This window comes from Streptomyces sp. NPDC050164 (assembly GCF_044459945.1).
In the GTDB taxonomy this organism is placed as follows: Bacteria; Actinomycetota; Actinomycetes; order Streptomycetales; family Streptomycetaceae; genus Streptomyces; species Streptomyces coeruleorubidus_A.
In genome coordinates this window covers 1-56004 of the sequence record NZ_JBITJK010000044.1, presented here as the reverse complement: position 1 = coordinate 56004, position 56004 = coordinate 1, and the positions used below count along the sequence as shown (strand labels likewise).

The 56004-nt window shown below is 69.6% G+C and carries 53 protein-coding genes, 1 tRNA gene and 2 pseudogenes (1 of these 56 only partly in view); 28 read left to right on the top strand and 28 right to left on the bottom strand.

Annotated elements, in window-relative coordinates; all coding sequences use genetic code 11:
* Window positions 1–16, bottom strand: the 5' end (the start) of a protein-coding gene (gene rsmI, locus ACIBNA_RS38125) for a 16S rRNA (cytidine(1402)-2'-O)-methyltransferase (protein ID WP_399169823.1). The gene continues 830 nt to the left of window position 1, outside the view; the window shows 16 of its 846 coding nt (coding positions 1–16); the start codon lies at window positions 14–16; its stop codon lies off the left edge, out of view.
* 112 nt (window positions 17–128) lie between these two features.
* Here rsmI and ACIBNA_RS38120 point away from each other — a divergent pair, with 112 nt between their 5' ends.
* The 4 genes from ACIBNA_RS38120 to ACIBNA_RS38105 all read left to right on the top strand — a co-directional run bounded on the left by ACIBNA_RS38120 (window position 129) and on the right by ACIBNA_RS38105 (window position 5677).
* Entirely contained in the window at window positions 129–1874 is a 1746-nt protein-coding gene (locus ACIBNA_RS38120) for a dolichyl-phosphate-mannose--protein mannosyltransferase (RefSeq protein WP_399169822.1), read from the top strand.
* Between the two features lie 51 nt (window positions 1875–1925).
* Window positions 1926–2114 (top strand): hypothetical protein, encoded by a 189-nt coding sequence (locus tag ACIBNA_RS38115; protein ID WP_399169821.1) that lies wholly within the window; start codon window positions 1926–1928, stop codon window positions 2112–2114.
* Window positions 2115–2275: 161 nt separating this feature from the next.
* A complete protein-coding gene (locus tag ACIBNA_RS38110; RefSeq protein WP_399169820.1) occupies window positions 2276–3910 on the top strand; it encodes a penicillin-binding transpeptidase domain-containing protein in 1635 nt (544 codons plus the stop codon).
* A gap of 96 nt (window positions 3911–4006) precedes the next feature.
* Window positions 4007–5677, top strand: coding sequence for a penicillin-binding transpeptidase domain-containing protein (locus tag ACIBNA_RS38105; protein ID WP_399169819.1), 1671 nt, complete (start codon window positions 4007–4009; stop codon window positions 5675–5677).
* A 16-nt stretch (window positions 5678–5693) separates the two neighbouring features.
* Here ACIBNA_RS38105 and ACIBNA_RS38100 read toward each other — a convergent pair whose 3' ends face one another.
* Window positions 5694–6059, bottom strand: a complete 366-nt coding sequence (locus tag ACIBNA_RS38100) for an SsgA family sporulation/cell division regulator (RefSeq protein ID WP_399169818.1) — start codon at window positions 6057–6059, stop codon at window positions 5694–5696.
* A 169-nt stretch (window positions 6060–6228) separates the two neighbouring features.
* On the opposite strand from ACIBNA_RS38100, the gene ACIBNA_RS38095 reads away from it, so the two are divergent.
* The 6 genes from ACIBNA_RS38095 (at window position 6229) to ACIBNA_RS38070 (ending at window position 11093) form a co-directional block, all read left to right on the top strand.
* Window positions 6229–7365 (top strand): energy-coupling factor ABC transporter permease, encoded by a 1137-nt coding sequence (locus tag ACIBNA_RS38095; protein WP_399169817.1) that lies wholly within the window; start codon window positions 6229–6231, stop codon window positions 7363–7365.
* Window position 7366: 1 nt separating this feature from the next.
* On the top strand, window positions 7367–8128 hold the full coding sequence (gene cbiQ, locus ACIBNA_RS38090) for a cobalt ECF transporter T component CbiQ (protein WP_399169816.1): 762 nt from the start codon (window positions 7367–7369) through the stop codon (window positions 8126–8128).
* Complete coding sequence (locus ACIBNA_RS38085) at window positions 8116–8883, top strand: energy-coupling factor ABC transporter ATP-binding protein (protein WP_399169815.1); 768 nt, start codon at window positions 8116–8118, stop codon at window positions 8881–8883. The genes cbiQ and ACIBNA_RS38085 overlap by 13 nt, the downstream gene beginning before the upstream one ends.
* Window positions 8880–9341 carry a MarR family winged helix-turn-helix transcriptional regulator gene (locus ACIBNA_RS38080; RefSeq protein ID WP_399169814.1) on the top strand — a complete coding sequence of 154 codons (462 nt, stop codon included), beginning with the start codon at window positions 8880–8882 and terminating at the stop codon, window positions 9339–9341. Before ACIBNA_RS38085 ends, ACIBNA_RS38080 begins: the two co-directional genes overlap by 4 nt.
* A 106-nt stretch (window positions 9342–9447) precedes the next feature.
* Window positions 9448–9894: an organic hydroperoxide resistance protein gene (locus ACIBNA_RS38075; RefSeq protein ID WP_399169813.1), complete on the top strand. Its 447-nt coding sequence runs from the start codon at window positions 9448–9450 to the stop codon at window positions 9892–9894.
* A 35-nt stretch (window positions 9895–9929) separates the two neighbouring features.
* The gene (locus ACIBNA_RS38070; RefSeq protein WP_399169811.1) at window positions 9930–11093 is read left to right on the top strand and encodes a serine hydrolase domain-containing protein; all 1164 of its coding nucleotides are present in this window, start codon (window positions 9930–9932) and stop codon (window positions 11091–11093) included.
* 77 nt (window positions 11094–11170) lie between these two features.
* Here the strand turns inward: ACIBNA_RS38070 and ACIBNA_RS38065 are convergent, their stop codons facing one another.
* The 3 genes from ACIBNA_RS38065 to ACIBNA_RS38055 form a co-directional block, all read right to left on the bottom strand.
* Complete coding sequence (locus ACIBNA_RS38065) at window positions 11171–11446, bottom strand: DUF1876 domain-containing protein (protein WP_399169810.1); 276 nt, start codon at window positions 11444–11446, stop codon at window positions 11171–11173.
* 71 nt (window positions 11447–11517) lie between these two features.
* Window positions 11518–12363 carry an EamA family transporter gene (locus ACIBNA_RS38060; protein ID WP_399169809.1) on the bottom strand — a complete coding sequence of 282 codons (846 nt, stop codon included), beginning with the start codon at window positions 12361–12363 and terminating at the stop codon, window positions 11518–11520.
* On the bottom strand, window positions 12360–12875 hold the full coding sequence (locus tag ACIBNA_RS38055; protein ID WP_399169808.1) for a YbaK/EbsC family protein: 516 nt from the start codon (window positions 12873–12875) through the stop codon (window positions 12360–12362). The genes ACIBNA_RS38060 and ACIBNA_RS38055 overlap by 4 nt, the downstream gene beginning before the upstream one ends.
* A gap of 105 nt (window positions 12876–12980) precedes the next feature.
* On the opposite strand from ACIBNA_RS38055, the gene ACIBNA_RS38050 reads away from it, so the two are divergent.
* Complete coding sequence (locus ACIBNA_RS38050) at window positions 12981–13247, top strand: type II toxin-antitoxin system Phd/YefM family antitoxin (protein WP_399169807.1); 267 nt, start codon at window positions 12981–12983, stop codon at window positions 13245–13247.
* Window positions 13240–13503 (top strand): type II toxin-antitoxin system RelE/ParE family toxin, encoded by a 264-nt coding sequence (locus ACIBNA_RS38045; RefSeq protein WP_399169806.1) that lies wholly within the window; start codon window positions 13240–13242, stop codon window positions 13501–13503. Before ACIBNA_RS38050 ends, ACIBNA_RS38045 begins: the two co-directional genes overlap by 8 nt.
* 73 nt (window positions 13504–13576) lie before the next feature.
* Here ACIBNA_RS38045 and ACIBNA_RS38040 read toward each other — a convergent pair whose 3' ends face one another.
* Window positions 13577–15793 (bottom strand): MMPL family transporter, encoded by a 2217-nt coding sequence (locus ACIBNA_RS38040; protein ID WP_399169805.1) that lies wholly within the window; start codon window positions 15791–15793, stop codon window positions 13577–13579.
* A gap of 127 nt (window positions 15794–15920) precedes the next feature.
* Window positions 15921–16520 (bottom strand): TetR/AcrR family transcriptional regulator, encoded by a 600-nt coding sequence (locus ACIBNA_RS38035; protein ID WP_399169804.1) that lies wholly within the window; start codon window positions 16518–16520, stop codon window positions 15921–15923.
* Between the two features lie 164 nt (window positions 16521–16684).
* Here ACIBNA_RS38035 and ACIBNA_RS38030 point away from each other — a divergent pair, with 164 nt between their 5' ends.
* Window positions 16685–19930, top strand: coding sequence for a S41 family peptidase (locus ACIBNA_RS38030; protein WP_399169803.1), 3246 nt, complete (start codon window positions 16685–16687; stop codon window positions 19928–19930).
* A 65-nt stretch (window positions 19931–19995) separates the two neighbouring features.
* Here ACIBNA_RS38030 and ACIBNA_RS38025 read toward each other — a convergent pair whose 3' ends face one another.
* The 4 genes from ACIBNA_RS38025 to ACIBNA_RS38010 form a co-directional block, all read right to left on the bottom strand.
* Entirely contained in the window at window positions 19996–20217 is a 222-nt protein-coding gene (locus tag ACIBNA_RS38025) for a hypothetical protein (protein ID WP_399169802.1), read from the bottom strand.
* A gap of 76 nt (window positions 20218–20293) precedes the next feature.
* Window positions 20294–21178 (bottom strand): SDR family oxidoreductase, encoded by an 885-nt coding sequence (locus tag ACIBNA_RS38020; protein ID WP_399169801.1) that lies wholly within the window; start codon window positions 21176–21178, stop codon window positions 20294–20296.
* On the bottom strand, window positions 21175–22098 hold the full coding sequence (locus tag ACIBNA_RS38015) for an alpha/beta fold hydrolase (protein ID WP_399169800.1): 924 nt from the start codon (window positions 22096–22098) through the stop codon (window positions 21175–21177). The genes ACIBNA_RS38020 and ACIBNA_RS38015 overlap by 4 nt, the downstream gene beginning before the upstream one ends.
* Complete coding sequence (locus ACIBNA_RS38010; protein WP_399169798.1) at window positions 22095–23660, bottom strand: flavin-containing monooxygenase; 1566 nt, start codon at window positions 23658–23660, stop codon at window positions 22095–22097. The genes ACIBNA_RS38015 and ACIBNA_RS38010 overlap by 4 nt, the downstream gene beginning before the upstream one ends.
* Window positions 23661–23791: 131 nt before the next feature.
* Here ACIBNA_RS38010 and ACIBNA_RS38005 point away from each other — a divergent pair, with 131 nt between their 5' ends.
* Window positions 23792–24469, top strand: a complete 678-nt coding sequence (locus tag ACIBNA_RS38005; RefSeq protein WP_399169797.1) for a MerR family transcriptional regulator — start codon at window positions 23792–23794, stop codon at window positions 24467–24469.
* Here ACIBNA_RS38005 and ACIBNA_RS38000 read toward each other — a convergent pair.
* On the bottom strand, window positions 24453–25256 hold the full coding sequence (locus ACIBNA_RS38000) for an exodeoxyribonuclease III (RefSeq protein WP_399169795.1): 804 nt from the start codon (window positions 25254–25256) through the stop codon (window positions 24453–24455). The genes ACIBNA_RS38005 and ACIBNA_RS38000 overlap by 17 nt on opposite strands.
* A gap of 60 nt (window positions 25257–25316) precedes the next feature.
* Between ACIBNA_RS38000 and ACIBNA_RS37995 the strand changes: the two genes are divergently transcribed.
* Window positions 25317–25793 (top strand): GNAT family N-acetyltransferase, encoded by a 477-nt coding sequence (locus tag ACIBNA_RS37995; RefSeq protein ID WP_399169792.1) that lies wholly within the window; start codon window positions 25317–25319, stop codon window positions 25791–25793.
* 59 nt (window positions 25794–25852) lie between these two features.
* Here the strand turns inward: ACIBNA_RS37995 and ACIBNA_RS37990 are convergent.
* The 7 genes from ACIBNA_RS37990 to galU all read right to left on the bottom strand — a co-directional run bounded on the left by ACIBNA_RS37990 (window position 25853) and on the right by galU (window position 31314).
* Window positions 25853–25926, bottom strand: a tRNA-Ala gene (locus tag ACIBNA_RS37990).
* Between the two features lie 83 nt (window positions 25927–26009).
* Window positions 26010–27200 carry a gephyrin-like molybdotransferase receptor GlpR gene (gene glpR / locus ACIBNA_RS37985; protein WP_399169791.1) on the bottom strand — a complete coding sequence of 397 codons (1191 nt, stop codon included), beginning with the start codon at window positions 27198–27200 and terminating at the stop codon, window positions 26010–26012.
* 171 nt (window positions 27201–27371) lie between these two features.
* Window positions 27372–27992, bottom strand: coding sequence for a GNAT family N-acetyltransferase (locus tag ACIBNA_RS37980; RefSeq protein ID WP_399169838.1), 621 nt, complete (start codon window positions 27990–27992; stop codon window positions 27372–27374).
* Between the two features lie 23 nt (window positions 27993–28015).
* The gene (locus tag ACIBNA_RS37975) at window positions 28016–28516 is read right to left on the bottom strand and encodes a molybdenum cofactor biosynthesis protein B (RefSeq protein ID WP_399169790.1); all 501 of its coding nucleotides are present in this window, start codon (window positions 28514–28516) and stop codon (window positions 28016–28018) included.
* Window positions 28513–29007, bottom strand: coding sequence for a cyclic pyranopterin monophosphate synthase MoaC (gene moaC, locus ACIBNA_RS37970; RefSeq protein ID WP_086845559.1), 495 nt, complete (start codon window positions 29005–29007; stop codon window positions 28513–28515). The genes ACIBNA_RS37975 and moaC overlap by 4 nt, the downstream gene beginning before the upstream one ends.
* 62 nt (window positions 29008–29069) lie before the next feature.
* On the bottom strand, window positions 29070–30407 hold the full coding sequence (glp, locus tag ACIBNA_RS37965; protein ID WP_399169789.1) for a gephyrin-like molybdotransferase Glp: 1338 nt from the start codon (window positions 30405–30407) through the stop codon (window positions 29070–29072).
* 4 nt (window positions 30408–30411) lie between these two features.
* Window positions 30412–31314, bottom strand: a complete 903-nt coding sequence (gene galU, locus ACIBNA_RS37960) for a UTP--glucose-1-phosphate uridylyltransferase GalU (RefSeq protein WP_399169788.1) — start codon at window positions 31312–31314, stop codon at window positions 30412–30414.
* Window positions 31315–31407: 93 nt separating this feature from the next.
* Here galU and ACIBNA_RS37955 point away from each other — a divergent pair, with 93 nt between their 5' ends.
* Window positions 31408–32031: a 5-formyltetrahydrofolate cyclo-ligase gene (locus ACIBNA_RS37955; RefSeq protein WP_399169787.1), complete on the top strand. Its 624-nt coding sequence runs from the start codon at window positions 31408–31410 to the stop codon at window positions 32029–32031.
* Between the two features lie 58 nt (window positions 32032–32089).
* Here ACIBNA_RS37955 and ACIBNA_RS37950 read toward each other — a convergent pair whose 3' ends face one another.
* The gene (locus ACIBNA_RS37950) at window positions 32090–34903 is read right to left on the bottom strand and encodes a penicillin acylase family protein (RefSeq protein ID WP_399169786.1); all 2814 of its coding nucleotides are present in this window, start codon (window positions 34901–34903) and stop codon (window positions 32090–32092) included.
* Window positions 34904–35141: 238 nt separating this feature from the next.
* Between ACIBNA_RS37950 and ACIBNA_RS37945 the strand changes: the two genes are divergently transcribed.
* The 6 genes from ACIBNA_RS37945 to mscL all read left to right on the top strand — a co-directional run bounded on the left by ACIBNA_RS37945 (window position 35142) and on the right by mscL (window position 40918).
* Window positions 35142–36671 (top strand): potassium/proton antiporter, encoded by a 1530-nt coding sequence (locus ACIBNA_RS37945; RefSeq protein WP_399169785.1) that lies wholly within the window; start codon window positions 35142–35144, stop codon window positions 36669–36671.
* Window positions 36672–36947: 276 nt separating this feature from the next.
* Window positions 36948–38258, top strand: coding sequence for an MFS transporter (locus ACIBNA_RS37940; protein ID WP_399169784.1), 1311 nt, complete (start codon window positions 36948–36950; stop codon window positions 38256–38258).
* A 67-nt stretch (window positions 38259–38325) separates the two neighbouring features.
* Window positions 38326–38652, top strand: coding sequence for an FmdB family zinc ribbon protein (locus ACIBNA_RS37935; protein WP_399169783.1), 327 nt, complete (start codon window positions 38326–38328; stop codon window positions 38650–38652).
* Window positions 38653–38729: 77 nt separating this feature from the next.
* Complete coding sequence (locus ACIBNA_RS37930; RefSeq protein WP_399169782.1) at window positions 38730–39608, top strand: S-methyl-5'-thioadenosine phosphorylase; 879 nt, start codon at window positions 38730–38732, stop codon at window positions 39606–39608.
* Window positions 39609–39754: 146 nt separating this feature from the next.
* The gene (locus ACIBNA_RS37925) at window positions 39755–40339 is read left to right on the top strand and encodes a hypothetical protein (protein WP_399169781.1); all 585 of its coding nucleotides are present in this window, start codon (window positions 39755–39757) and stop codon (window positions 40337–40339) included.
* A 120-nt stretch (window positions 40340–40459) separates the two neighbouring features.
* Entirely contained in the window at window positions 40460–40918 is a 459-nt protein-coding gene (gene mscL / locus ACIBNA_RS37920) for a large conductance mechanosensitive channel protein MscL (protein WP_399169780.1), read from the top strand.
* 25 nt (window positions 40919–40943) lie between these two features.
* Here the strand turns inward: mscL and ACIBNA_RS37915 are convergent, their stop codons facing one another.
* Window positions 40944–41126, bottom strand: a complete 183-nt coding sequence (locus ACIBNA_RS37915; RefSeq protein WP_399169779.1) for a hypothetical protein — start codon at window positions 41124–41126, stop codon at window positions 40944–40946.
* A 56-nt stretch (window positions 41127–41182) separates the two neighbouring features.
* Here ACIBNA_RS37915 and ACIBNA_RS37910 point away from each other — a divergent pair.
* Window positions 41183–41452 (top strand): annotated as a pseudogene (locus tag ACIBNA_RS37910) (low temperature requirement protein A); the annotation flags it as partial.
* A 1062-nt stretch (window positions 41453–42514) separates the two neighbouring features.
* Window positions 42515–43096 carry an XRE family transcriptional regulator gene (locus ACIBNA_RS37905; protein WP_399169837.1) on the top strand — a complete coding sequence of 194 codons (582 nt, stop codon included), beginning with the start codon at window positions 42515–42517 and terminating at the stop codon, window positions 43094–43096.
* A gap of 1444 nt (window positions 43097–44540) precedes the next feature.
* Here ACIBNA_RS37905 and ACIBNA_RS37900 read toward each other — a convergent pair.
* The 7 genes from ACIBNA_RS37900 to ACIBNA_RS37870 all read right to left on the bottom strand — a co-directional run bounded on the left by ACIBNA_RS37900 (window position 44541) and on the right by ACIBNA_RS37870 (window position 51250).
* The gene (locus ACIBNA_RS37900) at window positions 44541–44891 is read right to left on the bottom strand and encodes an HNH endonuclease signature motif containing protein (RefSeq protein ID WP_399169778.1); all 351 of its coding nucleotides are present in this window, start codon (window positions 44889–44891) and stop codon (window positions 44541–44543) included.
* A 433-nt stretch (window positions 44892–45324) separates the two neighbouring features.
* A complete protein-coding gene (locus ACIBNA_RS37895) occupies window positions 45325–46080 on the bottom strand; it encodes a hypothetical protein (RefSeq protein ID WP_399169777.1) in 756 nt (251 codons plus the stop codon).
* A gap of 543 nt (window positions 46081–46623) precedes the next feature.
* Window positions 46624–48060: a phage/plasmid primase, P4 family gene (locus ACIBNA_RS37890; protein WP_399169775.1), complete on the bottom strand. Its 1437-nt coding sequence runs from the start codon at window positions 48058–48060 to the stop codon at window positions 46624–46626.
* Window positions 48053–48493 carry a hypothetical protein gene (locus tag ACIBNA_RS37885; RefSeq protein WP_399169774.1) on the bottom strand — a complete coding sequence of 147 codons (441 nt, stop codon included), beginning with the start codon at window positions 48491–48493 and terminating at the stop codon, window positions 48053–48055. The genes ACIBNA_RS37890 and ACIBNA_RS37885 overlap by 8 nt, the downstream gene beginning before the upstream one ends.
* A gap of 27 nt (window positions 48494–48520) precedes the next feature.
* Window positions 48521–48709 carry a hypothetical protein gene (locus ACIBNA_RS37880; RefSeq protein ID WP_399169771.1) on the bottom strand — a complete coding sequence of 63 codons (189 nt, stop codon included), beginning with the start codon at window positions 48707–48709 and terminating at the stop codon, window positions 48521–48523.
* A gap of 422 nt (window positions 48710–49131) precedes the next feature.
* Entirely contained in the window at window positions 49132–49440 is a 309-nt protein-coding gene (locus ACIBNA_RS37875) for a hypothetical protein (RefSeq protein WP_399169769.1), read from the bottom strand.
* Window positions 49441–49567: 127 nt separating this feature from the next.
* Window positions 49568–51250, bottom strand: a complete 1683-nt coding sequence (locus tag ACIBNA_RS37870) for a recombinase family protein (protein ID WP_399169768.1) — start codon at window positions 51248–51250, stop codon at window positions 49568–49570.
* 97 nt (window positions 51251–51347) lie between these two features.
* Between ACIBNA_RS37870 and ACIBNA_RS37865 the strand changes: the two are divergent.
* The 4 genes and pseudogenes from ACIBNA_RS37865 to ACIBNA_RS37850 all read left to right on the top strand — a co-directional run.
* Window positions 51348–52352, top strand: a pseudogene (locus ACIBNA_RS37865) (low temperature requirement protein A); the annotation flags it as partial.
* A gap of 138 nt (window positions 52353–52490) precedes the next feature.
* Complete coding sequence (locus tag ACIBNA_RS37860) at window positions 52491–53531, top strand: P1 family peptidase (RefSeq protein ID WP_399169766.1); 1041 nt, start codon at window positions 52491–52493, stop codon at window positions 53529–53531.
* A gap of 165 nt (window positions 53532–53696) precedes the next feature.
* Window positions 53697–54914: an Ig-like domain-containing protein gene (locus tag ACIBNA_RS37855; protein WP_399169765.1), complete on the top strand. Its 1218-nt coding sequence runs from the start codon at window positions 53697–53699 to the stop codon at window positions 54912–54914.
* A 179-nt stretch (window positions 54915–55093) separates the two neighbouring features.
* A complete protein-coding gene (locus ACIBNA_RS37850) occupies window positions 55094–55840 on the top strand; it encodes a DUF6227 family protein (protein WP_399169764.1) in 747 nt (248 codons plus the stop codon).
* Window positions 55841–56004: the final 164 nt, after the last annotated feature.

The following is a 56004-nucleotide window of genomic DNA, read 5'->3' as shown; positions in this document are numbered from 1 at the left end:
CGAGTGTTCCGGTCACGCCGTCCATCCTCCCAGGGGCTCGGGACCCGGACTCCTCCCAGGGGCGGCGGATGGGGACGCATACCAGCCATGCACGGGACTCACACAGCACGGTTCCCTACGATGGCGCGGTGACCAGTACCGCGTCCTCCACGGACACCCGGCAGGACCAGGCGCCGCACGAGCAGCGGCCGTCCTGGCAGCAGCGCCTGCGCCGCTTCGGCTACCAGCAGCCAAGAAGCGAAGCCCGTGACGTCCGTGACCGGCTGGTGCCGCCGTACACCGAGCCCGGCCCGCGCCTGTGGGCCGCGCTCGGCATCCCGCACACGCTCGCGGGGCGGCTGGTGCGCTGGTCGGGCTGGATCGGCCCGCTGCTCGTCACACTGCTGGCGGGCGTGCTGCGCTTCTGGAACCTGGGCAGCCCCAAGGCGGTGATATTCGACGAGACGTACTACGCCAAGGACGCGTGGGCGCTCGTCCACCGCGGTTTCGAAGTCAACTGGGACAAGAACGCCAACGACCTGGTCCTCTCGTCCGGCGGGCACGTCACCATCCCGACGGACGCGGCGTACGTCGTGCACCCGCCGGTCGGCAAGTACGTCATCGGGCTCGGCGAGCTGCTGTTCGGTTTCGACCCGTTCGGCTGGCGGTTCATGACGGCGCTGCTCGGCACGCTGTCCGTGCTGCTGCTGTGCCGGATCGGCCGCCGGCTGTTCCGCTCGACCTTCCTGGGGTGCCTGGCGGGCACGCTGATGGCGGTGGACGGCCTGCACTTCGTGATGAGCCGCACGGCGCTGCTCGACGGCGTGCTGATGTTCTTCGTGCTGGCCGCGTTCGGCTGTCTGCTCGTCGACCGGGACAAAGCCCGCGGGAAACTCGCCGCTGCGCTCCCGGTGGACGCCGACGGCCGGGTCCGCCCCGACCGGCACGTCGCCGAGACGGCCCGCCTGGGATGGCGCCCCTGGCGCTGGGCGGCGGGCCTGATGCTGGGCCTGGCCTTCGCCACGAAGTGGAACGGCCTCTACATCCTGGCCGCGTTCTGCCTGATGGCGGTCCTGTGGGACGTCGGCTCGCGCAGGGTCGCCGGCGCCCGGCACCCGTACTCGGCGGTGTTCAGGCGCGACACGGGCCTGGCGTTCCTCGCCACGGTCCCGGTCGCGATCGTCACCTACGTGTTGTCCTGGACCGGCTGGATCCTCTCCCCCACCGACGGCTCGGGCGGCTACTTCCGCAACTGGGCCGCGACCGACGGCAAGGGCGGCAACTGGACCTTCCTGCCCGACTGGCTGCGCAGCCTGTGGCACTACGAGCACCAGGTGTACGAGTTCCACGTCGGCCTGTCCTCGCCGCACACCTACCAGTCCAACCCGTGGAGCTGGCTGGTCCTGGGCCGCCCGGTGTCGTACTTCTACGAGTCGCCCGCCCCCGGCCGGGACGGCTGCCCCGCGGACGCCGGCGAGAAGTGCGCCCGCGAGGTCCTGGCCCTCGGCACGCCGCTGCTGTGGTGGGTCGCCTGCTTCGCGGTCCTCTACGTCCTGTGGCGCTGGCTGCTGCGCCGCGACTGGCGCGCGGGCGCCATCGCCTGCGGCATCGCGGCCGGCTACCTGCCCTGGTTCATGTACCAGGAGCGCACGATCTTCTTCTTCTACGCCATCGTCTTCCTGCCGTTCCTGTGCCTGGCGGTGGCCATGCTCCTCGGCGCGATCATCGGCCCACCCCGCTCCACCGACACCCGCCGTGTCGTCGGCGCCACGGGCGCGGGCGTACTCGTCCTGCTGATCGCGTGGAACTTCATCTACTTCTGGCCGCTGTACACGGGCACCGCCGTCCCGATCGACGACTGGCGGGCGCGGATGTGGCTGGACACCTGGGTCTAGCCGGCCGGCTGCAAGGATGGCGCGGATCATCACACCAAATGGGGGTCGAGCATGCTCGTGCTCATACTGTCGGTCGTCGTCCTGCTCCTCATCGGCGGCTGCGTCTGCGTCTTCTGGGCGGCCCGGGGCGACGCCCCGCGCTGGGCACGTGGTGTGGCCAAGGTGACGCTGCTCGGCAGCGAACTGGCCCGCAGCGCGGACCGGAATTCCCGCTCACATCGGGGCGGCGGGGACGACTAGCCCGAGAATCCCTGCACGCCGGCCGGGCCTGATCCACGTTCGGTCAAAAATCGAAACAACCGTGCCTGTCGTCACCCTCTGCGCTTAGAGTGCTCCAGGGATCGAGCTTTCTGAACGCGTTCAAAGGAGCGTGTGAAGCTCAACGGGGAGGGGACCGCCCAATGGGCAAGGGGGTCAAGGCCGCCGTCATAGGCGGCGTGTTCGCGGTGATGGTGGGCGGAGCCGGGTACGGCGTCTTCAACATCGCGAGCGCGCTGAACGGTGACGGGGGCGGCACCAGCGGGGTGGCCACGGAGAAGGAGTCGGGTCCGCCCGGCAAGGACGAGGTCGGGGAGACCACGGCCAAGTTCTTCGCGGCCTGGGAGAAGGGCGAGGCCGCGACGGCGGCGTCGTACACGAACAACGACGCGGCCGCCGAGCAACTGCTCACCGCCTTCGGGGACGACGCGCACATCACCGATGTGAAGATCACGCCCGGCGCGGCGAGCGGCACCACCGTGCCGTACACGGTGAAGGCGAAGGTGGCCTACGACGGGAAGTCCAAGCCGCTGAGTTACAGCAGCAAGCTGAAGGTCGTGCGCGGTCTCACCACCGGACGGCCGCTGGTCGACTGGCAGCCGTCGGTCGTGCACCCCGAGCTGAAGAAGGACGACACGCTCGTCACGGAGCTGTCGGCCAGCCCGCCCATCGAGGCGGTCGGCCGCGACGGCTCCGAGCTGACCAAGGAGAAGTACCCCTCCCTCGGCCCGGTCCTGGACGCCCTGCGCGACAAGTACGGCAAGGAGGCAGGCGGCTCCCCCGGCATCGAGCTGGTCGTCCGGCACACCGGTGGGAGCGCTCCCGACACCCCGCTGCTCACCCTCGCCGAGGGCAAGGCCGGCAAGCTCACCACCACGATCAGCCCGAGCGCGCAGGCGGCGGCCGAGAAGGCGGTCAAGCGGTTCGCCCAGTCGTCGGTGGTGGCCGTGAAGCCGAGCACCGGTGAGGTGCTGGCCGTGGCGAACAACCGTACGGACGGCTTCAACGCGGCCTTCGAGGGTGCGGCGGCGCCCGGCTCCACGATGAAGATCATCACCGCCGCGATGCTCATCGACAACGGCGTGACCTCGATGAACGGCCCGGCACCCTGCCCGTCCAGCGCCGTGTGGCAGGGCCAGAAGTTCGAGAACCTCACCAGCATGCGGCCCAATGAGAGCGCCAGCCTCGCCAACAGCTTCATGCGGTCCTGCAACACCGCCTTCATCAAGCTCATCGACGAGAAGCCGCTCACGGACGCCTCGCTGACCCAGGAGGCCGAGCAGCGCTTCGGGCTGGGGCAGGACAACTGGAAGACCGGCATCAGCTCCTTCGACGGCAGCGTGCCCGCGGTCAGCGGTCCGGACCGGGCGGCCGGTGCCATCGGGCAGGGCCAGGTGCAGATGAGCCCGCTGAACATGGCCTCGGTGACCGCGACCGCGATCACCGGTGCCTTCCGCCAGCCCTACCTCGTCTCGCCGAGGCTGGACGACCGGCAGCTGGCCCAGGCCCAGGGCCTGAAGGCGAGCACCGCCGCGCAGCTGAAGCAGATGATGCGGCTCACCGCCACGCAGGGCACCGCCCAGGAGGCCATGGCCGGGCTCGGCGGCGACATCGGCGCCAAGACCGGTTCCGCCGAGGTCGACGGGAACGCCAAGTCCAACAGCTGGTTCACCGGATTCCGTGACGACATCGCGGCGGCGGCCATGACCGAGGAGGGCGGTCACGGCGGCGACGCGGCCGGGCCGATTGTCGCAGCCGTGCTACGAACAGGTGGCTGATCTCGCCTACGCGGGACGGGACCCTAGGGTGGTGGCCGTCGTTGGGACAGCCGAGGGCAACGGGGACCCTGGGAATTCGTGGAGGAACGAACAGCTGTGGGCAACAGAAGACGCGTCGCCGAGCGAGGGAAGACGAGGCCCGCCGTGATCGGCGGGATGATCGCCGTGGTCGTCGGCGGTGCCGGGGTCGGCGCCTACGCGCTGTACGGCGGCGCGTGGGCCGACAACGGCACCCGGGCTGCGTCCGCCGACCAGAGGCCCGAGGTGAAGACCGGGCCCCTGTCGGCGCGCGAGGTCACCACCACCGCCAAGGCCTTCCTCACCGCCTGGCAGTCGGGGAAGGTCACCGAGGCCGCCGCGGCCACCGACGACGCGGCCGCGGCCGGGTCCCTGCTCAGCGGCTACACCAAGGACGCCCGCATCAAGGACGTCACCCTCACCCCGGGCACGCCCACCGGTGACAAGGTGCCGTTCTCCGTCAAGGGCACGGTGGCGTACAAGGACACCGAGAAGCCGCTGGCGTACGACAGCGCGCTGACCGTCGTCCGCCGCACGAGCGACGGGAAACCGCTGGTCGACTGGCACTCGGCGGTCGTCCACCCCGACCTGAAGGACGGCGACAAGCTGGTCACCGGCGAGGCGGGCACGCCCCCGGTCAAGGCGCTCGACCGGGACGGCGGCGAACTGACCAAGAAGAAGTACGCCTCGCTCGGGCCGGTCCTGGACGGGCTGCGCGAGAAGTACGGTAAGAAGGCCGGCGGCAAGGCCGGTATCGAGCTCCGGGTCGTGCGCGGGAAGTCCGCCAAGTCGGACGACCTGTCCGACAGGACCCTGCTGGAGCTGAGCAAGGGCACGCCCGGCACGGTGAAGACCACGCTGGACCCGGCCCTCCAGGCGGCGGCCGAGAAGCAGGTCGCGAAGAAGGCCCGGTCGTCGGTGGCCGTGGTGCGGCCCTCGACCGGCGAGATCCTGGCCGCCGCCAACGCCTCGCCGGGCTTCAACACCGCCTTCCAGGGCTCCCTCGCGCCCGGCTCCACGATGAAGGTCATCACCGCGTCGCTGCTGCTCGACAAGGGCCTGGCCTCGGCGGACAAGAAGCACCCGTGCCCGAAGTACTTCACGTACGGGCACTGGAAGTTCCAGAACGACAAGAAGTTCGAGATCAAGGACGGCACGTTCAAGGCGAGCTTCGCCCGCTCCTGCAACACGGCCTTCATCAGCCAGGCTCCCAAGCTCAAGGACGACGACCTGACCAAGCAGGCCCAGCAGGTCTTCGGCCTGGGGCTGAACAACTGGGCGATCGGCGTGCCGTCCTTCGACGGCGCGGTGCCGGTGCAGTCGGCGGCCCAGATGGGCGCCTCGCTGATCGGGCAGGGCGGGGTCCGGATGAACCCGCTGAACATGGCGTCGGTGTCGGCGACGGTCAAGTCCGGCACCTTCCACCAGCCCTACCTGGTCTCCCCGGACGTGGACGGCCGCAAGCTCGCGACGGCCTCGCGCACGATGTCGGCCGGCACTCTGTCCCAGCTGCGTGAGCTGATGTCGTACACGGCCGACTACGGCACGGCCGCGGAGGCGATGGCCGGGGTCAGCGGCGACGCCGGCGCGAAGACCGGGTCCGCCGAGGTCGACGGGCAGAAGAAGCCGAACGGCTGGTTCACCGCATACCGGGGCGATCTGGCGGCCGCGGGCGTGGTCCAGCAGGGCGGGCACGGCGGTGAGACGGCCGGGCCGATCGTGGCGGCGCTGCTGAAGGCGGGCGGCTGACCCCCGGGTTCGAAGCTCAGTGAGTGACCGGTTCCGCGGCGGCCGTGTACGTCCGCCGCAGGAACCGCAGCAGCGCCTGCCGCTCGAACTGCACCACCGACACCCCCTGCGCGGAGTGGAACTCCACAATGGCCTGCACCCGGCCGCACGGCCACACCCGCACCTCACCGCTGCCCGTGGGGGCCCGCAGCCCCTCCTCCAGCAGCCGGCGGTCGAAGGTCCACTCGCGTGCCCCGGCCCCGGGCACCCCGATCCGCACGGCGCGCGGGTCCCGCTCGGGGTCGTAGCGCAGCGTGACCGGAACCGCGTCCTGCTCCGCGTCCAGCGGGACGGCCGCGTCCGTGACGATGTGGGCTCGCGCGTACTGCTCGACTACGGACATCCGACGGCCCCTTAACCGTGCGCCACCTGTGTGGAGACTGTGCGTCCACTCTCCCTCCAATGTCGCATATTTTCCGGATTGCGCTCCCGGAGGCCGGACATATCACGGATGAGATAAAACGAGCATCACGCTCTTGCAAATCGTTCGCATCTAGCCACATCATCGAACGGTGCATGTACCTGACGGATTCATCAACGCGCCCACCTCCGCCGCCACCGGTGTGATCGCCGCGGGCGCCGTCGCCGTGAGCCTGCGCGGCGCGCGCCGGGAACTCGACGAGCGGACGGCACCGCTGGCCGGACTCGTCGCGGCGTTCATCTTCGCGGTGCAGATGCTGAACTTCCCCGTCGCGGCGGGGACCAGCGGCCATCTGCTCGGCGGTGCGCTCGCCGCGATACTCGTCGGCCCCTACACCGGGATCCTGTGCGTATCCGTGGTCCTGCTCATGCAGGGCATCCTCTTCGCGGACGGCGGACTGACCGCGCTCGGCGTGAACATCACCAACATGGCGATCGTCACCACCGTCGTCGCCTACGCCCTCTTCCGCGGCCTGGTGAAGGTGCTGCCCCGCACCCGCCGCTCGGTCACCGTGGCCTCCTTCGTCGCCGCCCTGGTCTCCGTCCCGGCCGCCGCCCTGGCCTTCACGCTGATGTACGCGGTCGGCGGTACCACCGACGTGTCGATCGGCAAGGTCGCCACCGCCATGGTCGGCGTGCACGTCCTCATCGGCATCGGCGAGGCCGTGATCACCGCGCTGACCGTCGGCTCGGTGATCGCCGTACGCCCGGACCTGGTGTACGGGGCGCGCGGCCTCACGCAGAAGCTCAAGCTGCGGGTGAACGGCGAACTGGTCGACGCCCCCGGCGCCGAGCCGGAGCCCGCCCCCGTGGGCGCCCGGACCTCGCACCGCAAGTTGTGGGCCGCCGGCCTGGTCGCCTCCCTGGTCCTGGCCGGATTCGTCAGCTTCTACGCCTCCGCAAACCCCGACGGCCTGGAGAAGGTCGCCGCCGACCACGGCATCGACAAGAAGACCGAGGAGCACGCGGTCGCCGACTCCCCGCTCGCCGACTACGGCGTCAAGGACGTCGACGACACCCGCCTGTCCGGAGGGCTGGCAGGCGTCATCGGCGTGGGTGTCACGGTCGTGGCGGGCAGCGCGGTCTTCTGGGCGGTACGCCGTCGCCGCTCGGACGACACGTCCCCGTCGGACACGACGGACGCGACGGACACGACGGACACGACGGACGCGACGGACGCGACGGACGCGACGGACGCGACGAGCACGTCCAGTACCACGAGCGTCTGACATGGGAGCAGGGCACGCGCACAAGCTCTACCGGCACGGGCACTCGCCCGTGCACGGCCTGCCGCCGCACACCAAGCTCGCCGCCGTGTTCGCCTTCGTGGTGGTCGTGGTGTCGACGCCGCGGGAGGCGATGTGGGCGTTCGGGCTGTACGCCGTGCTGCTCGGGGCCGTGGCGTACGTCGCGCGGGTGCCCGCCGGGTTCTTGCTGAGGCGGCTGCTGATCGAGGTGCCGTTCGTCGCGTTCGCGGTACTGATGCCGTTCGTGGCGGAGGGCGAACGGGTCGACGTCCTCGGCCTGTCCCTGAGCGTCAACGGCCTGTGGGGCGCCTGGAACGTGCTGGCGAAAGGCACCCTCGGTGTCGCGGCCTCGGTGTTGCTGGCCGCCACCACCGAACTGCGCGAACTCCTCCTCGGCCTCCAGCGCCTGAAGCTCCCGCCGCTCCTCGTGCAGATCGCCTCCTTCATGATCCGCTACGGCGACGTCATCACGGACGAGATGCGGCGCATGCGGATCGCCCGCGAGTCACGCGGCTTCGAGGCGAAGGGCGTCCGGCACTGGGGCGTCCTGGCCAAGTCCGCGGGCGCCCTGTTCATCCGCTCCTACGAACGCGGCGAGCGCGTGCACCTGGCCATGGTCAGCCGCGGGTACGCCGGCTCCATGCCGGTCATCGACGAGGTGACCGCGTCCCGGGCGCAGTGGACGTACGCCCTCACCCTGCCGTGTGCCGCCCTCGTCGTCTGTCTGCTGGGATGGGCCCTGTGACTGATGTGACCCCCTCACTGGACGTGGCCGGTCTGGCCTTCGCCTACCCCGACGGGCACCAGGCCCTCTTCGGCGTCGACTTCTGCGTCGCGCGCGGCGAGCGGGTCGCGCTGCTCGGCCCGAACGGCGCCGGCAAGACGACCCTCGTGCTCCACCTCAACGGCATCCTGACCGGCGGCACCGGCACGGTGAAGGTGGCCGGGCTGCCCGTCGGCAGGCAGCACATGGCGCAGATCCGGCGCCGGGTCGGCATCGTCTTCCAGGACCCGGACGACCAGCTCTTCATGCCGACCGTCCGCGAGGACGTGGCGTTCGGGCCGGCGGCGGCCGGGCTGAAGGGGCCGGAGCTGGAAAAGCGCGTGGACCGGGCGCTGGAGCGGGTCGGCATGGAGGAGTTCAAGGACCGCCCGCCGCACCACCTCTCCTTCGGCCAGCGCCGCCGGGTGGCCGTGGCGACCGTGCTCGCCATGGAACCGGAGATCCTCGTCCTCGACGAACCCTCCTCCAACCTCGACCCCGCCTCCCGCCGCGAACTGGCCGACATCCTCCGCTCCCTCGACGTGACCGTGCTGATGGTCACGCACGACCTGCCGTACGCCCTGGAGCTGTGCCCGCGCTCCCTGATCCTCAGCGAGGGGGTGATCGCGGCGGACGGCCCGACCGGCGAACTGCTCTCCGACGAGGAACTGATGCGCGCCCGCCGGCTGGAGCTGCCGTTCGGTTTCGATCCGCGTTCGGTGACAATGGGCGCGTGACGAACGAGGAGACCGAGGGCTCGCTGCTGCTGGACGACCAGCTCTGCTTCGCGCTGTACGCGGCCCAGCGGGCGGTGACGTCCGTCTACCGCCCCCTCCTCGACGAGCTCGGCCTCACCTATCCGCAGTACCTGGTCCTGCTGGTCCTGTGGGAGCGCGGTGAGACCACGGTCAAGGAGCTGGCCGCCGCGTTGAGGCTCGACTACGGCACGGTGTCGCCGTTGCTCAAGCGGTTGGAGAGCCTGGGGCTCGTCCGCCGGGAGCGCGCGGCGCACGACGAGCGCTCGGTGCTGGTCGCCTGCACCGAGCGCGGGGAGGAGCTGCGGGAGCGCGCGGCGTGCGTACCGGGCGCCCTGCTCGCGGCGACGGGGCTCGCTGCACCGGAGGTCGCGCGTCTGCGCGAGGAGCTGTGGCGGCTGGCGGAGAAGTCGCAAGCGGCCCCGAACCGCCCGCACTGATCTCACGTTACCCACGGTCATCACCCCCTCCTGAGCAGACGCTTTCCTACTGGCCGGTACCTTGTGCGCGATGTATTAGTGCACACCTGTTCTGGGGGATCCAGCCATGACTGACGCCGCCGCCGTCGACACCCGCCCGACGAAGATCATGTACGTGGCCGAGGCCACCGCCCACGGCGGCCGCGAGGGCTATGTCACCAGCCAGGACGGCCAACTCGACCTCAAGGTCGCGATGCCCCCGCAGCTCGGCGGCGACGGCAACGGCACCAACCCGGAACAGCTCTTCGCGGCCGGCTACAGCTCCTGCTTTCACAACGCGCTGATCCTGGTCGGCAACCGCGAGGGCTACGACCTGACCGGCTCGACGGTCTCCGCGAAGGTCGGCCTCGGCCCCAACAAGCAGCGCGGCTACGGCCTCGCGGTCGCCCTGAGCATCTCGCTCCCCGTCCTCGACCCAGGCCTCGCGAGCAAGCTGGTGGACGCGGCCCACGAGGTCTGCCCGTACTCGAACGCGACCCGCGGGAACATCGACGTCACGATCGTGCTTGGTTGAAAGGGGAGCGAGTCGGCGAGACGAGGAGTACGGACGTGGACGTGCACGGCACAGTGGCCGAGGACTTCGAGCCGGTCAGGGACGCGTTCGTACGGAACTTCGCCGCGCTCGGGGAGCGGGGCGCGGCCGTCGCCGTCTACCGGGACGGGCAGCGGGTCGTCGACCTGTGGGCCGGCACGAAGGACGTCGACGGCACGGACCCCTGGGAGCGCGGCACCGCCCAGGTCGTGCGCTCGGCGACGAAGGGCGTCGCCGCCGCCGTACTCCTGCTGCTGCACCAGCGCGGGCATCTGGACCTGGACGCGCCGGTGGGCCAGTACTGGCCGGAGTTCAAGGCGCAGGGCAAGGAGCGGGTGCTGGTCCGGCACATCCTGAACCACCGGGCCGGACTGCCCGTGCTCGACCGGCCGCTCACCCCTGAGCAGGCCCTCGACCCGCTCCGGGGCCCGGAGGCGGTCGCCGCCCAGGCACCCGCCTGGGAACCCGGCACCGACCACGGCTACCACGCGCTCACCTACGGCTGGCTGCTCGACGAACTGGTGCGACGCGTGACCGGGCGGAGCACCGGCGCATGGCTCGCCTCGCAGATAGCCGGCCCACTGGGCCTGGACCTCTGGCTGGGCCTGCCGGACGCGGAAGCCGGCCGGGTCGGACGCGTGGGCCGCGTCGAGGGACCCGAGCCGACCGGCGGCCTGCGGGCCCGCCCGAAGCGCTCGGTCACCGAGGCCTACGAGGACCCGGCTTCCCTGACCCGCCGGGCCTTCGCGGCGATCGCCCCGTTCCCGGACCAGAACGACCCGGCCTACCGCGCGGCAGCCCTCCCCGCGACCAACGCCATCGCGACGGCGGACGGACTGGCCCGCTTCTACGCGACGCTGATCGGCGACACCGCCGGCGCCGCACGCCTGTTCACGCCTCAGACGGTCGAACTGGCCCGGTCCGAGGAGTCGGCGGGCCCCGACCGGATCCTGGTGGTCGGCACCCGCTTCGGCCTCGGCTACATGCTGCACGGCAGCGCCTCCCCCTTCCTCACACCGGGCTCCTTCGGCCACCCGGGCCGCGGCGGCGCCCTCGGCTTCGCCGACCCGGACACCGGGATCGCGTTCGGCTATGTCACCAACGGCTTCCGCAAGACGGTGACGGCGGATCCGCGGGCGCAGGGGCTGGTACGGGCGGTGCGGGGAGCGCTCGGGCTTTAAGGGTCTGTCGCTTGAGACCCCAGGGTCTGTCGCGCGTGCCAGGCCCCGCGTCTGCGACGTGATCCAAACGACAGGCCCTAGACGTGAATCGGGTGGGACGTCCGCCCCGATGCCTGGTCGATCTCGTCGTGGGCCTTGGTCAGCAGTCGCATGGCGAGCTCGTTGAGTGCCCGGGCACCTGCGATCTCCTCCCCGACTCTGGGCTGATTGACGTCGGTCCGGTGCCGGCTCGCGTGCCCGTGCGCCCGTACCTCGGTGCCGTCGGGCAGCCGGACCAGCGCCACGGCCCGGGTGTGCTGGTCGTCCTCCCGGAACTCCATCTCGATGTGCCATCCCACTGTGGTGTGCATCATGACGATCACCTCCGGAACACTTAGTTCCAGGGTGCTCCTCACCAGGGGGATGCGCACCCGCCTGACCCCGGCTATCCGGCGTGCAGCATCAGCCCGATCCCGACGACGAGCAGCCCGGCCGCCGCGATTCTCGGCGCCCCGAACCGCTCCTTGAAGAACACGGCCCCGATCGCCGCGCCCACGATGATCGACGACTCGCGCAGGGCGGCGATGGGCGCGAGCTCGGCCCTGGTCTGGGCCCACAGCACGAGGGCGTAGGCGGCGACGGAGAGGGCGGCCCCGATGAGCCCGACCCCGGCGAACGGCCGGAGAACGGCGGCGGTCCGCCTCCTCCAGCGGCTCACGGCGTAGGCGGGGATCACGACCCCTTGGACCGCCATCAGCCAGGCGATGTACCCGAGTGAGGAACCGGAGGCGCGCACGCCGAGCCCGTCGACGACGGTGTACGCCGCGATCGTCAGCCCGGTCGCCAGGGCCGCCCCGATCGCCGCCCAGTCGGGGCGGCGCCCGCGCAGTCCCCACACGGCGACGCCGGTCAGCCCCGCGCACGACAGGGCGATACCGGCGGCGGCCCACCCGTCGGGCACCTCGTGCGCGAAGACGGCGGCGAGCACGGTCACGACGAGAGGCGCGGTGCCACGCGCGATGGGATAGGCCTGCCCGAAGTCGCCCAGCCGGAAGGACTTCATCAGCAGCGCGTTGTAGGCGATGTGTATGGCGGCGGAACCGAGCAGATACGGCCATGCCCGGGCCGCCGGAAACGCCACGAAGGGCGCCAGGGCCAGCCCGATGACCACTCCACCGCCCGAGATCAGCGCGAACCCGGCCAGCTTGTCGGTGATCTTGTGGGCGATGGCGTTCCAGCTGGCGTGCGTGACGGCGGCGAGCAGGACGGCGGCGGTGACCAGAGGTGTCACGCGGCGAGCTCTCGCACGTCCACGAGGGTGCCGCCGGCGTGGGCGACGAGGTCGCGGGGTGCCATGGGGAACACGGTGTACGGCGTCCCGGCGGCGGCCCAGACGAGGTCGTGCCCGAGCAGGGACCGGTCGGCGAGCACGCGCGTTTTCGTCCGGTGCCCGAAGGGCGGCACGCCGCCGATGGCGTACCCGGTGGTCTCCCGCACGACATCGACCTTGGCCCGCGTGACCTTGTCCACCCCGAGCTCCTTGCGCACGAGCTCGACGTCGACCCGGGAGGCCCCGTCCATGAGCACCAGCACCGGCACTCCGTCCGCCGCGAAGATCAGCGACTTGCAGATCTGACTCAGCTCACACCCGAGCGCGGCGGCGGCCTCGGCAGCGGTCCGGGTGGCCTCCGGGAACCGGCGGATGAGCGGAGGAACCTGATCCAGCCCGAGCTCCCGCAGGGCTTCGATGAACCGGGGGTGAGCTCCGGAGTTCTCGGCGTCAGTGGCGGCTGTCGTCGTCATGGGGGCACGGTAGCGGTGGGTGTATGGGGCATGCGAGCGGGTTGTGGCTCGCCGGCGCCGGATCTGGCCCAGGTGTACACATGGCACAACATGTACTCTTGGTCCATGACCCAGATGCCCATAGAGTCCATCCGTGAGGTACGCGCCCACCTGGCCGAGGTGGTCGAACGGGCCGAGCGTGATGACACGCCCACGGTGATCACCCGGCGAGGCAAGAAGGTCGCCGCAGTCGTGTCGATCGAGGTTCTGCGCCGGTACCAGGAGTGGGAAGAGCGCGAGATCAACCGGATCATCGACGAGCGCATGGCGAATCCAGCAGCCGGTGTCCCCATCGAGGACGTCATGAGGGAGACGCTGGGGCGCAGTGAGTAAATACCGCACTGTCTTCCGGCCGGAGGCTCAAGCGGAGCTGCGCAAGATCCCCCGGGACATGGCACTCCGCATCCTGGTCAAGCTCACGGAACTGGAGACCGATCCCTACGGCTTCCACACCACCGCGCTCGTCTCACAGCCCGACCGGCGCCGGCTCCGCGTCGGCGATTATCGCGTCCTCTACACGATCGACAACGGAGAGCTGGTGGTCTGGGTCGTGCACGTCGGACGCCGCTCCACCGTCTACGACGCCTGAGAGCCGGTGAGGGCGCCCCGTCCCACGGAGCCCTCACCGGCCGGTTTCTCGGAGATTCAGAGGTGTCGGGGCGTCAGGCGCGTATCACCGCCCGGTCCCCGTCCTCCCGCTCGGACTGCGAGCGCAGCCCCTCCCCCTCGACGTCCACGTTGGGCAGCGCCCGGTCCAGCCACTTGGGCAGCCACCAGGCCTTGCGGCCGAGGAGGGCCAGGACGGCCGGGACGATGGCCATGCGGACGACGAACGCGTCGAAGAAGACGGCGATCGCGAGGCCGAAGCCGATCATCTTGACCATGGACTCGGACGAGCCGATGAAGCCGGCGAAGACCGCCATCATGATGACCGCCGCGGCCGTCACCACCCGGGCGCCGTGCCGGAAGCCCGTCACGACCGCCTGCCCGGCCTTCTCGCCGTGGACGTAGGCCTCCCGCATCCGGGTCACCAGGAAGACCTCGTAGTCCATGGCCAGTCCGAAGACCACGCCCACCATGAAGATCGGCATCATCGACATGACCGGGCCGGTCTGCTCCACGCCCATCAGGTCGGCCAGCCAGCCCCACTGGAAGACCGCGACCACGGCGCCGAGGGCCGCCATCACCGACAGGAGGAAGCCGAGGGCCGCCTTCAGGGGGACCAGGATCGAGCGGAAGACCACGATCAGCAGGAGGAAGGCCAGGCCGACCACCAGGACCAGGTAGGGGATCAGGGCGTCGTTCAGTTTCTCGGAGACGTCGATGTTCATCGCCGTCTGGCCGGTGACCAGCACGTTCGCGTCCGAGTCGGCCTTGATGCCGGCGCCCTTGTCGCGGATGGAGTGGACCAGGTCCTCGGTCGCGACCGACGACGGCTTGGAGTCCGGGATGACGGTGATCGTCGCCGTGTCACCGGACTTGTTGGGCGCAGGCGGCGTCACGGTGACGACGTCCTTGAGGCCCTTGATCTCGTCGCCGACCTCCGTGAAGGCCGCCTTCGGGTCGTCGCTGTCCTTCGCGTCGACCACGACCATGAGCGGGCCGTTGGAGCCCGGCCCGAAGCCCTCGGAGAGGAGGTCGTAGGCGCGGCGCTGCGTGGTGGAGGTGGGCTGGGAGCCGTCGTCCGGCAGGCCCAGTTCCAGGCTCGCCGCCGGGACGGCCGCCGCGCCGAGGCCGATGACGCCGAGCAGCAGGACCGCGATCGGGCGGCGGACGACGAAGCTCGCCCAGCGCGTGCCCAGGTTCGGCTTCGCCGGCCTGTCCTGCTCCTGCTGCTTCTTCGCCCGGCCGAGCAGCCTGCCCTTCTCCCCCGCCGGCTTCACCCTCCGGCCTGCGTACCCGAGCAGCGCCGGGACCATGGTCAGTGCGATCAGCACCGCGACGGCCACCGTGCCCGCCGCCGCGACGCCCATCTTCGTCAGCATCGGGATGTTGACGACCGACAGGCCCACCAGGGCGATCACGACCGTGAGGCCCGCGAAGACCACCGCGGAGCCCGCCGTGCCGACGGCCCGGCTCGCCGCGTCCTCGCGGTCACGGCCCTCGGCGAGTTCGGCCCGGTAGCGGGAGACGATGAACAGCGCGTAGTCGATGCCGACCGCGAGGCCGATCATCATCGCGAGGGTGGAGGTCGTCGAGCCCAGGTCCAGCGCGTCGGCCAGCGCCGTGATCGAGGAGACGCCGATGCCCACGCCGATGAGCGCCGTCAGCAGCGGCAGACCGGCCGCGACCAGCGAGCCGAAGGTGATGACGAGGACGACCGCGGCGACCGCGATGCCGATGATCTCGGTGGTGCCGGTGTGCGGGACCGTCTGGAGCGCGTCACCGCCGACCTCCACGGTCAGCCCGGCCTTCCGCGCGTCCTGCGCGCTGTCCTGAAGGGCGTCGCGGGAGGAGTCCTCCAGCTCCATGCCGGAGACCTTGTACGACACCTGCGCGTACGCGATCGTGCCGTCCTTGCTGACGGCCTTCGCCTGGTACGGGTCGGTGACGCGGACGACCTCGGAGCCGTCGGCGAGTTCCTTGACGGTCTCCTGGACGGTCGCCTTGTTGCCGGGGTCGGTCATCTTCTCGCCGCTCGGCGCCTTGAAGACGACCCGTGCGGTGGCTCCGTCGGCGCTCGTGCCGGGGAAGCGCTGTTCCAGCAGGTCGAAGGCCTTCTGGGCCTCCGTGCCGGGGATGGAGAACGAGCTGTTGCCCGCGGCGGGGGCGCCGGCCGCGCCGACACCGGCGAGGGTCAGCAGGGCCACCCATATCAGGGCGACGAAGTGCCGCCGCCGGAAGGAGATCCGGCCGAGTTTGTAGAGGCATGTGGCCACGAGGGCGTACTCCCGGTCAGGTCGTGGGGTCGGTTCTGGGCAGGGGTGATCAGCCCGACGACGTGAGCGGAGACGTCAGGTTAGGGGCTAGCCGAGGGGGACTACTCGATGGGTACGCCGAGGGGGACTACTCGGTGGGTACGCCGAGGGCGGGGAGGACCACGGCGTCGATGTACGAGGCGAGGAACGCCTGCGTCGGCGGCTGGTCGTCGATCAGCGTGCGCGTGGCGAAGGCGCCGACGAGCATGTGCATGACGTAGTCCAGCGCCGGGCGGCCGGCCTGCACCTCGCCGCGGTCGACCGCTCTTTGCACCACCCGGTGGAACTCCTCCATCTCGGGCTCGATGAGCAGTTCCTTGAACGCCTGGAGGAGGTCCGGGTTGCCGTGCACCGCCATGAACAGACCCCGCATCAGCGCGGCGTTCTGCTGCATGGTGCGGTCGTCCTCACGCGAGGTGAGGGCGTGCAGGTCGCCCCGCAGGGATCCCGTGTCGACGTCGGCGACGCTGCCCGGCTTGTTGTGCCGGATCGCCCTCACCACCAGTTCGGGCTTGCCGCCCCACTGGCGGTAGAGCGTCGCCTTGCTGGATCGCGTGCGGGCGGCCACGGCGTCCATGGTGAGGGCGTCGTAGCCGACCTCGCGGAGCAGGTCGAGCACGGCCGCGTACAGCTCGGCCTCACGCTCGGGGGTGATCCGACTGCGACGCGCGGTGGCGACCTCAGCCATCTCGCTCACCTTCCTGCTCCGAACGACACGGTTTCGTACGTCACGAATGTAGCGCAGCCCCTATGGAAACGAAACCGTTTCGTACGTGTCCTGGGTCACGAGGCGGCACGTTCAGCGGTTTGTCACAACTTGCTCCGGTACGCCACCGGGCAAAGCATGGGGACGTGAGCTATCTGCGTCTGCCGCACCTCCATGACGACCTGCTGTGCTTCGTGGCCGAGGACGACCTGTGGCTCGCCCCGGTCGACGGCCCCGGCCGCGCCTGGCGGCTCACCGTCGACCGCACCAAGGTGGGCCACCCTCGCTTCTCGCCCGACGGCCGCCACCTCGCGTACACGAGCTGGCGCAGCCTGGGGCCCGAGGTCCATCTCGCCCCGGTGGACGGCGGCCCGGGACAGCAGGTGAGCCACTGGGGCAGCGCCGACACCCGGGTCTGCGGCTGGACCCCGGACGGCGAGATCCTGGCCGTGGCCTCGCACGGCGAGCCCTTCTCGTACTTCACCTGGGCCTACAAGGTCTCCGTCGACGGCGACCCGGGCCGCAAGCTGCCCTGGGGGCCGGTCGCCGACATCCAGGTCGCCGATCTGGACGGGGAGCGGAAGTCTCTCCTGCTCACCGGCACCCCGCCGCACGAACCGGCCGCCTGGAAGCGCTACCGGGGCGGGGCCACGGGCAGACTGTGGCTGCACGGCGAACGGCTGCTGGCCGGTCTCGGCGGTCATCTGCACTCCCCCATGTTCGTCGGTGGCCGGATCGCCTTCCTCTCCGACCACGAGGGCGTCGGCAACCTCTACTCGTGCGCCTACGACGGCTCCGACCTGCGCCGGCACACCGACCACGACGCCTTCTACGCCCGGCACGCCTCCAGTGACGGCACCCGGGTGGTGTACCAGTGCGCGGGCGACCTGTGGCTCGTCGACGACCTGTCACCGCACTCCGAGCCGCGCCGGCTGGACGTACGGCTGAGCGGGCCGCGCGCGGGGCGGCGCCCCTACCAGGTGGCCGCGGCCCAGCACGTCGACGGGATCTCGGTCGACGAGACCGGGCGGGCCAGCGCGGTCGTCGTACGCGGCAGCCTGTACTGGCTCACCCACCGGGACGGGCCGGCCCGCACCCTCACCGACACCCCGGGCGTCCGGGTGCGGATCCCGGAGATGCTCGGCGCGAGCGGGCGGGTGGCGTATGTGACGGACGCGGAGGGCGAGGACGCGATCGAGATCGCCTCCCTGCCCCGGGCGACCGGCGACCGCGGGCCGAGGCGGCTGGCCTCGGGCGAGCTGGGCCGAGTGCGCGAGCTGGTGTCGGACCCGGAGGGCGAACGGCTGGCGGTCGCCTCGCACGACGGGCGACTGCTGCTCGTCGACGTCGCCGAGGAGTCGGAGGGTGAGGTCAGCGAACTGATCCGGTCGATCAACGGGCCCGTGCGCGACCTCGCGTTCTCCCCGGACGGGGCGTGGCTGACCTGGTCGCATCCGGGCATCGGGCGGACACTGCGGCAGATCAAGCTGGCCCGGCTCGCCGGAGCGGCAGAAGGGGACGGGTTCGTCGTCGACGTCACCAACGGCCGTTTCGAGGACGAGAACCCGGTCTTCACGCGCGACGGCCGCTACCTCGCCTTCCTCTCCTGGCGCGGTTTCGACCCGGTCTACGACGTGCACACCGGCGACCTGTCCTTCCCGCTGGGCTGCCGCCCGTATCTGGTCCCGCTGTCCTCCGCGACGCCCTCCCCGTTCGCGCTGAGCCCGGAGGGTCGCCCGGCCGCCGGGGGCCTGGATCCGGTGGAGGACGACGAGAACGGGGAGAACGGCGCCGTGACCGTCGAGGTCGAGGGGCTGGAGAGCCGGGTCACGCCCTTCCCGGTGGCCGCCTCCAAGTACTCGGCGCTGTACCCGGTGGCGGGCGGCGGGCTGGTGTGGCTGCGCTGGCCGATCTCGGGTGCGCTGGGCGAGACGTTCGCGAACCCGGACGACACCAGCGGCCGGCCGACCCTGGAGCACTTCGGCGTCACCAAGGCCAAGAAGTCCGAACTCGCCGAGCACCTCGACTTCTTCGCGGTCAGCGGCGACGGCACGCGGCTGGTGATCGTCGACGAGGGCGAGCTGCGCGCGGTGCCCGCGACCGAGCCCGGCGACGCCGACACGACGGTGTGGATCGACGCGCGCCGCATCCTGCACGTGGTCGACCCGGCGGCTCAGTGGCGGCAGGCGTACGAGGAGGCCGGGCGGCTGATCCGGGCGTACTTCTGGGAGCCGGGCATGTGCGGCATCGACTGGGACGGGGTGCTGGACCAGTACCGTCCGCTGGTCGAACGGGCCGCCTCCCCGGACGAGTTCGCCGACCTGCTGCGCGAGGTGCTGGGCGAGCTGGGCACGTCCCACGCGTACGTCGCCGCCGCCCGGCGCAACGAGGGCCCGCCGCACTACCAGCGCCGACAGGGCCTGCTGGGCGCCAACTTCGTACGCAGGGACGGCGGCTGGATGGTCAAGCGGATCCTGCCCGGCGACTCCTCCGACTCCAAGGCCCGCTCCCCGCTGGCCGGCACGGGCATTCGCGAGGGGGCGGTCCTGACCCACGTCGACGGCCGCCCGGTGGATCCGGACGCGGGCCCGTATCCGCTGCTGGCGGGCGCGGGCGGTACGACGGTGGAGCTGACCTTCTCCCCGGCGGAAGGCACCGGCCCGCCCCGGCGGGTCGCCGTCGTCCCGCTCATCGACGAGCGGCCGCTGCGCTACCAGGACTGGGTGGCCAAACGCCGGGCGGTGGTACGGGAGTTGAGCGGCGGGAGGTGCGGCTATCTACACATCCCGGACATGGGCGGTTCGGGATGGGCGCAGTTCAACCGCGACCTGCGCATGGAGGTGTCCCGGCCCGCGCTGATCGTGGACGTGCGCGGCAACGCCGGCGGTCACATCAGCGAGCTGGTCATCGAGACGCTGAGCCGCACGATCCTGGGCTGGGACCTGACCCGCGACGCCCAGCCCGTGTCGTACACCTCGAACGCGCCGCGGGGCCCGGTGGTGGCCCTGGCGGACGAGGCGACCTCCTCCGACGGCGACATGATCACCGCCGCGTTCAAGCTGCTGAAGCTCGGCCCGGTGGTGGGACAGCGCACCTGGGGCGGCGTGGTCGGCATGACCGGCCGTCACGAGCTGGGCGACGGCACGGTGATCACGGTGCCGATGAACGCGGCCTGGTTCGACGCCTACGGCTGGTCGGTGGAGAACAAGGGCGTCGCCCCCGACATCGACGTCCTGCGCACCCCGCTGGACTGGGCGGAGGGCCGTCATGCCCAGCTGACCGACGCGGTGGAGCTGGCGCTCGGGCTGCTGGAGACCAATCCGCCGGCGACGCCGCCGACCTACAGCGACGTACCGGACCGCTCCCGTCCGAAGCTGCCGCCGAGGACGTGAGAAAGTCCAGGACGTGAGGAAGGGGCACCCCCGCGCGGGGCACCCCTTCCCTTCAGCACGCAACGTCAGGCGTCGTAGTCCTGGTCGAAGCGGTCCTCCTGCTCGCGCTCGCGGTCACGGTCACGGTCACGGTCACGGTCACGGTCGCGCTGCGGCTGCGAGGGGTCCATGTCCTCGTCACGCCGGCGGCCGCGGCCCTGCACCTGCTCGCGAGCCTGGTCCGCCTTCTGCCGGGCCTGGTTCTGCCACTGCTCGGACTTCTCCTGGAACTGGTCCTTCATACCCATGTGGGTTCACTCCCGTTGGGGGTGAGGGGATCTGGCTCGACCAGATTCACATGAGCCGTGACGCTGTGCATGTCGATCACTTACGGAGCGTATTCCTCTGCTGCTCATCGGCCGCTCCGCCCGCCCCGACGAGGCCCGTGCGCATGCCCGTCAGCCGGTCCGCGAACCGCCGCATCTCACGCTGGCCCACCGTCCCGATGGCCCCGGGCAGATATCCGCGCACGCCCTGCATGCCGCGCAGCCACCACTGCCCGTAGACGTGGCCGGCGCGCCGCTCGATCCCGGCCACGAGCCGGTCCACCGCCGGGCCCAGCGGATAGGTCTTGTTGGACGGCCAGGGCAGCCGCTGCCTCAACTCCCGCATGACGTCGTCCTGGTCGGCCCCGCGCACCATGTCGGTGTCGGTCCACGACAGGTACCCGACGCCGACCTTCACGCCCCGGTATCCGACCTCGGCGCGCAGGCTGTGCGCGTACGCCTCCACACCGGACTTGGACGCGCAGTAGGCGGTCATCATCGGCGCCGGCGTGATCGCGGCGAGGGACGCGATCTGGAGCAGATACCCCCGGCTCTCCAGCAGCAGCGGCAGGAAGGCACGGGCCGTCACCGCCGAGCCGACCAGGTTGACCTCGATCACCCGCCGCCAGGACTCCGGGTCTGAGTCGGCGAACGGACCGCCCGTGGCGACACCGGCGTTGGCGACGACGATGTCGACCCTGCCGAAGCGCTCCTTCACCTCCCGCGCGACCCGGGCCATCGCCTCGTGGTCGGTGACATCGGCGTGCCAGTGGTCGCTGTCGCTGTGCAGCCGCCCGGAGACCTCCTTGAGCGCGTCCGGTTCGAGCCCGACCAGCGCCACCTTCACACCGCGCGCGGAGAGCTTGCGGGCCAGCAACTCCCCGACGCCGCGCGCCGCCCCGGTCACCACGGCGACCTTCCCCTCGAGGCTCACCCTGCTCATGCGCTCTCCTCGGATACGACCTGGATGTGTGCGCGGACGAGTTCACGTATCTTCCCGGTGACCAGCTCGGGCGCCTCGACCGGCGTCATGTGGCCGATGCCGGGCAGTTCGGTGAGCCCGGTGCCGTGCGGCAGCGCGGCGGCCAGGGCCCGGGCCTGCACCGGCGGCGTCAGCCGGTCCGCCGTACCGACGACCACGGCCGTGGGCACGTCCAGCTCCCGCACGCCCTGGTCGAGGTCGAGCAGGTCCAGCACGTGCGACCAGGCGTAGCGGACCTTGCGGGGACAGGCGTGCACGACGCGGGCGCAGGCCTCGACCATGTGCGGGGCCGAACCCGGGCCCATCGTCCCGTACTTGAGGATCCGGCGGGCCAGGGGCGTGACCGGGCCGAGCGGGGCACGGGAGCCCAGGATCCGCCGGGTCAGCCAGGTCCGCAGCCGCCCGGGCCGCATGGGTACGACGGTGGAGGCCGCGACCAGTTGGGAACTGCCCGTGCTGCACAGCAGGACGGCGGCGGTGTGCTCGCGGAAGGCGGCTCTCCCGGAGGCCGCCATCACGGTCATGCCGCCCATGGAGTGCCCGGCGATCACGGCCTGTTCGCCGGGCGCGAGGGTGGTTTCGAGTACGGCTTCGAGGTCGTCGGCGAGGGCGTCGGTGCTGCACGCGGGGTGCGCGGGGCTGCGTCCGTGGCCGCGCTGGTCGTAGGCGATGACCCGGTGGTCGGCGGCCAGGTCGCGTATCTGCGCCGCCCAGAAGGCGGTGGAGCAGGCCCAGCCGTGGGCGAGGACGACGGCGGGGGCTGCGTCGGGCCCGTGTATCTCGACGTGCAGCCGGGCGCCGTCGGCGGAGACGGCGGTCAGTTCGCGCGCGGCGACGGGCGGGGCGTAGGGGCCGGAGTCGACGTGCAGGAGACGGCTCACGCGTCCACCCCGGCCTTCTTGTCGGCCTTCTGCTCAGCCGTCTTCGTCACGGGGGCCCGCAGGACGTCGTACTCCGCGAGGTCCACCCGCCGCGTCGCCCGCCGGAACTCGGCTGTCGTGCCGGGCCAGATGGTGGTGTTGCGGCCGCTCGCGTCGAGGTACCAGCTGGTGCAGCCGCCGGTGTTCCACACGGTCCGCTTCATGCGCTCCTGCACCCGGTGGTTCCAGGCGCGTACGGCGCTCGGCCGGGCGTCGAGGGCGACCCGGCCTCCCCCAGAGCCCGAAGGGCCTGGGGGGACCCCCAGGACGTCGACTTGGCGGACGAAGTCGGCCAGGTAGTTCAGCTGGGACTCGATCATGAGGATCATCGAGGAGTTCCCGAGGCCCGTGTTGGGCCCGATGATCGTCATCCAGTTCGGGAAGCCGGCCGCGCAGGCGCCGCGCAGGGCCTCCATGCCGCCCTTCCAGGTCTCGGCGAGGGTCCGTCCGTCGGCGCCCACGACCCGCTCGGCGATGGGCATGTCGGTGACGTGGAACCCGGTGCCGAAGACGATGGCGTCCACCTCGGCCTCGCTGCCGTCGGCGGCGACGAGGGTCGATCCGCGGACCTCGCTCAGCCCGCTCGCGACGACGTCGACGTTGGGCCGCGCGAGCGCCGGGTAGTACTCGCTGGACAGCAGGATCCGCTTGCAGCCGATGCGGTAGTCCGGGGTGAGCTTCGCCCGCAGGGCCGGGTCCTTGATGGCACGGGCCATGTTGCGCCGGGCCAGCTGCTCGACGAAACCGAGTTCGTTCGGGCGCTTGGTGAACGCCTGGACCTGCAACTCCCTGATGCCCCACAGCAGTCCGCGCCGCAGCTGCGAGGTGAGGGGCAGCTGCCGGTGGAGCCACCGCTCGGCGTCGCTGATGGCCCGGTCGACGCGGGGCATCACCCACGGCGGGGTGCGCTGGAAGAGCGTGAGCCGCGACACCTCGGGCTGGATGGCCGGCACGATCTGGATGGCCGAGGCCCCCGTCCCCACCATCGCGACGCGCTTGCCGCGCAGGTCGTAGTCGTGGTCCCAGCGGGCGGAGTGGAAGACCTTGCCCGGGAAGGAGTCGAGCCCGGGGATGTCCGGCACCTTCGGGTCGGACAGCGGCCCGGTGGCGGAGACGACGATGTCCGCCGACAGACTCCCGCTGCTGGTCTCGATGTCCCAGCACAGCCGCTCGGCGTTCCACGCCATCCGCTTCACCTCCGAGTCGAAGCGGATGTGCGGCCGCAGCCGGAACGTGTCCGTCAGGTGCTCCAGGTAGGCGCGGATGTGCTCCTGCCCCGAGAAGGTGCGCGGCCAGTCGGGGTTGGGCGCGAAGGAGAACGAGTACAGATGCGACGGCACGTCACACGCGCACCCCGGGTAGCTGTTGTCGCGCCAGGTCCCGCCGACGCTGCTCGCCCGCTCCAGGACGACGAAGTCGGTGACGCCCTCGCGGCGCAGCCGCACGGCGGCCCCCAGCCCGCCGAACCCGGACCCGATCACCGCGACCCGCACATGCTCGCGTTCGTGTTCGCGTTCGCCCATGCCGACACCTCCACACACCACGAGAACCATGCCAGTGAACACTGGCGCAATGGGAGAGTAGGGCAGTGACGTACTGATGGGTAGGGGGCGGTCGAGGAAAAGTCACCCTCGGTACGCCTTAAGGTGCCCAGGTGGCCGAGAAGCGTGAATACCGCATGGAAGAGCTGGCACGCCTGGCCGGGATCACGGTGCGCACCCTGCGCTTCTACCGCGAACGCAAGCTGATCCCGCCACCCCGCCGGGAAGGCCGTATCGCCTGGTACGACGACCACCACCTGAACCGGCTGCGCACGATCACGGCCCTGCTGGAACGCGGCCACACCCTCAGCGGCATCGCGGAGCTGGCGGAGGCCTTCGACCACGGCCGGGACGTCGGCGACCTGCTCGGCGTCGGCGCACCCACCGAGGAGGAGCCGGTCCACCTCACCCCCGAGGAACTCGCCGACCACTTCGCGGGCGAGGCCACCCCCGAGAACCTCGCCGCCGCGATGGAACTGGGCTATCTCGGCACCGACGGCGACGAGATCGTCCACATCAGCCGCCGCCTGCTGGACGTCTCCTCGGCCCTGGTCCGCGAGGGCATCCCCCTCGCGGAGGTCCTCGGCGCTGCCAAGCAGGTCCGCACCCACGCCGACGCCCTGGCCGAACTCTTCACCGGCCTGGTCCTGCGCCACGCCTCCGAGGACGACCTGCCCCGCCTGCGCCCGCTGGCGCGCAGTGTGGTGGAGGCGGAACTGTCCCTGGCCCTGGACCGCAGGATGCGTCGGGGTGGGGACCGAGGGCCGACGGATCCTAGCGGTCGTACATGACGGTCACCGGCGCGTGATCGGACCACCGCTCCGCATGAGTGGCGGCCCGCTCCACGAACCCCTTGACCGCCCGCCCGGCGAGCCCCGGGGTGGCCACGTGATAGTCGATCCGCCAGCCGGTGTCGTTGTCGAAGGCCCGCCCGCGGTACGACCACCACGAGTACGGCCCCTCGGCTTCCGGGTGCAGCGCACGTACGACGTCGACGTACCCGCCGTCCGCGGGATCGAAGACCCGGGACAGCCACTCCCGCTCCTCGGGCAGGAACCCGGAGTTCTTGGTGTTGCCGCGCCAGTTCTTCAGGTCGGCCTGCTGGTGGGCGATGTTCCAGTCGCCGCAGACGAGCACCTCGCGCCCCTCGGCGGCGGCCCGCTCCCGAAGCTCCTTCAGATGGGCGAGGAACTCGCCCGTGAAGCGCTCCTTCTCGTCCTGCCGCTCGGTCCCGACCTCACCCGAGGGCAGATACAGCGAGGCGACGGTGACCCCCGGCAGATCGGCCTCCACATACCGCCCGCTGCCGTCGAACTCGGCGGACCCGAACCCGACCCGGACCCGGTCGGGCTCACGCCGGCTGTACAGGGACACCCCGGCCCGCCCCTTGGCGGCGGCCGGCACGTGCACGACATGCCACCCCTCGGGATCGCGGACGTGCCCGGGCAACTGCTCCGGCTCGGCCCGCACCTCCTGGAGACACAGCACGTCGGCGTCGGTCTGCGCGAGCCACTCCACGAAGCCCTTCTTCGCGGCGGCACGCAGCCCATTCACATTCACAGAGGTCACAGTGAGCACCCCGGCACGATACCGGCACACTGGACGAGGTCCAGTTCCGGATCGAATACGGTAGCCGCCATGCATATACGCCGGGTCTCCTTCGACCACCCCGACGCCGTGAAGCTGAACGACCAGGTCCAGGCCGAGTACGCCGTCCGCTACGGGGACGACGGCGATGCCACGCCCATGGCCGCCACGGACTTCGACACGCCGAACGGCATCTACCTCATCGCGTACGACGAGCTCGGCACCCCCGTCGCCTCGGGCGGCTGGCGCGCTCAGGACGCGAACGACGAGGGCAACCTCGACGGCGACGCCGAGCTCAAGCGCATGTACGTGATCGAGCAGATGCGCGGCCGGGGCCTGGCCCGCCGCATCCTGGCCGCCCTGGAGGAGGACGCCCGCGAAGCCGGCCGCGTCCGCATGGTCCTGGAGACGGGCCTCAAGCAGCCGGAGGCCATAGCCCTGTACACGTCCAGCGGCTACGAGCCGTGCGCCAAGTTCGGCTACTACCGGCACCACGAGTCGAGCCGCTGCTTCGCGAAGAGCCTCTGAAAGCTGGGGAACAGAGCAGAGCCCCTGCCAGCTTTCGCCGACAGGGGCTCGAAGCTGCGTGGACCTGAGGGGATTTGAACCCCTGGCCCCCTCGATGCGAACGAGGTGCGCTACCGGACTGCGCCACAGGCCCTTGCAACGAGTGAAACTTTAGCACCCCGATCGGGCTGCTTGGAAATCCGTTGCCGAGGGGCGGTCACCTGCGGCTTCGCGGGGCTACTCGTTGGCGGCCCGGGGCCTGCCCCCGTCCTCGTACTGGTCGAACAGCGGCGTGCGGCCGCGCTCCCGTGCCCGCCGTGCGGAGGCCGCGCGGCGAGCGTCACTGCGCCCGTCGCCGTCCGCCCTGTCCTGCGTGCGGGGCTCCGCCTCGTCGGGGTCCGCGCTGTCGGCGGGGGCCGCCCCGTCCTCGTGGTCCGGGGTGACGGTGCTCGACCGCGCGGAGCTCCAGGTGTCGGGGGCCGCGAGGTCCACGTCGTTGGTGGCCCGGGGCGCGACGGGTGCGGTCACATAGGTCGGCAGGGGCACCGGCACCGGCTCCCAGCTGTCGCCCTGCCCCGGCCGCCGCTGCCGCTCGCGCTGCTGGTCGACCCACTCGGCGTGGTCGGTCTGCTCGACGAGTGCGCGCCGGTCCGCCGCGAGGGCCGACAGGCCGGGGTCGGTCGCCGGTTCGAGTCCTTCCTCCGGGTCGTCGGCCGCTTCGTCGATGGAGGCGCGCCGGCGGGGCTGCCGCTGGCGCTCCCGCAGCCGCTGGGCCGCGACCTCGGCCCGGCGGCGGTCCATCTGGTAGGCGAAGCGGCGGCGCTCCTGGGAACGCAGGTACGCGATGTACACGCTGAGCATGACGGCGGGCACACCGGGCGCCCACAGGAAGGCCAGCCCCCCGACCGCGGCGACGATCGCGCCGAGAGTGAAGGCGAGGAACAGCATGGTGGTGGTGCGCCGACGGCGCGCGAGCACCTTCGAGCGCCGGGCCCGCGCTGCGGCCGCCTGGCTCGCCTGCGGTGACGGGCCGCGCCGGGCGGCGGGCACACGTCCCCGACCGCGGGCGGCGCCCTCCGCGTTCGGCCCGGGCGCCGGGCGGGCCGGCTGTTCGGGGGCGGGCGACGGTAGGGGTGCCTGGGTCTGCGGACGTGTCTTGGACACGGCGAAGGCCCGGACGTCCACCGAGTCGGTGACGACGTCCAGGTCGTCGGCGTCCTGCTCCCCCTCCTCGGTGGAGCGCGCCCGCAGGTCCCTGGCGTACCGGCGCTCCATGGCCGCCTTTCCGGACAGAAGCCGGATGGCGGTGCTGAAGCGTTCCGTCGGACGGGCCTCGTTCAGCTCGTCCTGCCTACGGAGCCACATCGGCACCAAGTAGGCGGCCCAGGCCCCGACAATGACTGCGTAGATGAGGCCGCTGCTGCTCACGCCTCACACGGTAGAGGGGTTTGCGTGAGGCCATCTGCCAATTGAGCCGGTGTGTCGCACGATCTGGCTGATATTTCGAACTTTTTTTGTGACCGATGCGATCAGCAGACCACCGAGGCCGGGAATTCATTGCCTTAGACGGTCACCTGCCGATCAATTTCGAACATGCATTCAATTTCCGGGGTGGTGCCGGATTCCCGGATTACTCTCTGATCGTGCCCGGTGCCAGCGCCTGAGCAACCCGTCCGGCACCTCTTCCGCCGTGAGCGCGAAGACGAGGTGGTCGCGCCAGGCCCCGTCGATGTGGAGATAACGCGGCCGGAGTCCCTCCTCACGGAATCCGAGTTTCTCCACGACCCGGCGGCTGGGCCCGTTCTCCGGGCGAATGCAGACCTCGATGCGGTGCAGCCCGACCGTGCGGAAACAGTGGTCCACGACGAGCGCCACCGCCGTCGGCATCACCCCGCGGCCGGCCACCGCCTCGTCCACCCAGTAGCCGACATGCCCCGAGCACATCGAGCCCCAGGTGATTCCGGCCACGGTCAACTGCCCCACCAGCCGCCCCTGGTACTCGATGACGAAGGGCAGCATCCGGCCCGCGTTCGCCTCCGACCTGAGGTGGCGGACCATCTGGCGGAAGGTCGGCCGGTGCGCGAACGGCCCGCCGGGGGTAGGCGGCGGAATGGTCGCCTCCCAGGGGCGCAGCCAGTCGCGGTTGCGCCGGTTGACCTCGCGCCACGCCCGCTGGTCGCGCAGCTTTATCGGCCTGAGGACGATGTCGCCGTCCACCAGCTCGGCGGGCCAGGATGGGCTGTTCAGCTCGCACCCCCACTGCCGGGTCTGGGGTGGTCACCGCCGCGGAGCTGCTCGACGGCGTGGACCAGCAGCGGCTCCAGCACCGCCAGTCCGTCCTTCACGCCGCCGCTGGAGCCGGGCAGGTTGACGATCAGCGTCCCGCCCGCCACTCCGGCCAGGCCCCGGGAGAGCGCCGCGGTCGGCACCTTCTGACGGCCGAACGCCCGGATGGCCTCGGCGATGCCGGGGACCTCGTGGTCGATCACCCGACGGGTCGCCTCGGGGGTGCGGTCGGTGGGCGAGATGCCCGTGCCGCCGGTGGTGACGATGACGTCGTAGCCGGTCTCGACACCGGCGCGCAGGGCCGCCTCCACCGGGTCGCCGTCGGGGACGACCTGCGGGCCGTCGACCTGGAATCCGAAGCCCTTCAGGGCGTGGGCGATCAGCGGGCCGCCCTTGTCCTCGTAGATCCCGGCGGCGGCCCGGTTGGAGGCGGTGACGACGAGAGCGCGGTATGTCATGCCCGGCTCCAGTCGCCCGACTTGCCGCCCGTCTTCTCCTCCACCCGTACGTCCGTGATGACCGCTCCCTTGTCGACCGCCTTGACCATGTCGATCACGGTGAGCGCGGCGACGGAGACCGCCGTGAGGGCCTCCATCTCGACGCCCGTCCGGTCGGTCGTCTTCACGGTGGCCAGGATCTCCACCGCGTCGTCCGCGACCGACAGGTCCAGTTTCACACCGGACACCGACAAGGGGTGACAGAGCGGGATCAGATCCGGGGTGCGTTTGGCGCCCATGATCCCGGCGATCCGCGCGGTCGCGAGGGCGTCGCCCTTGGGGACGCCCTCGCCGCGCAGCAACTCGATCACACGGGGCGAGACGAGGACGCGTCCGCTGGCGCGGGCGGTGCGCGCGGTCACGTCCTTCTCGGACACGTCGACCATGCGGGCGGCACCCGCCTCGTCGATGTGCGTCAGGCGGTCCTGCGTAGGGGGGTCCTGCGTGCTCATGCTGTGTGGCGCTCCCGGTCCGGGCCTGCTGTGCGCGACACGGTACCCCCAACCAGCGCCTCTCAGCCGAGCAGGATCACCTCGACCTCGGTGCCGGGCTCGACGGACTCGGTGTCCTCGGGGACGACGATCAGCGCGTCGGCGTGGGCGAGGGCCGCGATCAGGTGGGACCCGGCGCCGCCGACCGGGGTCACCCGCCCGTCGTCGTACGTGCCGCGCAGGAACTGGCGACGGCCCTTCGGGGAGGTCAGCGCCTTGTCCGCGGTCAGGGTCGCCCGGGTCGTCGGCCGGTGGACGTCCTGAAGGCCCATGAGGGCGCGGATCGCGGGGCGGACGAACAGTTCGAAGGAGACGTACGACGACACCGGGTTGCCGGGCAGCGCCAGCAGCGGGGTGTGGTCAGGGCCGATGGAGCCAAAGCCCTGGGGTTTTCCGGGCTGCATGGCGAGCTTGCGGAACTCGATGCCGCTGCCCGCCTCGTCCTCGTCGGCGACGTGGGACAGGGCCTCCTTGACGACGTCGTACGCCCCGACGCTCACGCCGCCGGTGGTGACCATCAGGTCGGCCCGGACCAGCTGGTCCTCGATGGTGGAGCGCAGGGTCTCGGCGTCGTCGGCGACGGCGCCCACGCGGTAGGCGATGGCGCCGGCGTCACGGGCGGCGGCGGTGAGGGCGAAGCTGTTGGAGTCGTAGATCTGACCGGTGCCCAGTTCCGCGTCGGGCTGGACGAGTTCGCTGCCGGTGGAGAGCACCACCACGCGCGGGCGCGGGTGCACGCGCACCGTGCCGCGGCCGATCGCGGCGAGCAGGCCGATCTGGGGCGGGCCGAGGATCGTACCGGCCTCCAGGGCGCGGTCGCCGGCCTTCACGTCACTGCCCTTCGCGCGCACGTGCGCGCGGGCCTCGGCCGGTCGGTACACCTGCACCTGCCCGGTGGCGCCCTCGGGGCCGAGGCTGCGGGCGCGCATGCCGCGCACCGGGCCCTCGCCGAGCCCGCCGTCGGTCCACTCGACGGGCACGACCGTCTCGGCGCCGGGCGGCAGCGGAGCGCCGGTCATGATGCGGGCGGCCTGGCCGGGGCCCACGTGGAGCAGCTCGGCCTGGCCCGCGGCGACGTCCCCGACGACCTCCAGGGCCGCCGGGAACTCCTCGCTCGCGCCCGCCACGTCCGCGACCCGTACCGCGTAGCCGTCCATCGAGCTGTTGTCGAAGGGCGGCAGGGACACCGGCACCGTGATGTCCTCGACGAGGACGCAGTCCTGGGCGTCGAGCAGATGCAGCTCGATGGGTTCCAGAGGCCGGACGGTGGCGAGGATGTCCTCCAGGTGCTCCTCCACCGACCACAGGTGGTCGGTGCCCGAGTGGTCCTGGCCGGTGACGCGGGGCGCGGCGCTGCTCAACGTGTTACATCTCCTCGGCTACGTAACTGCGAAGCCAGGTCCGGAAGTCCGGGCCCAGGTCTTCACGTTCGCACGCGAGTCGGACAATGGCACGCAGGTAGTCGCCGCGGTCGCCGGTGTCATAGCGGCGGCCCTTGAAGACGACGCCGTGCACCGGGCCGCCGATCTTCTCGTCTTCGGCGAGCTGCTGGAGGGCGTCCGTGAGCTGGATCTCACCGCCGCGACCCGGCTCGGTCCTGCGCAGTATGTCGAAGATGTGCGCGTCGAGGACGTAGCGGCCGATGATCGCGTAGTTCGACGGGGCGTCGGCCGGGTCGGGCTTCTCGACGAGGCCGCTGACCTGGACGACGTCGCTGTCCTCGGTGGTCTCGACGGCGGCGCAGCCGTAGAGGTGGATCTGCTCCGGGGCGACCTCCATGAGCGCGATGACGCTGCCGCCGCGCTGCTCCTGGACCTCGACCATGCGCTGGAGCAGGGGGTCGCGGGGGTCGATCAGGTCGTCGCCGAGGAGGACGGCGAAGGGCTCCTCCCCCACGTGCGGGGCGGCGCACAGGACGGCGTGGCCGAGGCCCTTGGGGTCGCCCTGGCGGACGTAGTGCATGGTCGCGAGGTCGCTTGACTCCTGCACCTTGGCGAGGCGGCCGGCGTCGCCCTTCTTCTGCAGCGCCGACTCCAGCTCGTAGTTGCGGTCGAAGTGGTCCTCGAGGGGGCGCTTGTTGCGGCCCGTCACCATGAGGACGTCGTCGAGACCCGCCGCGACGGCCTCCTCGACCACGTACTGGATCGCCGGCTTGTCCACGACCGGCAGCATCTCCTTGGGAGTGGCTTTGGTGGCCGGCAGGAACCGGGTACCGAGGCCTGCTGCTGGAATGACAGCCTTGCTGATCCGAGGGTGCGACTGAGTCATGCCCGCCACCATATCCGGTGCCTTTGCGCGGAATCCGCGGCTCCGGTTCATAGGCGCTCATATGAGCGTATTGCAACGGTACGGGAGCAACCTTTGAGTCACATCGGACGTCCGGGCGAGCCTGACAAGCGGAGTTTGCGGCGCGAGATCCTCGCGGTGAGGAACAGGTTGACGGCGGATGACCTGCGGGAAACCTCGGTCGCGCTGGCCGGGCGGGCGCTGGAGCTGCCCGAGTTGGCGCGGGCCGGCACGGTGGCGGCGTACGTCTCCGTGGGGAGCGAACCGGGGACGCTCGCGCTCCTGGACGCGCTGCGCGCCCGGGGCGTACGCGTCCTGCTCCCGGCCCTGCTGCCCGACAACGACCTCGACTGGGGCGTCTACGAGGGCGAGCGCTCGCTCGCGCGCGTCCAACACGGCGGCAGGATGGCCCTCTTCGAGCCCGCGGGCGAGCGCCTCGGGCCGGACGCCGTGACCACCGCCGACGCCGTGCTGCTGCCGGGGCTGGCGGTCGACACGCGCGGGATGCGGCTGGGGCGCGGCGGCGGCTCGTACGACCGTGTGCTGGCGCGCCTGGAGCGGGCGGGGGTGCGTCCCGCGCTGGTGGTGCTGTTGTACGACTCGGAGGTGGTCGAGCGCGTCCCGGAGGAGCCGCACGACCGGCCGGTGCACGCGGTGGTGACGCCGTCGGGGGTGCGGCGGTTCGGGCCGGAGACCTGATGCGAAACGGCCCTCCACGCGTGCGTGGAGGGCCGTTTCGGTTTCCGGCGTCAGCGGCTCACGGCTTGAGCACCAGCTTGTCGGTCGTGCCGTCCTCGACCGCCTGGTCCGAGAAGGACCACGGGAGCAGTTCGCCGTCGGCCCACTTGTCCGTCTGGTCGACGTAGTGGGCGCTGTAGGCGTGTCCGGAGGCGCCGCTGAGGTTGATCCAGCGGGACTTGTCCAGGTCGCCGAGGTTCACGACCATCCGCATGGACGGCACCCACACCACGCCGTAGCCGCCGGCCGCGTTCCAGCCGGTCGCGTTGACGGTGGCCTCGCCGCCGCTGAGCTCCCACGGGCCGCGGTTGAGGGCGTACTGGAGGAAACCGGGGCCCTCGGTGCCGAGGGTCTCGTTCTTCAGGAACAGGCGGTGCAGCCGGCCCCAGGTCCAGGTGTCGATGTCCTTGCCGAGCTTGGCGGTCAGCTCCCAGCGGGCGTCGATCATCGCGCGCTTGAACAGCTGGTCGCGGTTGACGGCGGCGGGGCGGGTGCCCGCCTTGGGCGTCTTCCACCAGTCGCTGTCCGGCTGGTCCATCAGCTTGCGGACCACCTCGAACCAGCGGTCGCCGCCGTCGGGCTGCGCCTGGTCGGGGTCGCGCTCGCCGCACTCGCGCACGTCCTCCGCCTCGTCGGCGGGCCCGGTGGTGTTGACCGGCTTCACCCACAGGCACTGGCCCTTGACCCGCAGCTCCTTGGGCAGCTTGTTGCCGAAGGCGAGCTTGAGGATGTTGCGCCAGACCGCGTTGAAGTAGGCGGCGGCCGCCGAGTCGGTGTCCTGGGTGTAGTCCCAGCCCTCCAGCAGCTTCTGCGCCTCGCGCACGTCCTTGTTGCCGGTGTCGATCTTGAGCAGCGTGGGCACCAGCAGCCGGGCGATCTCGCTGCTGTTGTCCAGCTGCATCTGGCGCATGTCGTCCGTGGAGATCTTTCCGTCGTCCTTGATCTTCGACTGGATCAGGTCGGTGATCCGCTGGCTGCGCGTGCCGTAGCCCCAGTCCTCGGTGAGCGTGTACGGGTACTTGTCCGGGTCGATCACGGCCTGGTTGGCGGTGACGATGTAGCCCCGCTTCGGGTTGTACTCGTACGGCAGCGCGTCCTGCTCGATGTAGCCGGTCCAGCGGTACTTGGGATCCCAGCCGGGCGCCGGGACGGAGCCGTCGTCGTCCTGGGAGCGCATGGGGATCCGGCCCGGCAGGGTGTAGCCGATGTTGTCCTCGGTGTCCGCGTAGATCAGGTTCTGCGAGGGCACCTCGAACAGTGCGGCGGCCTTGCGGAAGTCCGTCCAGTTCTTCGCCCGGTCCATGGCGAAGACGGCGTCCATGGTGGTGCCCGGCTGAAGCGCGGTCCAGCGCAGCGCGACGCCGTAGCCGTCGCCTCTGTCGGGTGCGGCGGTGTCGACGGTGGCCTTCCTGCCGACCTTCACGAGCTCCTTGGCCCGGTCGGACAGCAAAGGCCCGTTGTTGGTCTCGCGGACGACGATCTTCCTGGGCGAGCCGCCGGCGACCTTGATGGTCTCCTCGCGCGTCTCGAAGGGCTTGACCTTGCCGTCGTACAGGTAGCCGGCGCCGGTGATCTTCTCCAGGTAGAGGTCAGTGACGTCGACGCCGGAGTTGGTCATGCCCCAGGCGACGTCCTGGTTGTGACCGATTATCACGCCGGGCATGCCGGCGAAGGTGTAGCCGCTGACGTCGTACTGGCACGCGCTGGAGACGCTGCGGCAGTGCAGGCCCATCTGGTACCAGACGGACGGCAGCGAGGGCGACAGGTGCGGGTCGTTGGCCAGCAGCGGCTTGCCGGTGATGGTGTGCTGCCCGCGGACGACCCAGGAGTTGGAGCCGATGCCGTCGCCGTTCACGCCGACGGCCGGCGGGAGGTCGCTCAGGACATCGCTGAGGCCGGTGAGCTGGCTGTCCAGGCCCGAGGTACCGGAGGCGGTGCCGGAGGCCGTGCCCGAGGTGCCGGAAGCCGTGCCCGAGGTGCCCGCCGTGCCGGTGGAGGCACCGCCGGTTCCGCTCGTGCCGCCTGTGCCCGTGCCGCTGGTGCCGCCCTGTTCGAACGCCCCCGCCAGCTCGTCGTACTGGCCCTCCTGGACGATCGCCTTGTTCCGGCTGTACGGGTACTGCGGGTACAGCTCGGCGATCTGCTTCGGGCCGAGACGGCTGGTCAGCAGGGCGCGGTCGACCTCGTCCTGCATGTTGCTGCGCAGGTCCCAGGCCATCGCCTTCAGCCAGGAGACCGAGTCGACCGGGGTCCACTTCTGCGGCTTGTAGTCGTTGGTGAACCCGAGCGCCGCGTACTCCAGGGAGATGTCCTTGCCGTCCTTGCCGTGGAGGTAGCTGTTGACCCCCTCGGCGTAGGCCTGGAGGTACTTCTTCGTGGCGGCCGACAGCTTGGTGTCGTACTCCTGCTTGGCGACCCGTTCCCAGCCGAGCGTGCGCAGGAACTCGTCGTTGTCGACCTGGCTCTTGCCGAACATCTCCGACAGCCGGCCGGCGGCCATGTGGCGGCGTACGTCCATCTCGTAGAACCGGTCCTGCGCCTGGACGTAGCCCTGTGCCATGAACAGGTCCGCGTCGGAGGACGCGTAGATCTGCGGGATGCCGTGGTTGTCCCGTTTGACCTCGACGGGTCCCGAGAGGCCCTTGAGCGTGAGGGTGCCCTTGGTCTGCGGGAAGGAGGCCCGGACGGTGCTGATGGACCAGTACGCCCCGAAGGCGACGCCTCCGATCAGTGCCAGCACCAGGACGAGCACGATCAGACGTGCTTTGCGCCCCTTTCTCCTGCCGGACTTGCCGGGCTGCTGACCCGTGGAGGCGGTGGTGTCGGTGGGCATCGCTGTCCTTGCTGTCCTAAGTCGAGCGGCAGGTTCGGCTGTGCTTTTAACTGAGCGCTGGAGCAACGATAGGCGCAGGGTCTTGCGCCTCTTGACGCGGAGTCGGGAACCAGCACGGACGAACGTTCGATCTCGCCCTCGGAAGCGTCAAGAAATCGTCAAGAGTTAGGTAAGGTAACGAAGTAGTTGGCGCGATGCGCCACAGCTTCATGTGCGATGTACGTGAGCCCACGCGCGCGTGCGTGTGAGCCAGGGAAGGACTCGGCCGCTGACTGTTCACCACCTCAACCAGCTCCTGCTCGTCTGCTCGCTCGTCCTGCTCGTCGCCGTCGCAGCGGTACGGATCTCCTCGCGCAGCGGGCTCCCCAGCCTGCTCGTCTACCTGGGGATAGGCGTCGCCATGGGCCAGGACGGCATCGGCGACATCCACTTCGACAACGCCGAGCTGACCCAGGTCATCGGATACGCGGCCCTGGTCGTGATCCTGGCCGAGGGTGGTCTGGGCACGAAGTGGAAGGAGATCAAGCCGGCCCTGCCGGCCGCCACGGCGCTGGCGCTGGCCGGTGTCGCGGTGAGCGTCGGGGTGACGGCGTCGGCCGCGCACTACCTGATCGGGCTGGAGTGGCGGCAGGCGCTGATCATCGGGGCGGTCGTCTCCTCGACCGACGCGGCGGCCGTGTTCTCCGTGCTGCGGAAGATCCCCCTCCCCGCGCGCGTGACGGGCACGCTGGAGGCGGAGTCCGGCTTCAACGACGCCCCGGTGGTCATCCTCGTGGTCTCGCTGTCCACGGCGGGCCCGGCCGAGCACTGGTACGTGCTGCTGGGCGTGATCCTGCTGGAGCTGGCCATCGGCGCGGCCATCGGGCTCGCGGTGGGCTGGCTCGGCTCCTGGGGGCTGAGGCACGTGGCGCTGCCGGCCTCCGGCCTCTACCCGATCGCCGTCATGGCCATCGCCGTGGTGGCGTACGCGGCGGGCGCGCTGGCCCACGGCAGCGGCTTCCTCGCGGTGTATCTCGCCGCGATGGTGATGGGCAACGCGCGGCTGCCGCACTGGCCGGCCACGCGCGGCTTCGCCGACGGGCTCGGCTGGATGGCCCAGATCGGCATGTTCGTCCTGCTCGGCCTGCTGGTCACCCCGCACGAGCTGGGCGACGACATCGTGCCCGCACTCGTCATCGGGCTGGTGCTGACCATGGTGGCGCGTCCGCTGAGCGTGGTGGTCTCCCTGCGGCCCTTCCGGGTTCCGTGGCAGGAACAGGCCCTCATGTCCTGGGCGGGGCTACGCGGGGCGGTGCCCATCATCCTGGCGACCATCCCGATGGTGGAGGGCGTGGAGGCGAGCCGCCGGATCTTCAACATCGTCTTCATCCTGGTCGTCGTCTACACCCTGGTCCAGGGCCCGACGCTGCCGTGGCTGGCCCGCACTCTGCGCCTGGGCGACGGTTCGGAGGCCGCCGACCTCGGCATCGAGTCGGCCCCGCTGGAGCGGCTGCGCGGGCACCTGCTGTCCGTGGCGATCCCCGAGGGGTCGAAGATGCACGGCGTGGAGGTCAACGAGCTACGGCTGCCGCCCGGCGCCGCCGTGACGCTCGTCGTACGCGAGTCGGAGTCGTTCGTTCCGCTTCCTACGACGGTGCTGCAACGCGGAGACGAACTGCTCGTCGTGGCCACGGACCCCGTGCGGGACGCGACGGAGCGGCGGCTGCGCGCGGTGGGCCACGGCGGCAAGCTGGCCGGATGGCTGGGGACGGACGGGGCGAGTCGTTAAGGGCGGTTTTGCATCGTTCGCGTCGCCCTGATTTCGCAGGCGGGCGCAGCCACCGTGCTCTTTTTCACAGGCAGGTCCACGCAGGTGCCTGTACGATGAAGGCGTTACCCAAGATCGAACCAACTCTGCCTGACGCAGAGCTGGCGCGACCGTATGGCGGTCGGGTGGCCCCTCCTCACCGGGCCCCGGCATCTACCGCAGTTCCGCGCAAGAGGACAGCTCTCGGCGCCGCCCGCTGACGGGCCCGCGCTACCAGGCGGCAGAAAGGCACGGGCCGTGGTGTCCACGGTCACCTCGAAGAAGTCGAAGAACTCGATGACCTCGAAGAACTCGACGGCTTCCGCCCGCCCGGGATACGGCCGGCTGCTGCGCACCCGCGGCGCCTGGACGTTCCTGCTCCCCGGCTTCGCGGCGCGCCAGCCGTTCGCGATGCTGACCATCTCCATCGTGCTGCTGGTGCAGCACACCACCGGCTCCTACGGGGCGGCGGGCGCCGCCGCTGCCGTCACCGGTGTCTCCATGGCGCTGTTCGCGCCCTACAGCGGCCGCCTCGCCGACCGCTACGGGCAGCGTGCCGTACTGATCCCCGGGGTGCTGCTGCACGCGCTGTCCGGGTTGACGCTGACGGCGCTGGCGCTCATGGACGCCCCCTTGTGGGCGCTGTTCGTGGCGGCCGTCCCGACCGGTGCCTCGGTGCCGCAGGTCGGGCCCATGGTGCGGGCCCGCTGGGGCGTGAAGCTCAAGGACTCGCCGCTACTGACCACGGCGGCGGCCTTCGAGTCCGTCACGGACGAATTGACCTTCGTCGTCGGCCCGCTGCTGGCCACCGCCCTGTGCACGGCCGTCGACCCGGCCGCCGGGCTGGTCACGGAGGCCTCGCTGACCCTGATCGGCGGTCTGCTGTTCGCCGCGCAGAAGAGCACCCAGCCCTCGGTCACAGGCCGCGGCCACGCGCGCGTGGAGCACGCATCCGCGCTGCGGATCCCCGGGGTGCGCGTGCTGATCGTGACCTTCCTGGGCATCGGGTCCGTCTTCGGCGGCATGCAGGTCTCGCTGGCCGCGTTCACCGAGTCGATCGGCGAACCGGGCCTCAACGGCGTCCTCTACGGGGTCTTCGCCGCGGGCAACATGCTCTCCGGCCTCGTCTGCGGCGCGATCGCCTGGAAGGTGGCACCGCAGCGGCGCCTCGTCGTCGGCTACACGGCGCTCGCGCTCACCGCGTCGGGCCTGTGGGCCGCCCACTCGGTGCCGGTCCTCGCCGGGCTCGGCCTGCTGGTCGGCATGTGCATCGCGCCCGCCCTGATCACCGGCTACACCCTGGTCGAGAGTCTGGTCCCGGCCGGCGCCCGCACCGAGGCCTTCACCTGGCTGACCGGCGCGGTGGCGCTCGGCCAGGCGGCCGCCGTCACGGTCGCCGGGCAACTTGAGGACCTCTTGTGGGGCGGCGCCGGTTTCCTGGTGCCGATGGGCGGCACCGCGCTCGCCCTGGCGACCCTCCTGGCCCTGCGTTCCCGGCTGGCCGGACGCGCCCAGGGCCGCACCGTCGCACGTGGCGTGGGTCACCGCGTGCCGGTGGCAGTGGACTGAACGGCCGGAATACGTCAAGATGGATCGTCGTTAGCACTCATCGAGTGAGAGTGCCAGGAGGAAGACAGTGCCCACCTACCAGTACCAGTGCACCGAGTGCGGCGAGGGCCTCGAGGCGGTGCAGAAGTTCACCGACGACGCCCTCACCGAGTGCCCCAGCTGCAAGGGCCGCCTGAAGAAGGTGTTCTCGGCGGTCGGCATTGTCTTCAAGGGCTCCGGCTTCTACCGGAACGACAGCCGCGGCTCCTCGTCGAGCAGCTCCCCGGCGTCGAAGTCGTCGAGCTCCTCGTCGTCGTCCTCCGACTCCGGCTCGGGTTCCGGCTCCGGCTCCGGCTCCGGTTCGAGCACGTCGTCGAGCACCGGCAGCTCCACCAGCAGCAGCACGGCCGCGTAAGGCCTGTTTCTTACGGGACCCTGTCGCCTTTCGGCGACGGGGTCCTCGGCATTTCCGCGTGCGGTTAGGGTGCGGGCATGGCGAACAAGGCGAACGTGGCGAACGCGGGCGGCGGGGCGAACGTGGAGGGCGCCGGTATCGGCGTCATCGGCGGCTCGGGGTTCTACTCCTTCCTCGACGAAGTGACCGAGGTCCAGGTCGACACCCCGTACGGGTCGCCCAGCGACTCCCTCTTCCTCGGCGAGGTCGCCGGCCGGCGCGTCGCCTTCCTGCCCCGGCACGGACGGGGCCACCACCTGCCGCCGCACCGGATCAACTACCGGGCCAACCTGTGGGCGCTGCGGTCGGTCGGCGTGCGCCAGGTGCTCGCCCCGTGTGCCGTCGGCGGCCTGCGTCCCGAGTACGGGCCGGGCACGCTGCTGGTGCCGGACCAGCTCGTCGACCGGACCAAGTCCCGCGCGAACACGTACTTCGACGGGCTGCCGCTGCCCGACGGGACGGTGCCGAACGTGGTGCACGTGTCGCTGGCCGACCCCTACTGCCCCGCCGGGCGGGCCGTCGCGCTGAAGGCGGCGCGCGGCCGGGACTGGGAGCCTGTGGACGGGGGCACGCTGGTCGTCGTCGAGGGGCCGCGCTTCTCCACCCGTGCCGAATCGTTGTGGCACCAGGCGCAGGGCTGGTCGGTGGTGGGCATGACCGGCCACCCCGAGGCGGCGCTCGCCCGCGAGCTGGAGCTCTGCTACACGTCCCTGACCCTGGTCACCGACCTCGACGCCGGCGCCGAGGCCGGGGAGGGCGTCTCGCACGACGAGGTACTGCGGGTGTTCGCGGCGAACGTGGACCGGTTGCGGGGCGTGCTGTTCGACGCGGTGGCGGGGTTGCCGGGGGAGGACGAGCGGGGCTGTCTGTGCGTGAACGCGTTGGGTGGGATGGATCCGGGGTTTGCGTTGCCGTAGAGCGGCGTAGTGGGAACGGAACTTGCCGTTCGGGTGAGGGAGTTGTCCACAGGGCGGTGGCAGGTCCACAGGCCTGAGCGGGCGGTGGTGGGAAGCCTCATCGTGGGGAGCGCAAGCCGGTCGCTCGTCACAGGTGGTGGTCCTCCATGTCCCTCGCTCCGTCTTCCTCTTTCCTCACCCTGCCTTCTTCATCCACCTCGCTCCCGCCCGGACCTGAGGTGCCGGCGGCGCGTGAGGTGCCGCGGTTCGACCCCGTACGGGTACGCGGCGGCCGGACCGGCCGGCTCCTGCGTAACCGGCGGCGGGCCCTGGCCGTGGGGCTCGCGGTCACCGCGACCGCGTTGATCGCGGCCGGACCGCGGGGCTCCGACGGGGCCCGTGGGCATCCCCGGGCTCAGCCTCCCGGGCACGCGGCCCCGGCGTCCGGGGAGCAGTCCGTGCGGACGCGTCGTGCCGTGGAGGCGGTGACGGCCCCGGTGCGGATCGCCGACGCGGCCACCGTGCGGCTGCTGCGGCCCGGGGACCGGGTCGACGTCATCGCCGCCGAGGAGACGGTGTCGGGCGGTGCTGCCCGGGTGGTCGCGCGCGGGGCCAGGGTGACGAAGGTGCCGGAACCGCTGGAGGGCGCGGCCGACGGCGGTGCGCTCGTCGTGCTGTCGGTGCCGCGTGCCACGGCGGCCCGGCTCGCCGGTGCGAGCGCCACCGCGCGGTTGGCGGTGACGCTGTGGTGACGTCCCTGGTCTCGTCAAGTCGCTCGTTCGAGGGACCCAGGTGCTCCGTTCGGCGCAACGTTGACGTAGGTTGCGGAGCGTTTTGTTCCGCAAGCTGCTCGTGCGAGGAGATACCCCGAGGTGAGCGAGAAGAAGGAACCGAGCCTCTGGGAGGGCTTCAAGGCCTTCCTGATGCGCGGGAACGTCGTCGATCTGGCAGTGGCGGTGGTGATCGGCGCCGCCTTCACCAACATCGTCAACGCCGTGGTGAAGGGGATCATCAACCCCGTCGTCGGAGCCATCGGGACCAAGAACCTCGACCACTACAGCTCGTGTCTGAGCTCGACGTGCGAGGGCGAGCAGGGCATCCGGATCCTGTGGGGTTCCGTCCTCGGCGCCACGCTGAGCTTCGTGATCACCGCGGCGGTCGTCTACTTCCTGATGGTCCTGCCCATGGCGAAGTACCTGGCCCGGCTGGAGGCCCGCCGCAAGGAGAAGGAGGGCACGCAGGAGGTCATCGAGGTGACGGAGCTGGAGGTGCTGAAGGAGATCCGGGACACGCTGGTCGCACAGCGCGGCTCCGGACACGACCGGCAGTAGCGCCACGGGCGGCCGCCCTGCCGGCTCAGAGGTGGTGGGGCGGCTTCTCGTCGAGGAAGCGCTTGAGGTCGGCCGCGCCACCGCCACCCGCATCGGAGCGCTCGCCCCAGCCGCGGTCGGTGTCGTCGGAGGACTGCTGGTCGAGCGGGTCGTCGAAGACCAGCGCGGGCTTCGGCGCGCGCGGCTCGGGATCGGGGGCGGTGCTCATGCGTCCAGGGTACGGTCGCGGAGAAATTCCCCGCGCCGTCTGTTGTGCTGGGAATCATGACGTCCAGCCCCACTCCCCCGCCCGTCCCCTCCGGCGCGCCGGTCCCCTCCGGCGCGCCCGGCGGCCGGGGGCCGCTGCGCAGGCTCAGGGCCCGCGGACGCGACGAGGCGCACCGGGCGGCCTCGCCGCTGGAGCTCTTCTTCGACCTGTGCTTCGTCGTGGCGGTGGCCCAGGCGGGCATCCAGCTGGTGCACTCCGTCGCCGAAGGGCACGCGGGCGAGGGGATCCTCGACTACGCGATGGTGTTCTTCGCCCTGTGGTGGGCGTGAACCAACGGAGCAACACCATACCGTGGGGCGCTGACCAGTGCCTATGCCCAGGCAGCAGAAACCCCGCCCATGACCCGGGGGAGAGTCACAGACGGGGCAGCTCAGTGGGGCGCAGTCATCGACGCATCAGGGCCGCTGCTGCGCTCTCCGGGTGGCCGTACACGTGGTGCTGGAATTGCAGCTCGCAGGTGTCAGCGGATCCGTCCAAGTCTCCGGCGTACCTGAACAGACGCAGCGCCATGGCAAGCGCCGCACAGACAGCGCATGTGTCCTCGTCTACCGGGCCAGAACGTGGGGTCAGATGCGACTCACCGTTAATGATCATGTGGCAGTGCCTCCAGCAGTTTGGCCGCTGAGCCAACCGGCAGCGTCCCGAGTTCGACGTACGCACGTCCGCTGTTCGTGACCAGGGAACGCACCCGCGCGGTGTCACGCTCAGGGATTCCGGCGCGCTGTAGGGCTGCCCTCAGTAGTGCCGCTGTGTGCTCAGCCTCAGCGCGTGCGCTCTTGTACTCGTCCATCGGGATCATCTGGCCATCTCCTCTCGCTGGCGCCGCTCATGGGCCACGAGATAGGGGCGGACAATCCCAATCGCTTCACCGCTCAGCGGAGGCACGCGGGGCGCAGGGCGGATCGAGGCTCTGTGGCGCCCCCTGGCCGGCAGTAAGCGGCTCAGCAGCCTCGCGATAGCGTTGAGCATGTCGTCAACCCCTAACCGGTTGGTGGCCACGCCCCCGGACGTTCGCAGCGTCGCGGGGGTCTTCCGTGCCTGCCGATCGTGACCCCGCCGCGAGGACGTTTCTCCCGCCGCACTGGGGACAGTTGGGACGTCAGCGGACTAGGGTCTAAGAAGGCCCAAAAGGACAGCGCAAGGGGGTTGACACTTTGAACAGTGCGCTGAGATCCGCGCTGGAAGATGCAAACTTGACACCTCGTCAGCTTGCATACCGGGTGGGGGTATCTACCAAGCAGGTGGAACGGTGGTTGAGCAACGGTGATCTCACACCACACGCAAGGAATCGAGCGGACGCCTGCCGAACGCTTGGAGTGAACGAAGAGATGCTGTGGCCTAAAGCTGTCCAGGAGCGCGTTAAGACGGGAAACGATCGGGAACTAGTTCACAGCTACCCGTACCGGTCTGCGTGTCCGTCTACGGTCTGGACGGAACTCGTTGAATCAGCGAGCGACGAAATGTTCCTCGCTGGATACACGAACTATTTCTTCTGGACGCAGGTACCGCACTTCGCTGACACACTGCGGCGCAAGGCTGAATCCGGGTGCCGGATTCGCTTCCTGCTCGGCGACCCTGAGTGCGAAGTCACCCGACAGCGCGAGGAAATCGAGGATGTGGCGCTTTCGGTTTCAACGCGTATCCGCATCACGCTGGAGCATCTCGAAAGGCTCGGGCCGCTGGAGGGTCTAGAAACGCGATTCTCTGACCCGCTGGACGCAATCAACCATGTGAGCCTTTCTGTGTTCCGTTTCGACAGCGAGGCACTCGTCACGCCGCATCTGGCGCGTTTGGTTGGCCATGATTCACCGCTGCTGCACCTGCGCCGCCGGGACAGCGGAGGCATGTTCGACCGATTTACGGACCACGCGGAGGAGCTGTGGGGGCGAGCAGTCCCAGCGCGACCGTAGGAACGCAGAATGCCCCGCCCCCGGGCCATTGCGGCTCAGGATCGGGGCTCTGACTGTGTGGCAGCGAGTGCGGACCGGATGCGCTGTGCTCGCGCCTGGCCGATGCTCAGATGCGACTGAAGTGCACGCAGGCTCGGCGCCTTGCCCGTAGTGCTGCGCACCTCAGCGGCGAATGCACGGGCGGATTCAAGTAGCGGGTCAGGCTTCGCCGCTGGCTTCGGCTGAGGTGCATTCGGCGGAAGCGCTACAGGGGCCTCTGCGGGTCGCTCAGGCTTCACAGGCTCCGGGGTCACCGGCGAGGGCTCAGGGACGCCCACAGGGGCGCTCAAGGCCTTCACGCGCCAGAGAACCAGCGGGGCTATCGCACTGACAGCAACGACCAGGGGCACGCTCACAGGCAGCAGGCCAGCGGATACGAGGTGCGCCAGTGCATTCGTGCTGATGAGTGCGCAGACAACAGCGGGTACATCGCGCCGAACAGCGAAGCTTCGCAGGGCATAGACGTCGAGTGCGGCCGGAATGCATCCCGCTGTGAACTCACCGAACCCGACTGCACGCGCTAGCTGAAACTCGGCACTGGCCGTTGCAATCAGGGCAGCGAGCAGCGCGAGTGCGCCGAGTAGATCTCTGGGCTTGGTCATCTGACGCTCTTTCAGGTATGGGAATGCCCCCGACTCCAGCGAGGGAATCGAGGGCACTTGGTATGCGGTTGGTCAGAACCGGTACGCCACACCGCCCGTGAGGGCTACGCGCACCCTGGCTTTCAGCGGCAGTGCGCGCCACTTATCCCATGTGATCGGCGAGTAGTCAGCGAGCCATTCGGCGTACTGCGCGGACGGTAGATCAGCGACATAGGCCAGCGGATGAACCTGGGGCGCTTCCCGATTCGGTTCGGTCGAGTTTCGCGCTGCTATTGCTCGGCGACGTGCGCTCATTCGGGCCACCCTGGCAGCGCATAGCCTGCGGCGCTCAGCGAGCCGGGAGTGAGTAGAAGCGTCTCGGAGATTCGGCGAACTTCGGTTAGCTGCGCTGCGTTCACATTGGTTCCCAGCGACTCAAGTTCGACCAGCAGTGCGACCATTCCAATGCATGCGTCATCCCACAGATTCGCGCTGGGTCCCTTCCAGAGCGATGACCAGCGGGCGATCATGTCGTCAGTCCACCCCTCCGCGCGGGCAGGTGGGACAGGCACGGGCAGGGCGCACTCAGCGGGTAGGATCGTGCGAGCAATTCCGGGGCGCGAACGGCCACGGCGTAGGTTCTCGATGTTGGCCACTGTGAGTGACATCCTTTCGGTAGCAATGGGTGACTGGAACGAGGTTTTTGAACACGCGCCGAATTTTCGCCCGAGCACACTCCTGAGCGCCCTCCCCCGCGCTAAATCTCCCCGTAGGGGTCGGGTGCACCCCGCAGGGGGTGGGGGCACTGTGAGTAGTCGCCAGCGTCAATGGCCGAACGATTCGCGCGCTGTCTTCCGTGAGTGACACGGCTTGCACAGTGCCTGCCAGTTGGTTGGGTCATCCCAGCGCGGACCCTGTAGACCTAGCCCGTCGACGTGGTCTGTCTCTGTGGCAGCGGGACGCAATGGTGCGGGAATGGCAGCGCATTTGGCTGACTGGCATAGCGCGTGGTCACGCAGATGCGCCTTACTCAGGTGGCTCCAGCGGGCACGGCGCGATGACCCAGCGGAGTAGCTATCCCGGTAGCGCTGACCCTTGGCACTGCTGCGAGCGTGCGCCTGGCATTTCCCGCTGTAGGTCAAGCAGGGGCAGCCAGCGACGGGGCATGTCTGCATGGCTCCCTGGTGCTTTGCTGGCTTCGGCCCTGGGTCGCAGGGCTCATGGGCTACGGCTACGCCCTCAGGTGGCTCTGTGGTGGCCTCAGGGGGCTGCGTAAGCGTTCCTGGGGTGATCCCTCGCCAGTCGCCATCAGCGGGCACCACCAGGCCAGTGGACAGCAGCGCAATGGGCCCGTCGAACTCCTCGCCGGCTGAGCGCGTCGCGCCCTCGTAGACGAACTGTCGGCCAAATGCGACCCGTAGTCGGATCACGAGCGTCTCCGCTGGCGCTTTAGCCGAGACCATTCATAGGTATGTACTAGGCAGCGATCAGCGCCATCTGTCTGTACCTCGCAGCGCGGATGCTTGCAGATTCCTGTCATGTGTTGCCTTCCCAAGGGGCCTGAGCACGTACGAAAGTTGGTATGTGCTCAGGCCCCGATTGAGCGAACTAGGACAGCTTGGTGCGCCGGTAGCTTCGCGCGGCTATCCCTGCCTTGCGCAGGTGCACCAGAGCCAGCGCGGTACGGCCAGCAGCAGCGCGCTTAGGTTCGCCAGATGCAGCAGCGGAACGGAACACCTGATCCTTGACCAGGGCCTTGATCGCGTCGGCCATGTCAGACTCAACGCCACGCGAGGACAGATACATGTCCAGCCATGCGCCATCCGCCACCAGGGCGCCCGCAGCGTCACCACGCTGGGCAATTCCCTTGATTCGGTCGGCAAGTTGACTCGGCGAAACTCCGTCCAGAATCATCCGCACGTCAGCGCGAGCAGCCATATCGGCACCAGCAGGCATAGCCGGACGCGCAGCGAGGTAGAGATCAGCCTCAGCCACAGTGAGCTTGTCCTCAGCGGCGTCGAGAGCGGCAGTCACCTCGCTGTCCGCCTTGCTGATCTCCTCGTTCGCGAGCCGCTCACGCCCAGCAGGAAACATGGTGTCGTTCGCTCGATGCCCAGCAGCCATAGCCGTTGCTACGTCGACCTTGCCAAGAGTCGCCTTGATGTCACTCGCGGCGCTGCTAAGCAGCGAACGGACGTCAGCGGGAACTTCGATGCTGATGTTCGCAGCCTTGCTGAAGTCGCCGATCAGTGACTCAGTGGTGGAGCTAATACGGGCGATGGATTCCGCCACCAAGTCACGGTCGTTGATGCTGACAACAGTGGTGCTGCCGTCGGGGTTCTGCTGAATCATGGGCTCAGTCATTTTCGGTGGTTTCCTTTCGAGCGCCGATTGGCGCATGTGTTTTGGGTGCAGTGGCGCGCTGAACGGCGGCCCAGCGCTGTAGTTGGTCAGGTCAGCGGGATTAGCGTCGGCCCTTCCACCAGGGCAGGATTAGGCCGGTCACGCGTCCGTCGCTCACGCGGTATCCAGCGCGCTCAAGGCAGGTTCCCAGCGCACGAAACGGGATGGTCTCGCGTCCCACGCCAGTCAGCCAGCCATTCACGGCGGCATACACCAGCCCTAGAGTCGTCCAGCCTTCAGCTTCGTCGACAGTGACAGCGCGGAGGGCGTCATAGACAGCAGATGTGCGTGCGGGGCTGACTGCGGAAGTAGGCGCGTCAGCGCTCATGATGAATTCCTTTCAGCGGGTGAGGGGGTGAGGGTGATTGAGCCTGCTTCCCAGGACTTTCTAAGCCATGGGTTTGTTTCTAGAGATGTTTGAAATCAGCCTCACCTCACCTCACCTCCTCACCTTCGCTGGTCAGAGACTTGCAGCCCGTTGCAAAGCGGGTGAGTCGGGTGAGGTCAGTCAGCGGCGAAGATTCCCGGGCCGTTCCGCTCCTGCTCGCTGGTCTTGCGGATGCCCACCAGAACGGCCTTTCCCTTTGCTCCGCGCTGGCTGGTCACCTCTCCGCCCGAACGTTCCTGAATGGCCTTGCTCAGCGTGGAACTCTGCCGGTACGGGTCGACCCCTTCAGCATCTGCCCAGCCCTGGTAATCCGTCCATACCTCGCTGAGGAACACCCGCTTACCGGGGTCCAGCACATAGGCGCCAGGGAAGAACCCTGCGAGTGTGTCTGACTCGTCTTTGTAGGCGCTCACGGCCTGCTTCACGCTGTCAGGATCGGCAAGTCCCTCGCTGAACCAGCGCATTGCACCGCGCACCAGCCAGGCGAGAATGCCGGGGTATTCGGCCTCAAGCGTCTCGTGCAGGTTGTAGTCACGCTCAGCCGGCGCAAAGTACCTCTTGAACGGAATCAGCTTGATACGGCGCCAGGTGCCGGTGTCCTGCTCACGCACGGTTGGCTTGTAGTTCGTGGCCAGCAGGATGAGTGCCTGAGGGTTGAACGAATACGGGTCACGGTACTTCGGATTGACGTTCATCTCTTCGCCGCCGGTCGCATTCTTGATCGCTGCGGAGTCGAGTACGGCGCTGCGGTTTGTCTCGCTGGCCAACGCAAGGCGCGCGCCTACGAGTAGCTCTGTGTCCGGCCCACCTCGCGCCTTTCCGCTGACCGTGAACGCATCAAACGGCACTGTCGCAGCATGGTCGCCCAGGATCTTGCGCAACACAGTCAACAGAACTGACTTGCCGTTAGATCCAGCGCCGTACAGCACAGCGAAACACTGCTCGCTGGTCCGGCCGGTAATGCCGTAGCCAAGTAGCCGCTGAATGTATGCGGGCATGTCCGGGTCATCGGGGAAGATTTCCTCAACGAACCGTTCCCAGCGTGGGCATTCGGCGCCCGGATCGTATGGCACCGTTGCTGCGCGCGTTATCCGCTGCTCGGGGTCACCGTCGGCGAGAATTCCTGTGCGCAGGTTCACCACGCCATTGGGCACGGCGAGTAGATCCGGGTTCGCGTCCCATTCCCCGCTGAATCGCGTCTCAGGCAGCCCCTTCAGCATGTCCACCACGGCGTCACGGCGCGTCTTACTGCCCAGGTATTGGCTGCGCCGCTGGTCCTTTTCGCCGCGCCTTAGGTCTCGCAGCATGGTTTGCACCTCAGCGGTCACGCCGAATCCGTCATGGTCGACCATCCAGCGGTGATCGTCGCGCGGGAAGTACGCCCATCCTCGCTGCTTGCTGAAGGCCAAGTTTCCGCCAAAGCGGTTGTTCAGCGCGTGAATTGCCAGATCATCATCGGCCATGCTTCCGACGTCATCCGCGCTGGGCGAACTCTGCTGGGCGAGTAGGGCCGCTAGTGCTGCCTGTAGGTCAAGGCTGCTGATGTCAGTCATTAAGGCTCACCCCAGCCTTTCGGAGCACCGTTGCGATGCTGTCGAGTTCGCTGCGCAGATTCTGCTTGACCCGCTTTTCGCGCGCTGTCCAAGGGCTCATGCGTTCGTACTCCACGCTGAGGCGCCGGTAGCGATTCCGCAGCACGTGCAACTGCCCGTAGACATACTCAAGTTGCCAGTTGATTTCGTCAGCCGGCTCGCACAGTACGTACCCCGGCGTGGTCCTGGTGTCGCGCGGGTCAACTACCTGATGGCGCTTTGCCACAGAGTCAGCGCAGTGCGCCGTGCGGTGACCGAGAACGGCGCCGTGGGAGTGCTGCATTCGGCAGTAGGGGCAGGTGATTTGGCGCGACTCACCAGCCTTGCGGCCGTTCGGGTAGAAGTCCTCGACCAGCGTTGCGGCTACGCGCGGCTGATAGCGGTCTAGGTCCATGTTTCCTCCGTGTCGGCGGGGATGCCCTCAGCGGGCGGTGTAGGTGCGGATGGTCGGTATCGACAGGCCCGTGTGTGCCCGGATTTCCTCCTGAGTGAGTACGGCCTTTGCGCTGGGCATGAGGGCGCGCAACTCGGCGTCAGCGCTGGCAAGTTCCTCGCGCAGTCGCTTTCGTCGGGCGCCTACTGCTCGTACCTGCGCTGTGACGTCGTCCATGGGGTGTACCTCCTAAAGGGACGTGGTTCAGTCAGCAGGGCAGCAAAAAACCCCGGTCGTTGTGACCGAGGTTTGATGCGTCCCCGCCGACAGGGGGAAATCTGTGTGGGGCGCCGTTCGCTCCCTGTGCTGTATAGATAGCGAGTCGGTTACCAGCGCCCTCGCCCTCAGGGGGAAGCACTGTTCGCTGCCCTATGCCATGTAGATAGCGAGTCGGTTGCCACCGAGGAACGAACCAGGGCAACTCCGGCCGGGCATAGAGCCGCAAAGTCGGGCATACTAGGTGTCCATTATTTGGACAACGGGCATTTCCGACAGTGGGCAGCCGTCGGCGGTGGGTGTCCGTCTGCGGCACGCAAAGAGCCCCGCCCGACCACAGGGGTCGAACGGGGCTGAGAGGCTGTCAGATGGGCACTCAGGGGCTATGCGGCCAGTTGCTCAGGGAACCCGCACAGTGCAGCCTGAACGGCTTCTAGTCTCGCTATTCGCTGCTGGGTGTAGGCCGACCTATCTCCGGCCGTCTGCGCGTCGTACAGCGCATCCAATCGCTGACTGGTCTGGCGCCATTCCAACTCGCGCTCCCACGCTGCGTCTGCCGCATCCTGCTCAGCGAGGAACTGTCTAGCCGCCTCGCTGAGTCCGCGTGCAGCCCAGCGGATACCAAAGACGTTGCGGTGTTCGTCGTCGTGGCCGGTGGGCAGGGTGCAAGGCTGCGAATTCTTGCCGATCATGGGTCGCTGGTCGAATCCGGGCTGTCTGTCTCCGCAAGTTCCGTACACTGGAGTCTCCTCGGCTGAGGACACCAGCCCGGTCTACTCGCCAAAGTCCGGCCGGGCTGGTGCCAATTGTTTTCGCTGACTAGGCCGCAGTCGTCTTACGGCGCGCTGCCCATGCGTCCCATGCCGCTTCTACGGCCGGATTCGCGCTGTCGTCGTGCCAGTCCGGTTCCAGCCGATCGAGAATCGGTGTCCTGTCTCCCACGCCCTTGGGTGGCAGCAGAGAGACGCTCTTAGCCGCTGCTTGCAGTAGGGCGCGCTGCCCCTCGATTCCGGCGCCGTGCCAAAGGTCAGCCAGCGCGAACGGATCCATCAGCGGTGTCAGGTCTGCCTCTTGCGACAGTTCGGCCAGTTCCACCTTCAGCCCAGCAATCTGCGCGGACAACTCAGCGCGTAGTGACTCGTACTGAGCCTCAGCCATGCCGCCACCGATGAAGAACTCTTTCTGTAGACGCAGTTCGCGTGTTGCCGCATTGTCCAGCGCTGCGCTTACGGCACGCTTGCGTGATTCCTTGGCCGGATCGTTGTACGACAGCCAGCGTCGGGCAATTGCGTGAATGGTCGGCGATTCCGGCGACAGACTGAGAATGTGGTTAACCCACAGAACTCCAATGGCTTCGTCAGCGCGCTCACGCAGGGTGGCAAACCCCTTACACACAGACGGACCCTGGTTGATACGGGCAACGCATCGGTAATTGCGCCCCCCGTTGCCTGCCGGACCCTTACAGAAGGGGCAACGGAGGGTGCCTGTGAGAATCGTTGCTGCCTTGCGAATCCCACGCGTTCGGTCGCCAATCGTTGTACCGGGCCGGCTGCGCGCTGCGAACTTAGCCAGAATGGCCTCACGCTCGGCGAAGCTGATTACGCCCTGCCCGCATTCGATCGGGTGCCCATCCGGTCCCATCAGCGGGTTGCCGCCACGGCGCCATGTGTCCAGCGGGTTGCCGAACTCATCCTTAGTGCGCTCACGATCAGGGATGAGTGCAGCCCAACTAGGCGACTGAGCAAGGTGAATAATCGTCTGCGCACGCCACTGCTTACCCTTACGCGTCTTGATTCGCTCGCTGTTGAGTTTCTCAGCGATTGCCGCTGGTGTGTCGCCGTTCAGCAGTGCCTCAGCGATACGCCGGGCGGTCGGGTATTCAGCGGGGTCATGCTCCAGCTTTCCGGTACCGCGCGGGCAACGTAGGCCATACGGCAGCGTTCCCCCGGGCCAGCGCCCCTCAGCCTTGTGTGCGTCCCCGCCTCCCTTTGTGCGCAGCGCGATGTCTGCGGCCTCTTCGCGGGCACGCTCGCTGAGGAATGCGATAACAATGCGGGCACCACGTAGGGCACTGTCGAGCCCCTCGGTCACGGTGGCGAGTCGGGCAGAGCGCTTATCGAATTCGTCCAGCAGCAGACCAACAGCGCCCATGCCCCGTCGGCTCAGCCGGTCGAGCTTCCACACGTACAGCGTCTTACTGCGCCCCTCAAGAACAGCGGCAGTGGCTTTCTCGAACTCCTCTCGACGGACGTGAGCTTTGCTCGCGCTGCGCTGCTCGAACCAGACGCGCCGGATGCTGATGCCGTCAGCCTTGGCTGCTCGGCAGACGTCACGCACGTGTGCCCGCAGCGTGGCCAAGTCGTCGCGCTTCTTACTGCGCCTGATGTACGCCTCTGCCAAGTCGGCAGGGCCACCGGTCGGCGCGTCCCAGAGTCCCAGCGTCCGAAGTTCGTCGTCGTCGAATCCCAGCGCGCGCAGGGTGGCGAGGTCGTCTCGTTCCATCGTTCGTCCATCCGCCGTAGGTCGTTTGCCCCTGGCGGTAGCGAGTCGGGTACTTTTCGCACCGTTTCCGCAGGTCAGAGGCAGTGTTGTAGCGATGGCTCACGGGTGGGCGTGGATGAACTTCACGTGGTTCGCCTCGGCGTACGACAACGACGACGTGCTCTACCGGGTCGTCACGCTGGTGCAGATCGCCGGTGTGCTGGTCCTCGCGGCGGGGGTCTCGCGGGCGTTCGAGGAGCACGAGTTCTTCGTGGTCTGGCTGGGCTACCTGATCATGCGGCTCGCCTTGGCGGCGCAGTGGCTGCGGGCGGCCCGCTCCAGCGAGGGCCCGGAGCGGACGACGGCCCTGCGCTACGCCGGTGGGGTGCTGCTGTGCCAGGTCGGCTGGCTGGGGCTGCTGTTCCTGCCCGAGGGTGCCCGGCCCTGGTGGTTCCTGGTGATGGCGCTGCTGGAGATGTGCGTGCCGCCGTGGGCGGAGAAGGACCACCCCACGTCCTGGCATCCGCGCCATATCGCGGAGCGGTACGGGCTGTTCACCATCATCGTGCTCGGCGAGACGATCGCCGCGGCCACGGTCGCCGTGAAGTCCGGCGTCGACGAGAACGACGCGCTGGGCGAGCTCCTCCCCATCGCGGCGGGCGGGCTGCTGGTCATCTTCGCCGCGTGGTGGATCTACTTCGTGGTGCCCATCCACGACCATCTGCGGTCCAACCGGCAGGCGTTCCTGTGGGGCTACGGCCACTATCTGGTCTTCGCCTCGGCGGCCGCGATCGGGGCCGGGCTGGAGGTGGCGGTGGAACAGACGGTCGGCAAGGCGCACGTCTCCACGCTGGCGGCGTCGGCCGCCGTGACCCTGCCGACGGCCCTGTACCTGCTGGCCTTGTGGGCCCTGCACTCGCGCCACTTCAAGTCGGGCATCGCCCAGCAGTTGGTGCTGCCGACGACGGCGCTGCTGGTGATCTGCTGCACGTTCCTCGGCGACTGGGCGGTGCTCGCGGCGGGCGTGGTCTGCGCGCTGTCTGTGGTGGCGGGAGAGACCCTGGCCATGCGCAGGGCGACCCGGGCCGCCCGGGTCGCGGGGCCGACAGCGTGGGCCGGGTGACGGTGCCGGCGAGGTCCCGCTGCCTTTCGGGCCGGGCGGGCTGACGGCGCCGACCGGCTGGATACGCCCGCGGAGGAGGGGTACGCCCGCGGGGAAGAGTACGCCCGCGGGGCCGGCGTCTGGACGAGACTGGGCGCCATGAAAGTTGACGCTCTGGTGGACGCTCTGACGGATGTCTCCGGCCTGCGCGTGGGGCACGCGACACGCGCCGGCGACGGCTGGCTCACCGGCACCACGGTGGTGCTGGCCCCGGAGGGCGGGGCGGTGGCCGCCGTGGACGTGCGGGGCGGTGGTCCCGGCACCAAGGAGACGGACGCGCTCGATCCGCGCAACGTGGTGCGGAAGGTCGAGGCGATCGTGCTGACCGGCGGCAGCGCGTACGGGCTCGACGCGGCTTCGGGAGTGATGGCCTGGCTGGAGGAACGGGGGCGCGGTATCCGTGTCGGGGCGGACGCGGCGCATGTCGTGCCGGTGGTGCCCGCCGCCTGTGTCTTCGATCTGGGGCGGGGCGGCGACTTCCGGGCCCGGCCGGACGCGGCCACCGGCCGTGCGGCGGTCGAGGCGGCCGCGGCGAGCGGGCTCGGCGCACCGGTGCCCGAGGGATGTGTGGGCGCCGGCACGGGGGCGGTGGTCGGGGTGGTGAAGGGCGGCGTCGGCGGCGCGAGCACCGTGCTCGGCTCGGGGATCACGGTGGCCGCGCTGGTGGTGGCCAACGCGGCGGGGTCGGTGCTGGATCCGGAGACGGGGGTGCTGTACGGGGAGTTGTTCCAGGGGCGGGTGGAGTATCCGGAGGCGCGGGTGCACGAGGCCGCGCAGCGGCGCCTCGCCGAGACGGCCGCGCGGAGCGCGCCTCCGCCGCTCAACACCACGCTCGCGGTGGTCGCCACGGACGCGGACCTGTCGAAGGCGCAGGCGCAGAAGCTGGCCGGTACGGCACACGACGGCATCGCCCGCGCGGTGCGGCCGGTGCACCTCCTCAACGACGGGGACACGGTGTTCGCGCTGGCGACCGGAGACCGTGCCCTGGACGCCGCGAACCCGCTCGCGCTCAACGAGATCCTCGCCGCGGGCGCGGACGTCGTGACCCGGGCGATCGTGCGGGCCGTGCGCTCCGCGGAGCCGGTCGACGGTGCGGGCGGGGCATGGCCGTCGTACGGGGAGTTGTACGCGGGCCGCTGAGCAGGCCTGCGGCGCACCGCGAACCCACAGCGGGACCGGACTTTGTCGCGGTTCTGTCACGTGACGGCGTTCACCGCGCACGGACGGAACCCGACCGCCTGCCCGGTCCCTCTTCCCTCACGTACTGGAGCGGACCACGCACATCACACGAACTGGGAGCAGCCCGTGACAACGCCGGACATTGCAGCGCGGCGCAAACTGGGGGCATGTGCCGCCCTGATGGTCGGCGCCCTGACGCTCACCGCCTGCGGTGGCAGCGCCAACGCCAAGGACGACGCCAAGGGTGGCGACGACTCGGCGAAGACGTCCGTCGCGAAGATCGCCATCTCGGCGAAGGACGGTTCGACCGACGCCTCCATCAACTCGACCGGTGTGAAGGTCAGCGACGGGAAGCTGACCGACGTGAAGATGACGGTGGCGGGCAGCGATCAGGCCGTACCGGGCTCGATCTCCTCCGACGGCAAGGCCTGGAAGCCGAAAGAGCAGCTGGAGCGCGGCACGAAGTACCAGATATCGGCGACCGCGAAGGACACGAAGGGCCGTACGGCCGCCGCGAACTCCATCTTCACGACGGTCACCTCGGCGAACAGCTTCATCGGCACGTACACGCCGGACAACGGCACCACGGTCGGTGTGGGCATGCCGGTGTCGTTCACCTTCGACAAGGCCATCACGAACCGCAAGGACGTGCAGTCGCACATCACGGTCACGTCCAGCAGCGGGCAGAAGGTGGTCGGGCACTGGTTCGGCTCGCAGCGGCTCGACTTCCGGCCCGAGGAGTACTGGAAGGCCGGCTCCAAGGTCACGATGAAGATCGACCTGGACGGGGTCGAGGGCACGAACGGCGTCTACGGCGTGCAGAAGAAGACGGTCACCTTCACCGTCGGGCGCTCGCAGGTCTCCACGGTCGACGTCAACACGCAGACCATGACGGTCGTGCGGGACGGCAAGGCCGTCAAGACGATCCCGATCTCGGCGGGCAGCCCGGAACACACCACGTACAACGGGCAGATGGTGATCTCCGAGAAGTTCGTGCAGACCCGGATGAACAGCCGGACGGTCGGACTCGGCGGTGAGTACGACATCCCGGACGTGCCGCACGCGATGCGACTGACGACGTCGGGCACGTTCATCCACGGCAACTACTGGTACAACAAGGGCAATCCGCCCTTCGGTCGCCAGGGCACCAGCCACGGCTGCGTCGGCCTCGCGGACGTCCAGGGCGCCGGGGGCAGTACGCCCGCCAAGTGGTTCTACGACAACTCGCTCATCGGGGACGTGGTGGTCGTCAAGAACTCCCCCGACAAGACGGTGGCGCCGGACAACGGGCTCAACGGCTGGAACATGGCGTGGAGCCAGTGGGTCGCGGGCAGCGCCGCGTAAGCGGATGAACGACCTCCCCTACTGGGGTTTTTGACGGACCGACCGGGCCGCGCGGGAACTTTTCGCGCGGCCCGTGCGTTTTCCTGGACGTACGTTTTCTCGGTTCCCGGACATGATGTCCGGTCGAGGGGCTACCGTATGCACCCACAAGGTGACATGCAGCAACGCCGGGAGAAACCTTGAGCGTTCCGTACGAGACGGCAGCGTACGAACCCCACGACTCGCCCGAGTCTCCGGAGGAGCACCTCGCGCGACTCCTCGGCCGCGCCCTGAACTCCTTCGAGCTGCCGGACGAGACGATAAGACGGCTGGACTGCGCGCTGGCGCACGACAGTTCGCTGCACTCCGCGCACCACAGCGCGGGCCTGCACCGGGAGACGTACCGGCACGCGTGGCTGCTCGCCGACGGTTCGGCGCTCACGCTCTGGGAGCTCGTCCACAACACCGCACCGGGCAGCGAGCCGCAGCACGAGGTGTACGTCGACGAGGAGGAGCTGCGGGCGGCCACGGCACGTCTGCCGCTGCCGCCGGACACGCCTGACTTCGAGCTGCCGGTGACGGTGCAGCTGTCCCCGGTCCCCGCGCCCCGGCACGCCTACGCCGGGGACGACTCGGCGGACCACGCGCGGCGTTTACTGCGCCGCGCGGAGAACGCGGACCGGCCGGGCGACGAAACGGCGGCCCTGCTGGCCACGGCGTCCGGCCACCAGATCACCCAGGCCTTCGGCCGCCCCTGCCGCGCGGGCCGGGCAGGGCTGGGCTACTCGCTCTACGAGCACGCGTTCCTGCTGCGCGACGGCGCGGAGGTCTCCCTCTGGGAGGTCGAGCACACGGCGACGCCGGACGGGCGGCACATGTGCGAGGTGTACGCCAGCGAGGACGCGGCGCGCGAGGCGATGGAGCGGCGGGCGGCGCGGCTGTCCTAGGGTCTGTCGTTTGGATCAGGTCGCAGGGAAGCGACTGTTCTGCTCGGTGCCGGCGAGCGGGGTCTGGTGCGTGATCCAAACGACAGGCCCTAGTTGTATTGACCCGCAGGGTTGTTCACGCGGGTGATGGGTGGTTGACCTTCGAGTGCGGTGTGGCAGCGGTG

What these genes read in the sequence shown, in the direction of transcription:
- ACIBNA_RS37975 (WP_399169790.1), bottom strand. Translation starts at nt 28,516, where the DNA reads ATGACATACCGCGCTCTCGTCGTCACCGCCTCCAACCGGGCCGCCGCC.
- ACIBNA_RS37905 (WP_399169837.1), top strand. Translation starts at nt 42,515, where the DNA reads ATGCTGTGGCCTAAAGCTGTCCAGGAGCGCGTTAAGACGGGAAACGAT.
- ACIBNA_RS37880 (WP_399169771.1), bottom strand. Translation starts at nt 48,709, where the DNA reads ATGGACGACGTCACAGCGCAGGTACGAGCAGTAGGCGCCCGACGAAAG.
- ACIBNA_RS38020 (WP_399169801.1), bottom strand. Translation starts at nt 21,178, where the DNA reads ATGAGCAGGGTGAGCCTCGAGGGGAAGGTCGCCGTGGTGACCGGGGCG.
- ACIBNA_RS37890 (WP_399169775.1), bottom strand. Translation starts at nt 48,060, where the DNA reads ATGACTGACATCAGCAGCCTTGACCTACAGGCAGCACTAGCGGCCCTA.
- ACIBNA_RS38055 (WP_399169808.1), bottom strand. Translation starts at nt 12,875, where the DNA reads ATGACGACGACAGCCGCCACTGACGCCGAGAACTCCGGAGCTCACCCC.
- moaC (WP_086845559.1), bottom strand. Translation starts at nt 29,007, where the DNA reads ATGAGCACGCAGGACCCCCCTACGCAGGACCGCCTGACGCACATCGAC.
- ACIBNA_RS37860 (WP_399169766.1), top strand. Translation starts at nt 52,491, where the DNA reads ATGAAAGTTGACGCTCTGGTGGACGCTCTGACGGATGTCTCCGGCCTG.
- ACIBNA_RS37925 (WP_399169781.1), top strand. Translation starts at nt 39,755, where the DNA reads ATGTCCCTCGCTCCGTCTTCCTCTTTCCTCACCCTGCCTTCTTCATCC.
- ACIBNA_RS37930 (WP_399169782.1), top strand. Translation starts at nt 38,730, where the DNA reads ATGGCGAACAAGGCGAACGTGGCGAACGCGGGCGGCGGGGCGAACGTG.
- ACIBNA_RS37895 (WP_399169777.1), bottom strand. Translation starts at nt 46,080, where the DNA reads ATGACTGAGCCCATGATTCAGCAGAACCCCGACGGCAGCACCACTGTT.
- ACIBNA_RS38010 (WP_399169798.1), bottom strand. Translation starts at nt 23,660, where the DNA reads ATGGGCGAACGCGAACACGAACGCGAGCATGTGCGGGTCGCGGTGATC.
- ACIBNA_RS38100 (WP_399169818.1), bottom strand. Translation starts at nt 6,059, where the DNA reads ATGTCCGTAGTCGAGCAGTACGCGCGAGCCCACATCGTCACGGACGCG.
- ACIBNA_RS37870 (WP_399169768.1), bottom strand. Translation starts at nt 51,250, where the DNA reads ATGGAACGAGACGACCTCGCCACCCTGCGCGCGCTGGGATTCGACGAC.
- ACIBNA_RS38025 (WP_399169802.1), bottom strand. Translation starts at nt 20,217, where the DNA reads ATGGGTATGAAGGACCAGTTCCAGGAGAAGTCCGAGCAGTGGCAGAAC.
- ACIBNA_RS37900 (WP_399169778.1), bottom strand. Translation starts at nt 44,891, where the DNA reads ATGCAGACATGCCCCGTCGCTGGCTGCCCCTGCTTGACCTACAGCGGG.
- ACIBNA_RS38050 (WP_399169807.1), top strand. Translation starts at nt 12,981, where the DNA reads ATGACCCAGATGCCCATAGAGTCCATCCGTGAGGTACGCGCCCACCTG.
- ACIBNA_RS38110 (WP_399169820.1), top strand. Translation starts at nt 2,276, where the DNA reads ATGGGCAAGGGGGTCAAGGCCGCCGTCATAGGCGGCGTGTTCGCGGTG.
- ACIBNA_RS37950 (WP_399169786.1), bottom strand. Translation starts at nt 34,903, where the DNA reads ATGCCCACCGACACCACCGCCTCCACGGGTCAGCAGCCCGGCAAGTCC.
- cbiQ (WP_399169816.1), top strand. Translation starts at nt 7,367, where the DNA reads ATGGGAGCAGGGCACGCGCACAAGCTCTACCGGCACGGGCACTCGCCC.
- ACIBNA_RS38035 (WP_399169804.1), bottom strand. Translation starts at nt 16,520, where the DNA reads ATGGCTGAGGTCGCCACCGCGCGTCGCAGTCGGATCACCCCCGAGCGT.
- ACIBNA_RS37915 (WP_399169779.1), bottom strand. Translation starts at nt 41,126, where the DNA reads ATGAGCACCGCCCCCGATCCCGAGCCGCGCGCGCCGAAGCCCGCGCTG.
- ACIBNA_RS37875 (WP_399169769.1), bottom strand. Translation starts at nt 49,440, where the DNA reads ATGATCGGCAAGAATTCGCAGCCTTGCACCCTGCCCACCGGCCACGAC.
- ACIBNA_RS38085 (WP_399169815.1), top strand. Translation starts at nt 8,116, where the DNA reads ATGGGCCCTGTGACTGATGTGACCCCCTCACTGGACGTGGCCGGTCTG.
- ACIBNA_RS37995 (WP_399169792.1), top strand. Translation starts at nt 25,317, where the DNA reads ATGCATATACGCCGGGTCTCCTTCGACCACCCCGACGCCGTGAAGCTG.
- ACIBNA_RS38075 (WP_399169813.1), top strand. Translation starts at nt 9,448, where the DNA reads ATGACTGACGCCGCCGCCGTCGACACCCGCCCGACGAAGATCATGTAC.
- ACIBNA_RS38115 (WP_399169821.1), top strand. Translation starts at nt 1,926, where the DNA reads ATGCTCGTGCTCATACTGTCGGTCGTCGTCCTGCTCCTCATCGGCGGC.
- galU (WP_399169788.1), bottom strand. Translation starts at nt 31,314, where the DNA reads ATGACTCAGTCGCACCCTCGGATCAGCAAGGCTGTCATTCCAGCAGCA.
- ACIBNA_RS37885 (WP_399169774.1), bottom strand. Translation starts at nt 48,493, where the DNA reads ATGGACCTAGACCGCTATCAGCCGCGCGTAGCCGCAACGCTGGTCGAG.
- ACIBNA_RS38065 (WP_399169810.1), bottom strand. Translation starts at nt 11,446, where the DNA reads ATGATGCACACCACAGTGGGATGGCACATCGAGATGGAGTTCCGGGAG.